This is a genomic window from Endobacterium cereale (assembly GCF_009617585.1).
Taxonomy (GTDB): Bacteria; Pseudomonadota; Alphaproteobacteria; order Rhizobiales; family Rhizobiaceae; genus Neorhizobium; species Neorhizobium cereale.
The window spans coordinates 223,531-280,574 of record NZ_WIXI01000047.1; the positions used below are offsets into that span (position 1 = coordinate 223,531).

Consider the following 57,044-nt stretch of genomic DNA (forward strand, 5'->3'; position numbering starts at 1 on the left):
CGGCGAGGCGGAACGTCCTCTTGGCCGTTCCATCATGCGGGGCCTCAGATGCCGATGCCCCGCTTGCGGTGAAGGCCGCCTGTTCGGCGCTTTACTGAAACCCGTCGATACCTGCGCCAATTGCGGCGCCGACATGCATCACCATCGCTCCGACGACCTGCCGCCCTATATCGTCATCGTCGTTGTCGGACACGTCGCGCTCGGCGGCTTCATGATGACCGACACGGTGTTCGACATCTCGCCCTGGGCGCATCTGGCCATCTGGGCGCCTCTGACGGTGCTCTCCGCCCTCCTGACCATCCAGCCCATCAAGGGCGGCGTCATCGGCCTGCAATGGGCGCTGAAGATGCATGGTTTTGGCGGCGAACGCGAAGACATCGATTCCGGCCGCGGCGGCCCCGTAGAATGAGCGATGCGCCGGTGAACCTCACGCCGGCACCGAATGAGCCCTCCGCAAGGACGGCGACCGCCCGTATTCGCCCGAAGGATGCCGCTGCCCTTATCCTTGTTGACCGTTCCACTCCTGCACCCCGCGTGCTGATGGGGCGCCGTTCGAGCGGGCATGTCTTCATGCCGGACGTCTACGTCTTTCCCGGTGGTCGGCGCGATCCGGGCGATCATGCCCTGCCCTTTTCCAACAACCTGCACCCTCTTGTTCTGGAAAAGCTTCTGGCAGCCACATCCGCCCGAATGACTGATCGCCGGGCCCATGCCCTGGCGCTTGCGGCGCTTCGGGAGGTGCACGAAGAAACCGGCATCGTGCCAGCCGGCGGCCCAGCCGACCTCTCCCGTTTGCGGTATATCGCCCGCGCCATTACTCCGCCCGGCAATGTCCGTCGCTATGATACGCACTTCTTTCTGGCCTTTTGCGATGAAACCGTCTTCGACCTGACGCAATTGCGCGATACGGACGAGTTGGAGGACCTGCAATGGCTTGACATTGCAGCGATTTCCGGTGTGAAACTCGCCCGCATCACACAGATGGTGCTGGAAGACGTGAAGAGACTGATGGAAGCGGATCGCGACCTCCCATTCGAAAATTCCGTTTCCTTCTATTCCATGCGTCACGGGCGTTTTGTCCGCAGCCGACTGTAAGGATTTTTGAATGTCGCAGCCGACGACCGACGAGAACGGCCATGTCGAAAAAATTCATTGGCCGTCTCTCATCGCAGCCACTGCTGCCATCAGCGCGGTCGGCATCGCCATCGGTCTTGGCTTGCCTCTGCTCAGCATCATCCTGGAAAAGCGCGGCGTCCCGGCAACGCAGATCGGGCTCAATGCAGCCATGGCTGGTGTGGCCTCCATGCTGGCCGCACCGCTGACGACGAAGCTGGCGCATGACTTCGGTGTTGCCCGCACAATGATCCTGGCGATCATGATCGCGGCGGTCAGTGGCCTGGGCTTTTATTACGCCCAAGCGTTCTGGATGTGGTTCCCGCTGCGCTTTACCTTCCACGGCGCAACCACCATGCTGTTCATTCTCTCCGAGTTCTGGATCAATCAGGCGGCACCACCACGCAGACGCGGGCTTGTTCTCGGCATTTATGCCACCATGCTGGCCGTCGGCTTTGCTCTCGGCCCGCTGCTCTTCTCCAACCTCGGCAGCGACGGCATCCTGCCCTTCGCGGTTGGCGCCGGCATCATCCTTCTGGCGATCATACCGATTTTCATCGCCCGCGGCGAAAGCCCGGTGCTGGACGAAAAGCCGGAGCGGCATTTTTTCCACTACATCCTGCTTGTCCCTTCCGCAACGGCTGCCGTTTTCGCCTTTGGCGCGGTTTCGGCCGGCGGTTTGTCGCTTTTCACGATCTACGCTCTGCGTGAGAATATGCCGGAACCGGATGCGGCATTGCTGCTCACCATCATGGGTGTTGGCAACATGGCCTTCCAGATCCCGCTCGGCCTGATCTCCGACAAGATGCGTGACCGTCGCCCGCTGTTGTTCGGCATGGCGGTGCTCGGCGTCATTGGCGCCCTATCTCTGCCCTTCCTCATCCACAACTGGCTGATGATGGCCGTGGTGCTGTTTTTCTGGGGCGGCTGCGTCTCCGGCCTCTATACGGTCGGCCTCGCACATCTGGGCGCACGCCTCAGCGGGCCTGACCTTGCGGCCGCCAATGCTGCCTTCATTTTCTGTTACGCGGTGGGCACGGTAGCAGGCCCACAGGGAATCGGTGCGGCCATGGATGTGGCCGGCAATGACGGTTTTGCATGGGCGCTGGCGGCATTCTTCGCCTTTTACGTGCTGGTTTCCTTGGCCAGACCGCTTTTCCAGTCGAAACGGAGTTGACTTTTGGCCCGCGATTTGTAATTTCGCGCCAGATTTAGCAGTGGGCTCCGACTGGTCGTCCACGGCTTACATTTTTCCAGAAGGCAGAAAACCATGGCGAAAGCTACGACCATCAAGATCAAGCTGCTGTCGACGGCGGACACGGGTTTCTTCTACGTCACCAAGAAGAACAGCCGTACGTTCACCGACAAGATGAGCAAGACCAAGTACGACCCGATTGCCAAGAAGCACGTCGAGTTCAAAGAAACCAAGATCAAGTAATTGATCCCAAGTTTCGGCTTTTAAGGCGCGTCAGCCATCCGGCTCCGCGCCTTTTTTGTTGCCCGGATTTTGGCCCATCTCCCATTTGGCCAGCCAAATAGCGCGCAAAGAAAAAGCGCCGCTCCCGAAGGAGACGGCGCTTTTGATTTGGGGGTCGATCAGCCTGCAATCACGGCACGAGGAACCGTTTTTGGCATGCCTGCCGATCGACCGACCCCACGACCCAGGAGATGCGGCGGACCTGAGCATCATGGGGTATCGTGTTCCGCTAGGAACATCTGCTTGTTGATAGCAAACTCGCTCAAATTCCCAGGAAAAGCAACATAATCTTAACAAGCGGTGCATTTTTGCACCGCTATGGTTAAAAATGACGCGCCTTGCTGGAGGTTCACACGAGTTTTACATCAGCAAGAAACCATAGCGCCCTAGCATCCATCGTTTCAATTCAACAATTTAGCGACGCTAGGAATAAAAGCATTCGTTAATATGAAATCTTTAGCAAGTACAAATTAACGCAATGCGCCTGTCATCGGGCACGTTTTTCACTGAAATCAACTTAAACACGACTGAATCACAGGTTTTTACTGCGATTTAATCTTCAAGATTACGGTGGTCACTCGAGTAATCAAGTTCTTGCCAGCGGCCTGTGAACAACTCGACGGCAGGCGCATCATGGCGATTTTCAGCCATTGGAGCGCGCAGAACTGGCAACTCCGATTCGATTCTTCAGGCCGCGAAGGCTACGACGCGATTACGACCGCCATTCTTGGCCTCGTAAAGGGCCAGGTCCGCCTGCTTCAACAACTGGTCCGGTGTTTCGACGCCTGGCTCATTACCGGCGATCCCGAGAGAGGCGGTCACGGTCAGATTGATGCCAAGACTGCGGATATGGAACGGTTGCGTTTCCACCATGGCACGCAGGCGCTCGGCGATCGTTGCGGCCTGCGCCGGATCGGTATCCGGCATGACGACCACAAATTCCTCTCCGCCATACCGGCAGGCGAGATCCGCTCCCCGCACGGTGGAGCGAATGCGCGAGGCGAATTCTTTCAAAACTTCGTCGCCGACATCGTGGCCATAGGTGTCGTTCACCTGTTTGAAACGATCGATATCGACAAGGCAGATCGACAGCGAGCGACCACGCGCGGCGGCGCGGTTGAACAGTGTCTTCAGGTGATTATCGAGGTAGCGGCGGTTCTGAAGGCCCGTCAGCCCATCGGTGACGGCAAGCTCGATGGTTTCGCGCACACTGGAACGCAGGCGATCATTATAGCGCTTGCGCTTGATCTGCGTGAGTGTGCGCGCCACCAGTTCGTTTGGATCGATCGGGCGGACGATATAGTCGTTCACACCGAGATCGAGCGCACGCACAATCAGGTCCTCGTCACCAAGATCAGTGACCAGCAGCAGCGGAATGAAACGGGTACGCTCCAGCGAGCGGAGCTGCGAGCAAAGGCGCAGCGGATCGTATTCACCGGAATTGCCGTTGACGATGACCAGATCGATCGGGTTCTCAGCGGCCTCGAACAATGCAGCCTGCGGATCCGACATGGCGGTGACTTCGCCGATCGGCTTCAACGCCTTGATGATCCGCTCCTGCGAACTGGCGCGGCTGTCGACGAGCAGAACATGTCCCGCCTCCTCACGCCCATCCCCCTTCAGCATGTCTTCCATGCCGATCGTGCGGGCAGTTTCCGAGCGAATGCGCAATTCATCGCTCAGCGTCTTCAAGCGCACCAGGCTTTTGACCCGCGAGATAAGCTGCAGATCGTTGACTGGCTTGGTGAGAAAATCATCCGCACCTGCCTTGAGGCCGCGCACACGATCGGATGGCTGATCAAGCGCCGTTACCATGACCACCGGAATATGGGCAGTGCGTGGGTTCGCCTTCAGGCGCTCGCAGACTTCAAAGCCGCTCATGCCTGGCATCATGATGTCCAGGAGGATCAGATCGACACTGGTGCTTTCGACGATGGCGAGCGCCTTTGGACCGTCCTCAGCGGTGAGCACCTCAAAATATTCAGCAAGAAGCCGGGCTTCGAGCAGTTTCACATTGGCCGGAATATCGTCGACTACAAGGATGCGCGCCGTCATGGCAATTTTCCCGAATTTTAGGCGTCGCCCAGATAGGTCTTGATGGTTTCGATGAATTTCGGCACCGAGATGGGTTTCGATACATAGGCCTCGCAGCCGCCTTGTCGAATCCGTTCCTCGTCGCCTTTCATGGCAAAGGCTGTGACGGCGATGACAGGAATGACATGAAGCTCGTCGTCTTCCTTCAGCCACTTGGTTACTTCCAGACCGGATACTTCCGGCAGCTGGATATCCATGAGGATGAGATCCGGCCTATGCTTGCGGGCGAGATCCAGCGCTTCCATTCCGTTGCGTGTCTGGATCGTCGCATAACCGGAAGCCTCGATGAGGTCGCGAAAGAGCTTCATGTTCAGCTCGTTGTCTTCGACGATCATGACCTGCTTGACCATTTATGAACGATCCTTGTTGCGCACGGAAACTTGGCCGTGAACGGCCGGTTCCGGCCTTGTAACGACATCGCGAAGATATAAGTTCACCCCACGACCGATTCCAAAAACTCTTGTTCGTTTCAGTCTAGAGTAATTTGTTTGAAGAAAAGGTAACTTGAGAGCATGCAAGGACCGCTTGAGCCGCGTCAGAAAGACAAAGCGGCAGCCGTCGACCCCGAAGAAACCGCCGTTACCCTGCTCGGCTGGCTGGCGAGCGAACCGGACATGATGAGCCGCTTTCTGGCGCTGTCCGGCATTCAGGCCCCGCAATTGCGACAGGCGATCAATGATCCCGGCTTCCTCGCCGGCATGCTGGATTTCGTGATGGCGCATGAACCGAGCCTGATGGCCTTTTGCGAAACCACCAATACCAAGCCGGAAACTGTCGTTGCTGCATGGCATCACTATTCCGGCCCGGCAATGGACTGAAACGGCATGGCCAGAGGAACAGGCGATATTCTCGATGTTTCGCATGTCGTCGTCAGCGACCGTCCGCTTGTCGTCTGCGATGTCGACGACGTCGTATTGCATTTTGCCGCCCCGTTTCAGGAATTCCTGCTCGCGCAAGGCCACGAGTTTCTGCCACGCTCCTTCAACCTGATGGGTAATATCGTCGCCAGCGACACGAGGCTGGAAGTCGATATTGCCGGTGTTTACCGGCTGATCGGCGCGTTTTTCGAAGCGCAGGAAAGCTGGCAATTGCCTATCGAAGAGGTGGTGCAGACGTTGGAAGCGCTCTCGGCCGATGCCGACGTGGTGTTCCTGACTGCCATGCCGCCACTCTACAGCCAACAGCGACGCCGGTTGCTGGACAGGTTGGGGCTCGCCTTTCCGCTGATCGCCAGCGAGGAACCGAAGGGGCCGATGATGCGACGGCTGAATGCCGAACGTATCTTCCCGACCACCTTCATCGACGACATGGCGCATAACCTTCATTCGGTGCGCACGCACATGCCGGACAGTCTGCTTATTCACATGATGCCCGACAGCGCGCTGCATCTGATGGCGCCGAAACCGCAGGACGATATCGTTCGTGCCCGCGACTGGCGACATGCGGAAGAACTGATCCGGGCACACTGGCTGCCCCGCTGATTTCCGCTGCGACAAATAGGTCTGGAAGTCGTGCATGCCTGCTTCCTTCCCGCTTGAGAGTTGCGATCTTACGGCCTAATGTCGACTTGTTCAACATTTGTTCCGAAGATGGCGACCGAGATCGACACGCAAGACAAACCGGGCGGATTTTGCCGCGACTGCCTGACGGAGCAACCCGAAGGCCGCACCCGCTGTCGTGCCTGCGGCAGCCCTCGCCTTTTGCGCCATAAGGAACTGTACGGGCTGACGCTGGCACATATCGATTGCGACGCCTTTTATGCCAGCATCGAAAAACGCGACGACCCGAGCCTTGCCGACAAGCCCGTCATCATCGGCGGCGGCAAGCGCGGCGTGGTTTCCACCGCCTGCTACATTGCCCGCATCAGCGGCGTGCGCTCCGCCATGCCGATGTTCAAGGCATTGGAAGCCTGCCCGGATGCGGTGGTGATCAAGCCGAACATGGAAAAATACGTGACCGTCGGCAGGCAGATGCGTGCCATGATGCAGGATCTGACGCCGCTGGTACAGCCGCTTTCCATCGACGAGGCCTTTCTCGAACTGGCCGGCACCGAACGGTTGCATCGCGATCCGCCGGCCCGCACGCTGGCGCGCTTTGCCAAGCGGGTGGAAAGCGAACTCGGCATCTCGATTTCCGTCGGTCTTTCCTATTGCAAGTTTCTGGCCAAGGTCGCGTCCGACCTGCAAAAACCGCGTGGCTTTTCGGTGATCGGCAAGGCCGAGGCACTCGACTTTCTGGCGCCTCGTCCCGTCACCACCATCTGGGGCGTCGGCAAGGCCTTCAATGCCTCGCTCGAAGCCGACGGCATCCGCACCATCAAGCAATTGCAGGCCATGGCCGAAAGCGACCTGATGCGCCGGTACGGTGTGATGGGCCAGCGGCTCTATCGCCTGTCGCGTGGTATCGATGATCGCACCGTGCATCTCAACGAGGCGGCGAAAAGCGTCTCGGCAGAAACGACCTTCTTCGATGATATCTCCAGCCACGAGCAACTGGTGCCTATCCTGCGCAGTCTTTCCGAAAAGGTTTCGACCCGACTGAAGAAACACGACATCGCCGGGCATACGGTCGTGTTGAAAATGAAGACTACCGACTTCAAAAGCCGTACCCGCAACCGTCGGCTGGAGGACCCTACTCAGCTTGCCGACCGGATCTTTCGCACCGGGCTGCAACTGATGGAGCGCGAAACGGACGGCACAAAGTTTCGCCTGCTCGGCATCGGCGTCACGGATCTTGAAGGCAGCTCCCGCGCTGATCCGCCCGATCTTGTCGACCAGCAGGCGACCCGGCGCGCGCAGGCGGAGGCGGCAATCGACAAGTTGCGCGACAAATTTGGCAAGGGTGCGGTGGAGACCGGCTACACTTTTGGCGGAAAAGACCGCAAACGCTGACATTGTCGCCGGCAACCTTACCGCGCCTGTCACCGCAATGTGAGACGATCGTGTTGCAAAACGACAATTTTGCGCGCGCCGGTCAAGCCTTTCTTAAGCATGTCGGCATAGACTGTGAGCCTGTATTGCGTATGAGGTTTCCATGTCCCGGCTTGCGGCCTTCGGCCTTGCATTGATGTCCACCTGCGTGCTGGCCGGAACGGCCTTGGCAGAAAACGCACGGACCCTGCAGATCATCGTTTCCAAGGACAAGCAGTCGCTTTCGGTCTATGACGGAGACACGGTCGTGGCGACGTCGAAGGTTTCGACCGGCAAGGAAGGCCACGATACGCCGGCCGGTATCTTTTCGATCCTCGACAAGAAAAAATACCACGAATCCAACATCTATTCCAACGCGCCTATGCCGTGGATGCAGCGTCTGACATGGTCCGGTATTGCGCTGCACGAATCAAGCAGCGTGCCGAATTATCCGGCCTCGCATGGTTGCGTGCGCCTGCCGGCCAAGTTTGCGCAATCGCTTTACGGCCAGACCGAGCGCGGCGTGCATGTGGTGATCACCGATGGGCAGGTGACGCCTGTCATGCTGCATGATGCAAAACTGTTTGCACCGAAAAAGCCGGTTCCGGCCAATCTCATGTCCGATGTGCCGCTGCGCGCCGACAATTTTGCCCGCACGACCAAGCAACTTGAAGTGGCCATGAACATGGCACCCTCCTCGCCTTTGCTGACCACCCCGAAAAAGGCCGAGGCCGAGACGCAGGAAGCGGCGCCCTTGCGCATTCTCATCACCCGCCGTGGCGAACGCGAGCAGGTGGCCGATGTGCAGTCCATGCTGAATGACCTCGGTTTCGATGCCGGTTCACATGACGGCTTTGTCGGGCCGATGACGCGCTCTGCCGTCGAGGGTTTCAAGCGCTGGAAGGGCTTGGAAGCAAGAGGTTTTCTCACCAACGAGTTTCTGAAAGCACTCTACGAGACAAGCGGCAAGCCCAAGGCACCAACGGGACAGTTGATGATCCGCCAGGGTTTCAAGCCGATCCTGTCGGTCCCGGTCGGCATCAGGAATCCTGAAACTGCGCTCGGAACACATCTTTTCACCGCAACCGCATTCGATCGTGCAGAAGGCACCGCAGGGTGGCAGGCGCTGACGCTGCCGAACCGTTTGCCGGAAGCGATGATGAAGCGTCTGGGCATCACCAATAGCGATGCAGGCTTCACCACGACCGAAACAGCGGCACAACAGGCTTTCGACCGGATCGAGATTTCCTCTGATCTGCGCGACCGGATCGAAACCATGCTGACCAGCGGCAGTTCGATCACCATCAACGATCAGGGCATCGGCCAGGACACCGGCGACGGCACCGATTTCATCACCATCACCCGCTCCTCGCCGGAGCGGATCGAAGCGCAGACGGTTTCATCAAAGCCACGGACTGAAAAGCCGGTTCGAAAGGTGCGGGCTGTGCCACTGGGCGTGGGGCTTTACTGAAGCTCCGCTTCCACACTGATGGCCCTGTCGCTCGACGGGGCTGTCATCAGATGTCGGGCGAATCCGCTTGACACAGGCGTGAAAGGCATCGCCGCGCGCCTTCAGTTCCTTGGTCTCCACCTTCATTTCGAAACCACCGTCAACGCTGTGAATTTTCAGCGGGCCAGCCGTACCTTTCAGGATCTCATCTACGACCTTTCGGAGCATCTGCTGATCGGTTTTGGGCTCGAACATCCAATTTCCGATATCATCGACGGGTTTCATGCGCAGATCGGTTGCTAGACTGCCGATTTCCACGCGTGCAGTTGGCGCCGGTGCCCTGATGGCGCCGATGCTGCCGGCAAGAAACATCTGCAGCTTGTCCTTGGCGGAATAGGTGATGCCGGTGCCCGGGCGAATGGTGGCTGCGAAACATGTGCCGGCCTCGTCACCTGTCGCCCATTCCGGAGCGTCCTGCGCCTGCAGTTGACCTGTAATCGTGGAAAACTGCACCGCCAACGCAGCCAGAACCAGACTGCGATCCCGCATCACACCAGTTCCACATCCAGCACGCCGGGTGCGGCCCTGAGCGCTGCGGCGATTTCCGGTGACAGGCGGTAGCGGTCGTTGAGCGAGACCTCGATCTCGCGGCGACCATCATCCTTGATGACGACAAACGAGACCTGGCCATCGCCACGACCGTTCAGGTGTTTGGCGACTATTTTCATCGGGCTGGCATCGCGCACGAAGATGCGCAGCGCCTTCTGCATGCGCACCGATTGCTCCTCCAGCGACTGGACGTTCTGGATGCGCAGGCCGATGCCTTCCGGGCGTTCGTCCGCCTGCACGATGATGACCAGCGATTTGCCGGGTTCCAGCATGTCGCGATATTGCGCCAGGGCTTCGGAAAACAGGATGGCTTCATAACCGCCGGATGAATCGGAGAATGTGACGATGCCCATCTTGTTGCCTGTGCGGGTTTTACGTTCCTGCCGGCCGGTGACGGTGCCGGCGAGACGCCCGGCGCTGGCGCCCTTTTTCACGGCGACCGAGAAATCGGCAAAGGTCTGCACGCGCAGTTTGGCAAGCGTTTCCTTGTAGCTGTCGAGCGGGTGGGCCGAGAGATAGAAGCCGAGAACCTGATATTCCTTCATCAGCTTTTCGGATGGCGTCCACGGATCGAAGACCGGCATGGTGATCTTTTCCGGCCCCGCCCCGCTACCGCCGCCCGAACCAAAAATGTCGAACTGGCCGCTGGTCTTGTTTTCAGCCGCACGCTGGGCGTAACCGATGATGCGGTCCATGCCTGTCACCAAGGCTGCGCGGTCAATGCCGAAACAATCGAAGGCGCCGGCGAAGATCAGGCTTTCCAGCACACGCCGGTTGACCTGTTTCGGATCGATGCGCAGGCAGAAATCCTCGAGGCTTTCGAATGGCTTGTCGCCACGCACTTCGGCGATGTGATCGACGGCGCCTTCGCCGACGCCCTTGATGGCGGCGAGCGAATAATAGATGCGCATGTCGCCGGTTTCGAATTTTCGGAACGACGTCTGCACCGAAGGCGCATGAACCTTGATGCCAAGACGTCCGGCGTCTTGCCTGAAATCGTTGAGTTTTTCGGTATTGGCCATATCGTAGGTCATCGACGCGGCGAGGAACTCGACCGGGTAATGCGCCTTCATATAGGCAGTCTGATAGGAGACGATGGCGTAGGCCGCCGCGTGTGATTTGTTGAAGCCGTAGTTGGCGAATTTCGCCAGCAGTTCAAAGATGTTCTTGGCCTGCGGCTTCGATACACCGTTCTTGATGGCGCCATCGACAAAGCGTTCGCTCTGCTGGTCCATCTCCGCCTTGATCTTCTTACCCATGGCGCGGCGCAGAAGGTCGGCTTCGCCGAGCGAATAACCCGACAGGACCTGCGCGATCTGCATGACCTGTTCCTGGTAGACGATAACGCCCTGCGTTTCCTTCAGCAGATAATCGATGGACGGATGGACGGACTCGATCTCCTCCTCGCCATGCTTGCGAGCATTGTAGGTGGGGATGTTTTCCATCGGACCCGGACGGTACAACGCCACGAGCGCAATAATGTCCTCGATACAGTCGGGTTTCATGCCGAGCAGCGCCTTGCGCATGCCCGCACTTTCCACCTGGAACACGCCGACCGTTTCGCCGCGCGACAGCATCTCATAGGTCAGCGTGTCATCGAGCGGGATGGTGGCGAGATCGATATGGATGTCGCGCTTGCGGCAGAAATCCACCGCCGTCTTCAACACGGTGAGCGTCTTCAGGCCCAAGAAGTCGAATTTGACGAGGCCGGCCTGCTCCACCCACTTCATGTTAAACTGGGTGACCGGCATGTCGGATCGCGGATCGCGATACATCGGCACCAGCTTTGACAGCGGACGGTCGCCGATGACGATACCGGCGGCGTGGGTCGAGGCGTGGCGGTAAAGGCCTTCGACCTTCTGGGCGATATCGAGAAGGCGGGCGACAACCGGTTCGGCCTCGGCCTCTTCGCGCAGCTTCGGCTCCTCCTCGATCGCCTTCGACAGCGGCGTCGGATTGGCCGGATTGTTGGGCACCAGCTTGCAGATCTTGTCGACCTGACCATACGGCATTTCCAGCACACGACCGACGTCGCGCAGCGCCGCTCGGGCCTGCAGCGAACCGAAGGTGATGATCTGCGCCACCTGCTCGCGCCCATATTTGCGCTGCACGTAGCGGATCACCTCTTCGCGGCGATCCTGGCAGAAGTCGATATCGAAGTCGGGCATCGATACGCGGTCGGGATTGAGGAAACGTTCGAACAGGAGCGAGAAACGCAGCGGATCGACGTCGGTAATGGTGAGCGCGTAGGCGACCAACGAGCCCGCACCCGAACCACGACCCGGGCCAACCGGAATGTTCTGATCCTTTGCCCATTTGATGAAGTCGGCAACGATCAGAAAGTAGCCGGGGAACTTCATCTTCTCGATGACGCTCAGCTCGAAATCCAGCCGCTCGTGATAGTCCTTTTCGGTGTATCCCTCGGTCATGCCGAGCAGCTTGATACGATTTTCCAGACCTTCGACCGCCTGGCGGCGCAATTCCGCCGCTTCCTTGCGTTCGTCCTCTTCCGGGTGATCACTGACGCCAGTGAAACGCGGCAGGATCGGGTTGCGCGTCTTCAGGATATACGAACAGCGTTTTGCGATCTCGACCGTATTCGCCAGCGCTTCAGGGATATCGGCAAACAGCTTTGCCATTTCCGCGCGGCTCTTGAGATAGTGGTCGGGCGTCAGGCGAAAACGGGTATCGTCGGACACGATGGCACCGTGGGCGACCGCCATCAGGGCATCATGGGCATCGTAATCGTCGCGGGTCGGGAAAAACGCCTCGTTGGTGGCGACCAGCGGAATTTCGTGATCATACGCGAGCGCAATCATCGATTTTTCATGGCGCCGGTCGTAGCGGCCATGGCGCTGCAGCTCGATATAAAGCCGGTCGCCAAACGTCTCTTTCAACCGCAACAGGCGAGCGACGGCCTGTGGGCGGTGGCCATCATTCAGCGCCATATCAACCGGGCCGGTGCTGGCGCCGGTGAGCGCAATCAGGCCTTCAACACCCATTTCCTGCAGCCAGGACTGGCGGATGTGAATGCCTGCACTGCCACCCTCGCCGCCGAGATAAGCGCGGCTGACGATATCAACGAGGTTTTCATATCCAGCTTGCGTGGCGGCAAGCAGAACGATGGCTGGCAGTTTTTGCAGCCCATTGCCGCGTTTCTCATCGCCGGCATCTTCCATGTCGATCGACATCTGGCAGCCGATGATCGGCTGCAAACCGTCGCCCGATGCCTTCTGGGCAAATTCGAGCGCGACAAAGAGGTTGTTGGTATCGGTAATCGCGATCGCCGGCTGACCATCGGAGAGGGCCTTGCCAAGCACTTTCTTGAGCGGCAATGCGCCTTCCAGCAGCGAATAGGCCGAATGGACGCGCAGATGCACGAATTGCGGCGTGGAAGCACTCTCACCATTCGTTGCTGCGGTCACGTCTATATGGTCTGCCATGCTGTCGCCGATGCCTTTTCGATGAATCGGCCTATTGTCCGGCTTGGGCGCGTGAGAGTCCAGTTTCGAATGCGGATTCTACCGTCATTCACAGGCCCGAACGTTCATTTTCAACAGTTGGGCAGCGTATGGCCCCGGGCAGATCCCGAGGCGGTTGTCGATGGACAGCCGCGCTTTGCCTCGGCGATCCGAAAAATCTTTTCACATGGCCATCATGAAAAGCGATAGGCTGGCCAGAAAGGTCGCGATCGATGCGAATGCGGCAATATCACGAAGAAGGTCGGTCATTCGTAGTCTCCCGTGTTCGTTATGTTTGCATTTTGTTCTCATTTCGTACTCAGAGTCAACACAAGAACAAACAGTGAATGAATATTCTTTTCGAATGACGTTTTCGGAGGTTTTTCGAGAGCGTTCGAAGACGTTGAGTCGCTTGAGGAATTTTGGCCGGAGTCCGACCTTGGCGATCTTCGAATTTTCATTTTTGCCCGGTGCCATTGTCTGGCATTTGTCCGGATCATGCGGCCGGGGCACGTCCTGTGCCTCCTAATTAAATTTTATAATTGCGCACGACGTGCCCCGTTCGACGGTTTTTGTCCGCGACTTCGGTCCCTCTGCGAAAGCCATCCCGGTGATTTGCCACCGACCGGCCATCATGTGTGCCGCACAGGCACGCCCGGCGCGCTCGTTCGGGCTTCAGAAACGGAGAGGCGTTTGACTGCCTCTCCATTTCCCCCGTGTCGCCGGAGGGGAACCAGTTTCCGCGAACCCTGCTGATGGAGACTTAAGTCTTTTCTCCACCACCAGCGCCGGCTCCAACTCGCCGGGACGCCTCCCGGTGTATCCACGATGGAACACGCGAAGTATCGCACGGGTCCGAAAAGCGTAGATGAACTCTGACTCAAGATATTGATTTCGTTAAATCGACCCCTCAAAACCTCCACGGGCTTTTGTCAATTTCGGAGCGTTAGTCATAGGAGTTGCCGCTTCAAGGTTTGTGTCTGGATCCTTGGGTCAAGCCCGAGGATCCAGACACAAACGCAATGCGGGCTTCTCCGATCAAATGTCTGCCTTGAACCCGCCACCGAAACACCGTTAGTCACGCCATCTGTGAATGCCAGCCAACAATGCGAGCCAAATCATGATCGACCTGCGCTACGGGCTTTTCGCCGCCGCTTCGTTTTTCCTCGGCGCTGCTCCTTCGGTCGCTGCGGAGGAGCCCTGCGAACGACGGGAGTTTGCCGGCGCGCGCTATATCGTCTGCTCAGTCGAAGCCAAGGATGCGCGGCTAAGGCTATTCTGGCAAAAGGCCGATGGCGCGCCCTACCGCGGGTTCGGCACACTGGCAGACGCCACGAAGGCGCAAGACAAGGCGCTGGTCTTTGCCATGAATGCCGGCATGTATGGCACCGATTATGCGCCCATGGGGCTTTATATCGAGGCGGGAAAGGAATTGCGTCCTGCCGACCTGAAAAAGATGGAAGGGCCGCAATCCAAAATTCCGAATTTTTACAAGCAGCCGAACGGCATCTTCTATTTCGGCGCTGAGGGTGCCGGCATTCTGACGACAGAGCGGTTTCTGAAAGAGCGGCCGAAGGCGGAGTTTGCCACCCAATCCGGCCCGATTCTGGTGGTTTCCGACAAGCTGAACCCGATCTTCATACAGGGATCGAATGATCGCACCCGGCGCAGCGGCGTCGGCGTTTGCGAAGGCGACGACATGCGCTTCGTCATCAGCGAGGACGATGTCAACTTTTTCGATTTTGCCACTCTGTTCCGGTCGCATCTGAACTGCCCGGATGCGCTGTTTCTAGATGGCGGCCAGGGGGCGGGATTTTTCAACCCCGCCCTGAAGCGGGCAGACTGGTCATGGCATGGCGGCTATGGGCCGATGATCGGGTTTGTCGAGTGATTACGCACGCTTGAGGGTGATCACCGTCAGTTCCGACGGCACGCCGAGGCGCAGCGCAAAACCGATCCACAGCGCCGTGCCGTTGTTGACGTAAAGCTGCATGCCATCGACATCGTAGAGACCCGATACAAAACCGTTGTTGAAACGGGCCACAAGCTGGTCGAAGCCACGGATCATGCCGCCATGGGTGTGACCGGAGAGCTGCAAATCGGCACCGGCAGCGGCCGAAACACGCGCGTTGCGGGGCTGGTGATCGAGCAGGATGACGGGTGCACCTTCCGGCGCGCCGGCAAGCGCCTTGGTCACATCCGGGCCTTCCCGCTCAAAACGGGTGGCGTTGACATCGTTAACGCCGGCAAGCGTGAGTTTTCCCTCGCCGCGCTGCAGGACCACGTGACCATTGGAAATGGTGGTGAGGCCAAGCTGTTGATATTTGTGCATCCACTCGTCATGACCGAAATAATATTCGTGATTGCCGGGAATGGTGAAGACGCCATCCTTTGCCCGCAGTTTTGCCAGCGGGGCGATATCCTTTTCGCGGGCCTGCAACGTGCCGTCGATGAGATCGCCGGTGAGCACGATGAGATCGGCATTCTGGGCATTGGCGAGCGCCACCGTCTGTTCCGCCCATGGGGCTTCGAACAGGCGGCTGAGGTGCAGGTCCGTCAGCTGGATCATGCGGTAACCATCGAATTCGGCCGGCAAGTCCTTAATGCGGACTTCCATTTCCTTGACCGGCGGCACGCGGATGGCCTGGGACACGGCAAAGGCTGCGGTAGAGAGCGCGATGACGCCGACAGCATAACGCAAAGCGGCCGGCACACGGATGCGACGACGGCGAATGGCGGCGGTGATGAGCGAGACGATATCGAGCGTGAGCTGCAGAATGGCGAGGAAGAGAACCGAGCCGGCCAGCCAGTTGACGGCGATCATGACGGCGCGCGGCACTTCGGGCGAGAACATCGTGCCGAAGACGAGGAGGCTGAGATAGCTATGCTGGAAAACCACGATCAGCGTGATGGCAATCAGTGCCCTGATCCATTTCGGCCAGGGCATGGGCCAGAGGAAGCGGGCGACGACATAAAGGCTCAGAAGAAATTTGAAGAGATGAAACACAGGGAGTGACACTCGGAGGGCGGGATCGGACGCCATAGATCGTCGCGTTCTCCTGTCATATCAAGGTCCTGACGGGATTTTGATCAAGCTTGCCAGTGCCGGGAGGGAACGTTAAGCGATGCCGATGAACACTGATGAAAGCCTCCGCCTTTACGGCCTGCCACCTTCGGACGACGCCCTGCCCGCCATTCGCCAGCTTTTGCAGGCAGAAGCGGAGCTGGAAAAGGCAGAACGAGGCGAAGAGCGGACGCAAGACCTTGCGCTGCTCTGCTGCGTGCAGCTGTTTTCAAAGGCCAGGAACGAGGACATTATGCGGATCTGGCGGGCAAAAACCTCTGGTTTCGATATGCATTGTTCGATCGACGTGCAGCTTTTGTGCGGTTCCGGGCTGGAAGAGACCAAGGCCTATCTGTGGCAATCGGCAGAGCCCGATGCGGCCGAAGCGCTTGCGTATATCGAGGAATGCCAAAGGGCTGGCGATTTCGACGATTTTACGCCGGAAAGTGACCTCGCCTTTCATTGCAATACGTTCGGCGTGACGCCGTAAACGCGAAAGAGGGCGCACAGGCGCCCTCCCCGATGAACGGATCGACAAGGGGCGGATGCAGCCGCCAAGGGGGCACGGCGCCCTCCGCCCCTCGCCCCATCGTCCCGATCAATGCGTGGCGCCGGAACCGCCGGCTGCGACCACGACGAAGGGCTGGCCTTCCACGGCGACGGTGCGCTCTTCCTTGAGCGTCTTCGGATCGATGACACGTACGAGGCTATGGCGCGGATCGGTGATGACGATATGGTCGCCGGCAACGGCCAGACGCGGGCGCGGATCACGCCAGTGGCCGTCCTTGCTATAGGGTTCGGTGACGGTTTCGGAGAGTTTGATTTTTGCATCGATCGTGTCGATCAGGTGCAGCTTGCCGTCTTCGGTCAGCACATAGGCGTTGCGCGGTTCGGCCGGATCGAGCGCGAAATCGACGCGGCGGGTGGGCAGATCGACGAGACGATACGGCATTTCGGCATCGTCCGGGTCGATCAGGGCCACCTTGTCTTCCCCATAGTTGCCGAGGAAGAACTGCATTGACGTGCCGCCCAACAGGGTAGACACCTTGCCCTTGGGCAGCTTGTCGCCATAGGCAATCAGGTCCAGCTTCGGGGCTTCGGAACCGTTGGGGCGCACGACCAGCACGCCCTCCGTGCAGCCGAAAGCGACGAGACGAGCAGATGTGGCTTCGCCATGCAGGTCCGAGCAGGTGGCAATATCGCCGACCTGTTTGCCTTCGCGATCGAGCACGCGCAGACCACGACGCGGCGGAAGCTCGCCTTCCTTGACGGTCACATCCGTTTTCGGCACCGAGGTGAGCAGGTAATTGCCCATAGGCACGGCAACACCATGGTGGGCGAGCGTGGTTTCGAAACCACGGATCGCCGGTTTGCCTTCGATTAGGGCTTCTTCCGAGAGGAGATCGAAGCGGTTGTCGCGATCGTAGAAAACGGCAATGTCATCGCCGTGCGTGACGACGTGGCCGGGCTTCTTTCCGGTGATGGTGGTGGGCAGCAGCTTTGGTTCGGAAAGCTCGATATCGCGGTGATCGCCATGGTCGGAGAGCGCCACGCCGGTATCGATCGCCTGGACGAGGTTTTCATCGCCCTGGATGGCGAACAGGGTGCGGCCGCTTTCCGACAGCGACAGGGCATTAAAACCCTTGGTGTTGAAACGGCCGATCTCCTTGCCCGAAGCAAGATCGATGGCGCGCACGGCAGGCAAGGTATGATCGGCAATAAACAGCCGCCAGCTTTCCGCATGCTCTTCTTCAGCAAACGAAATCTGCGGCACGAGGAATGTGGAAGCGAGCGCGGAGGCGGCAAGCGCGAGGCCGTAACCGGTGCGGGACATGGTGTCTCCTATGTATGTAATTTTATAACATATGTACCGTTATAAAATTACACCCCCTTTGTCCAGCCTGCCGATGCCGTCGCAGATGGGATAATGGATGGTGGCGTTGTGGAAAACATGAGTGCCCGACGTGTTCAAATCAGATGATGCAGCGTCTGCATCGGCACGAACACGGGCCCGCCAAGTTGCGAACATGCTGATATGTCGGGGTATAATTACCCATTCCGCAAATCTGATACGGTATTCAGATATGCGGACCCATGAAAATCGACGGGATTGGTCGAAAAACGACAAAGCCTCCCTTGCCGGGAGGCTGTTTTGCGAAAGATCATGTTCAGACTGATTTGAAGAGGACGATTTCAACAGGGCATTTGAGAGGGGGAAAGGTGGATGGGAGACACCTATTCGTTCAACAACAAACCGCATTATGGCTATTTCACCTGGGATATCGCCAAGGACGAAATCTGGGGCGACGCCACTTTTGCCGAGAACCTTGGCTTGGATGCCGAGACGGCGAATAACGGGTTTTCGGTGTTGCATTATATGGAACTGGTGCATCCTGACGACCGTGAGCAAGTGGCGACGGCCACCCGGACAGCGGTGCTGACAGGCAACCCCTACATGGTCATCAATCGGATCTGCCGAGGCGACGACATCGTCACCATCCGCAACCGCGGGACCTGTTTCCGTTACCGAGACGGACTGCCGAGCATGGCGACCGGCATGCTGGAAATATTGCAGGTGGAACGGCTTCGCCCGCCCGCCGCCAACGAGCAGCCCAGCATCGACACACGCCGGGCATCGGCAGGCGGCGGCAACAGGGTGTGGGTCGAGTTTCTCGAACCACAGAACTGAGAGAACGCTCGGACCACATGGCATTCAAGATTTTTCGGCGGAGAACGCCGGAACAGAAACAGCGTGAAGCCGACACGGCCCGCAGCATGCTGAAAGCGGGCGGCGTGCTTGCCTGCATCCCTGTCGGGCTGGTCGCTTTCGGCCTCGCCTTCCCCATCTTCATGCCGCTGCTGGGCGGCATCGCCATCCTCTTCGGGCTTATCGCTGCATGGGCATTGATGCATGGTGCCCACGATATGCTGGTGGCGCGGACCTGTGGCCAGCGTAACGCCTTTTTCGGCGCGATCGGCTTGTTTCTGGCGATCACACTGGTGATGACAATTCTCACCGGCGGTGATTTTCTGCGGGAATTGCTGCCATGATGGCGGGTTCATCCAGCATTTTTCCGCGCCAGATGCAAATGCTTCTCAATACCATAACAAACTGTTTTTGTTGACTTATTTCGAACGAATCGGTATCCGGACCGCATTCGGGGAGTAGCAACCGTCAATTCTGACGGGGCGACGTCAACATGATCGCGGGCATCTGCCTGCGTGGCGCCGCCAGCCTTTTATGGAAGGCCCTGCGAGACCGTTGGCGGCAGCGCATCTGGGGCAGATGCGTGCGTTTGCCGTCCAACCTCACGTCCCGATGAAAGACCAACAATGTCTCCCTTCACGATCGCCGCGCTCGCCGTCGGCATGTCCATCGATGCCTTTGTCGCTTCCGTCAGCCGTGGTGCCGGACTGAAACGTCCGCCGCTCAAGGAAGCGCTGCGCACTGGCATTGTTTTCGGTGTCGTCGAAACCATCACGCCGCTGCTCGGCTGGCTGGCGGGCATCGTCGCCAGCCAGTATGTGCAGGCCGTCGATCACTGGATTGCCTTCACCTTGCTCGCCATCGTCGGCGGCCGCATGGTGATGGAAGGTTTTTCACGCAAGGAAGAAGTCGAGCAGGCTGGTTCAGACAGCCGTTCGATCCTGATCCTGATGGCAACCGCGATCGGAACCAGCATCGATGCGATGGCCGTCGGCGTGTCGCTCGCCTTTCTCGAGGTCAATATCGTTATCGTGGCGATTGCCATCGGCTTTGCCACCTTTGCCATGTCCACCGGCGGCATGCTGCTGTCGCGCCTGATCGGCGTGCGTTTCGGCAAATGGGCGGAAGTCATCGGCGGCATTGGACTCGTGGCTCTGGGTGCGTCCATCCTGTTCGATCACCTGACAGCTTGAACGACCTGACCTGGCCTTTACCGGTCGGGCGTCGCGCTGTCTGAAAACCCGAAAAAACGGCGTCCCCAGCATTCCCAGAGTGTCCATTGCAGCAGGCAGAGCAGCACGGTGGCGCCGTCATCGACCATTCGGGGCCCGGAAACCTGCCAGATCAGCAGCGCATAGAGCGGGTGGGCGAGATACAGACCAACCATGCTGCCGAAAAGCACGCGGATGCCCCACGCCGCCAACCGGCGGCGCGGGATCAGCGCAAGTGCGGCACATGCCATCAGCGTCAGGGCGACGCTCGATACCAGCAATAACCGGACATAGTGGACGACATCATCGCCGCCGCGTGACACAAGACCGAGGGCATCAAGGCGGATCGTGACCAGCTGCCCCTGATAAAGGCCGATGGCTGTCAGGTAAAAAACGATCAGCCGGGTTTTCCATGTCACCCGGCAAAGCGAAGATAAGACGCGTCCAGCGCCGTGCGCCTTGCATTTGGCGGCAGAGCACCAACGCTGAGGCGCTCTTTCCCCGAAAGTGGCAGGCGTTCCAGCAGCCAGCGTGCCAAAATCTCGTCGTCATCAACGGCACGCAGTTTCAGCGCTTCATAGGACGCGATGCCGCCGAGGCGTTTTGCCAGCGGACCGCCCTCTTCCAGATCGGCGACGATCTTTTCAAGGAAGGCGCCCAACGTGATTGTCACGCTCTTATCAGCCACGGGAACCAGCGGCGCAATGCGAACCAGCGGCAGCGCATCCGTCGGCACCGGCTCCGGCCTGCGGCGGAAAAAGCCGGTTTTACCGAGTGGCGATCGCTCGCCGTTCTTTACCTGGCCCTCGACGGCAACAATCTGCACTGCCTGAACGCTGCGGAACTCGTATTCTTCCGCCTCACCCTCCGGCTGACCACCATAACTGAAGCATTCGACGATGACCGCTGGGGCGCCGGGCACAAGTTCGGAAGCGACGATATATGGCTGGTCGAAGACATCGGCCTCACCATCCTCATCGGCAACAACCGCAGCTTCGATGGGCGCCTCACCCTTTGTCGAGAACTCCTGACCGACCCATCCGACATTTCTGGAGATGAAGGCGGGATAAAGCTGTCCGTAATCGGCAGGGTCGGGCGCGCGCTGAGATTCCGCATAAAGCTCGTCGGTTGCGGTAAAATCGATCTCGCATTCGAGATCGGGCGGACGACGGGCGGTTTCGATATCTCGGCCGTTGCGCGGTGCGAACTGCACGACATAGTTCGGCAGCGCATCGAAATCCTCATTGTCCGAGCCCGGCTCCTGGTCCCATTCGACGGCTGTGACGGTCACGGCATAATCGCCGTTTTCGATCTCTATCCAGAAATCCTCGTTGTCCGAAGTTTCAGTCATCTTTTCAAGGCCGGGCAGCGCATCGGAGTTGTCGAGAAAGGCGCGGCCATGGCGCACCATGTAAGGAAAGGTCCATTGCGGCCCGGCATAGGTCTGTTCGCGTTCGGTGATGGCACCATTGGTGACCCGCACGGCAAAATCGCCGTCGCTGCCGGTGCACCACGCGATCAGCCGTCCCGCCACACTTTCGGCCGGATAAATGAAGGGCTCGCTGTACCAGGCGATCGGCCACTCAGCCGCATGCGCCAGATCATCGGGATGGAAGAGGACCATATGCGCGACATCGGTCGGCATCATCAGTTTTTTGGAGAATTCAGTCATGTAACCCGTCGCAAGTCATTGGTCTCGCGCGGAAAATAGGAAGAGAGAGCAGGTTGGGAAGTGCGGATGAAGCAGATTGGGGAATTATACCTGGAGAGTAGCCAAACCGAAAAATCCCACCGCCAACGCCGCCGACCGATCATGGATATCACGGCGGCTGATACCGGGCGGATCCACGCAGATCTCCGAATGATCGCATCGCCCCCAGTCAGTGCATTCACTCAGAAACACGTAATGTCCGGCGGCATGGTCAAGGATTTCCAGCCGGCTGTCCGGCAATACTTCATGCAGCCATTGCGCACAAAGGTCGGCGGGCGCCTCCCTGTCCGAACAGGTGGCCGCCATTGCGACTGGCGTCTTTATCCGCTCAAGGCTCTCCTTGGTCATACCGCGAACCGTTGGGGCCGGAGCGCAGAGAAAGGCGGCCTTGATGCGCGGGTCATTAAACGAGATCGATTGCCGCTCCCAAGATGTCCGGAAGACCGGGTTGTCTTCAAGCAGATCCGGAATATGCCGGACGATATCGGGAAACTCGCGCGGCCCCGTGGCGAAATGCTCTGCGCCGGCCCATTCCACATAAAGCGGCACGTGGGTAATGCCTCCAAGCAACGACAGCGCCGTGTAACCACCAAGCGAGAAACCGGCCACGGTAACCCGGTCAAGATCGATACGACCGGCGAACGGGCCGGCAATGGCATGGTGATCCAGCAAGGCACTCAGGTCGGCTGCACGTTCCCACCAGCACAAAAAACCTTCGGCACGATAGGGCTCGCCTGCGGTATTGCCGTGGTGATCGGCGCCGATGACCAGAAATCCGGCTTCGGCCAGACGCTCCGCCAGCCAGCCAAGACCGGCAGCGGTGCCGCCTGTTCCGTGCGACAGGAGCACGGCGGGATAGGTTTTCCGGCGGGCGGATATTTTCAGGCCTGCGATGGTCTTGCCCAGAATGTAGAGTTTATCCGTGGAAACAGGTTCCGCATGAGCAGCATCAACATCGGTCGGGTACCACGCTGACCAGCGCAGTGGACGGGCGCTATCGCCAGACCAATTCCGGCGCGTCGCATCTTCTTCCCTGCCCGATAAGAAACCGACTACGGCCATCCCTCTCCCCCCAGAACTTGCCGATACCCAGCGGGTTATTGGGGCTGAAATTTCCAAAAATTGTCAACGCAAAACGGCCCGGACATACCGGGCCGTTTTAACGCTCAATCAGTTACCTGCCCTTACAGCGCGTTTTTCCGAATGACGTCGCTCAACCAGTGATACGACGCTTTCGGGATTCGCTGCAGCGTCGGGTAATCGACGTAGACGAGGCCAAAACGTTTGGAAAAGCCCCTGCCCCATTCAAAATTGTCCATCAGCGACCAAGCGAAATAACCCCTGATATCGTGGCCTTCCTCAAGCGCATCGAGCAGGACGTTGAGGTAACCCTCGAAATAGGCGATGCGGTCCTTGTCGATCACCTTGCGATCGGGGCCGAGTGCGTCCGGGTAGGATGCGCCGTTTTCGGTGATGTAGATCGTCGGTTTGTTGTAGCGCTCGCTGGTGTCGCGGATCTGTTCCAGAAACGCCTGCGGATCGACGACCCAGTTTACGTCGGTCAGCGGGCCCATGCCGGTTGGCGGGGCGGTTTCGGCGATGCCGAATGTGGTGTTCTTGTTGGGGCCGACAAAAACCGGATTGTAATGGTTGAGGCCAAAGAAATCCATTTCCTGGCTGATATCGGCCATGTCGTCGCCGAGGATCAACGGTTCCATTTCCTTGGCGATCGGCTCGGGATAGGTGCCGAGCCAGAGCGGATCGACGGTGACGCGGCGCCACAGGCAATCACCCAGAATGCGGGCTTCCTCATGGGCGGCATCGTCATAATGCGGGCGCACCGGGCCGAGCGAGACGATGTTTCCGACCTGCGCGTCCGACGCTTCGGCGCGCACGGCCTTGACTGAATAGCCGTGAGCGAGATTGAGCGCGTGGATGGCCTTCAAACTGTCCTCATAGGACTGTTTGCCCGGCGCGTGGCGGCCGACATTATAGGCCACCCATGGAATGACGTTGGGCTCGTTGATCGGCGCGAACCGTTTGACGCGGTCGCCAAAATGGCGGGCGATGGTGGCGGCGTAATCGGCGAAAATTTTTGGCGTCTCGCGGGATCGCCATCCGCCCTTTTCTTCCACCGCCACCGGCATGTCCCAGTGATGCAGGCAGATCCACGGCTCGATGCCTTCATGCAGCAGAAGGTCGATGACGCGGTCGTAAAAATCCAGACCGCGCTGGTTAACTTGGCCCGAACCTTCCGGAAAGATGCGCGGCCATGCGGTCGACAGGCGGTAGGCACCGACGCCGAGACCGCTCATCAGGCCGATATCCTCGGGGTACCGGTGATAATGGTCACAGGCGATGTCGGCGGTTTCGCCGTTTGTGGTGCGGCCGGGCGTGTGGGCGTAAACGTCCCAGACACTCTGGCCACGGCCATCCTTGTTGACGGCGCCTTCTGTCTGGAAGGCGGAGGCGGCAACGCCCCAGAGAAAGTCCTTGGGAAAAGAACGCGTCATGACGGGTGCTCGTTATCGATGATTGATGCTGTTGGGCATGCCCCGCGGGAGGCGCGGGACATGCGGGATGTCAGGCGGTGGCAACAGGATCAGTTGGCCGTGCTGACATTCCAGAAGTAAGGCCAGGGCGACGGCTGAAAATCCTTCAGCGTCTTCTTCTTGGAACCAAGCGCGTTGAAATCGCCGACCTTGTAGACCGGGGCTTCCTCGTAAAAGGTTTTTTGGATTTCCGCCCAGAGTGCCTTGCGCTTTTCCTGATCCGGCTCAGCGATAAAGGGTTCGACGGCAGCGGTCTTGGCAGGCGTTGCCCACCAGCCGGGATAGCTGTCGGACATCCAGCCGTTGAGGATCGGCTCCGGCGGGAACGGGCCGTGGGTGATGAAGATATCCCACAATTTGGGGTCGGCGCGGCGGGTGGTGAGCGTTGCCCAGTCGAACACGCCGAGTTCGACCTTGAAGCCGGCGGCCTTCAGATATTCGGCAGCGACCTGCGCCATCTTGTAATGGAATTCGTACTGGCGGCTGGTGAGGATGCGGATCGGCTTTTCGCCGTCATATCCGGCTTCCTTGGCCATGGAGGCTGCGGTTTCCGGGTCGCCATTGCCGTAACGCTCGATGCCCTCCTCCGTGTGCCAGACGTACCCTTCCGGATAAAGCGCGCCGTTGACGGCGAAAAATTCCGGATTGCCGAAGGCGGCAAGCAGCATGTCTTCCGGGTTGAGAGCGGCCTGGATGGCGTGGCGCATTTCCTTTTTCGCCAGCACACCTTCCTTGGTGTTCATGACGAAAACCGGCGCGCCATAAGGCTTTAGCACCACCGGCTCGGAAGCGTCCGAGCCTTTCAGACGGTCGAACGTTTCCGGAGCAAGCGAGTCGGCATAATCGAACTGGCCGGAGATCGCGCCTTCGAGGCGGGTATTGGCATCCGGCACCGGCACGAAGCGGATTTCATCGAGGATCGCCTTGCGGGCGCCGCCAAAACCGTTGGCCGCTTCCGAACGCGGCTGATAGCCGTCGAAACGGGTGAGTTGCAGATACTGGTCGGCCTTGCGCTCCTTCAGGAGATACGGGCCGGTGCCGATGAATTTTGTCAGCGGGTCATCGGCGAGGTTGGCCTTCGGCATGATGACGGCGGCCGAATTGTTGAAGGCGAGCAGCGACAGCAGCGGCGCATAAGGCTTGCTCAGGACGATCTGAACGGCATCGTCGCCCTTGGCGGTGATCGAGGTGAAATAGGGCGCGATCTGTTTGCCGCGCGAGGCGATCTTTACCCAGCGCTCGACCGAGGCGACGACATCGGCGGATGTCATGGTCGAGCCATCGTGGAACTTGATGCCCTTGCGAAGGGTGATGTCATAGGTCTGGCCGTCGGCCGATACGGTCGGCATCGCTTCGGCCAGAAGCGGCACGACATTCCATTCGGCATCGAAGGTGAACAGCGTTTCAAAAATGTGCTGCGTGGTCATGCCCACCACATCGGCGGTGGAGGCCATCGGATCGAGCGTCGGCGGTTCGCCGATCGTGGCGACATTGATGACGCCGGCGGCGAAACTCGGGTTGGGGATGGCCGACAAGAACAGGAAGGGGGCAGCGAGCAATGCGTTTCTAAGCATGAAGTTCCCTTTTTCGATAAACCACAATTATGGAATATGCATTCTTATTATGGATATAGTGTCGGGCATGGTTTTGTTTGTCAAACCGGAATTGCAGTCATCGCAATGCGGTGAGAACGGAAGCTATGCCGATAACGTCGGGTTGAACGCGGGAAACCGATGGGCGTACCGAGTACGGTTGCGTACGAAGCGTCATCGAATTATGCCTAATATATCAAACGACATAGCGGCGGTTACGCCACTTCCGGGAGACGATTGCGATGACGGCCACGCGAATTCTCGAACAATCGCCTGCGATGACCATGCAGCGTGAGGCCGATCGCCTGGCGGCGCTGCAGGAACTCGACATGCTCGACAGCCCGCGCGACGATGGTTTCGACCGGATCGTCCGGCTGATCCAGCAGATCTTTGATGTCGAGATCGGCATCGTTTCGCTGATCGACGCGCATCGGCAGTGGTACAAGGCCTGCAGCGGGCTGAGCTTCGGGGAAATCGAACGGGACGCCAGTTTCTGCCGTTATGTGGTGGCGGCCGAGGAAGCGATCATCGTGCCGGATGCGACGCTCGATCCGCGTTTTGCCGACCACCCGGCCGTGACCGGCGAGTTGCATGTGCGTTTTTACGCTGGCATGCCGCTGACGACCAAGGCCGGGCATGTGATCGGCACAGTCTGCGCCATCGGCAAACGTCCGCGCTCTTTTGGTACGCGCGAGATCGGCATTTTGCAGGAACTGTCAGGGGCCGCGATGGACCGGATCGAGCTGTTGCAGACGGCATCGACCGACAGTTTGACGGAAGCACTGACGCGCCGCGCCTTCAAGACCGAGGCCGACCAGATGGTGACGCTGGCGCAACGTCATGCGCATGCGCTGTCCTGCATCGTGCTCGATATCGATCATTTCAAATCGATCAACGATACCTATGGCCATGCGGCCGGCGATATCGTGCTGAAAGCCGTATCGGCCACCTGCAAGGCAACGCTTCGGGCCACTGACCTGTTCGGCCGTTTCGGCGGCGAGGAATTCGTGGTGGTCCTGCCCTATGTGGACATGGACGGCGCCATGGCGACGGCGGAGCGGTTGCGCAAGGCACTCGAAGGACTGACGGTTGATATCGGTGACCAAACGATTTCGGTGACGGCGAGCTTTGGCGTCGCCTCGCGCTCGCTGACCGGCAAGGATATCGAAACGCTGCTGGCGCAGGCGGATGCCGCCATGTACCGCGCCAAGCAGGATGGTCGAAACCAGTGCCGCTCGTGGAGCGCGCTGCAAAAGGAAGCGGCCAAGGCGACCAAAGGTGAGCGAAAGCGGGTGCTGCGCACCGGCTTCATCCTGTTCGACGATCGCAAAAACCTCGTCAACTGCTCGGTGAAATCACTGGGTGCTGACAGCGCGGGGCTGGTGGTTTCAAATGCGGATGGCCTGCCGGCCGAATTTCTGTTGCAGATCCCCGCAGATGGCATCGAGACCACATGCCGGGTGATCGCCCATGACGGGCATAATCTGGAAGTGGTGTTTCAGTAAGGCTTTCGCTTAAGGCCGGCATCGCGGATCGGCCAGCATACCGGCGAGAATGGTCCTGCCCTCGGCATCGAGAAACTCCTGAAAATCGTTCTCGTTGACGATTTCAATCTCGGAGCCTGGCATGTGATCAGACGTGAAAATGTCGGAAAGCCTGATCCGTTTATCGCCGGCATGGGCCGTAACGGCATCATCCAGCGCCTGAATGAAACCGATGAAATCCTTGATCATGTGCTGCCCGGCGGCGACCGGCGGCTTGATGCCGGATGCCTTGACGTTGCGGAAAGCGCAGAAGGACAGGTGAGCGGTCGCGAAATCCACGCTGTCCAGCACCGTCGGCGCAAGATCATCGCAGCCGAAAATCACATCATCCAACTTGCCGGCAAAGGTCGTGCGCCTCAGTGTCGCCTGCCGGAATTCGGCACGCTTCATGTGGCAATCCACGAACCGGCAGTCTTCGAACTCCGTATAATCCAGGCGGGCAGACTGGAGCCTGCACCGATCGAACGTCACATCGGCAAAACTGTTGCTGTTGGCCATTGTATCGGCACCGAATGAAAAACTGCGCATGTCGCAATCCACAAACCGATTGCGCCGATAGGAAGTTTTCCAATTGCGGATTGCCAGCTCGCAATTTTCGAAAACGCAGTCCTCCAGTTCCCAGTTGGTGAAGGCCAGCCCCGAAATCGCGCAGTTGCGAAAGACGAGATTGCGCCAGACCGGTTTTCGGCCCAGCAGCCGGTTGCGCCACCCCCCTCCTTTGGGATGAAGATCAAAAGGAATGATTTCATGGGCATAATCGCGTTTGCTGCGCAGACGTGAATCCGGGCTGAATTGGGTATCGCTGATCACCAGTGGATCACCGGAGCTTTGCGCGGCCGCAATTCGGGACAAGAGCTGCTTTTCCGCCGACATGCACTCTCCATTTTGTGGGACATATGGACGCTTGCCCCGTCCCTCGGAACATTAGCGCGGTCATGCGCGGCGTCCACTCTTCTATCTGAGCGACACAAAACGTGAAACATCGCGAAGATTGACGCGCCACATCATGCACGTTAATGCACATTTATGAACACTTCACTTTCCATCTCCCGCCGTGACATTATTGAAGCCCGGCTTGCCAAGGGGCAGGAAATCGTCGCTTCTGCCGTGGCCACGGAATTCGATATTTCCGAGGATGCGGTGCGCCGCGATCTGCGCGCGCTGGCCGCCGAAGGCAAATGCCGGCGGGTCTATGGCGGCGCGCTGCCGCTGGTGACGCCATCACGACCGATTGCCGAGCGCATAGGCAAGGCATCGGAGCGTAAGACGGCTTTGGCCCGCGTCGCGGCCGGCACGGTGGCTGCGGGTGAATTGCTGTTTCTCGACTGCGGCAGCACCAATCTGGCCATGGCCGCCCTGCTGCCGGGCGATCAGAAGCTCACTGTTGCGACCAATTCCATCGATATTGCCGCCGCCATCATGAAACGCGGTGATATTCCGCTGATCCTGATCGGCGGGCTGGTGGATGCCGTTGTCGGCGGCAGTGTCGATGCCTCGGCAATTGCAAGACTGGATGAACTGAACATTGACCGCTGTTTTGTCGGTGCCTGCGCGGTGTCCGCCGAAACCGGCATGAGCGTGCAGGAACATGCGGACGCGATTTTCAAACGTAGGCTGATGTCACGCAGCGCCATCACTATCGTGCTTGCCACATCCGAAAAATTCGAAGAGCGCGCGCCGCATCGTATCGGCGGCGCCAAAGATATCGACTGGCTGATCGTCGAGGACGATCTGCCCGCAAGCACAAAACAGGCACTGGCTGACGCCGGTTATGCCTTGCTGACACCCGGCCAGAGCGCCGCCTGACCCTATTCGCAGGAAAGATTTTCATGACCGCTTTTGCACAAACAACGGCCAGTGCCAATCGACCGGAAACACGGCTTGCCACCCGCCTCTCCTTTCTCGTTGCCGGTTTCGGCATCGCCTGCTGGGCACCGCTTGTGCCTTATGCCAAAACGCGACTTGGCATCGATGATGGCGTTCTGGGCATGCTTCTGCTTTGCCTGGGCTTGGGCTCGGTCATCGCCATGCTGGCGACCGGCGTGCTCTCGGCTCGTTATGGCGCCAAGCCGATCATTCTCGTCAGCGGTTTCGGCATTGCACTCACCCTGCCATTCCTGACGCTTGCCGATACGCCGGTAGCGCTTGGTATCGCGCTCGCCCTGTTCGGCGCCTCGCTCGGTACGCTGGATGTGGCGATGAACATTCACGCAATCGAGGTGGAAAAGGATGCGCCAAAACCGCTGATGTCCGGTTTTCACGCGCAATACAGCATTGGCGGTTTTATCGCGGCCATGCTGGTGACGCTGCTTCTGTCGGCAAAGCTCGGGCCATTCCTCACCACGCTGATCTCGTCGGCGTTAATGCTGGTGGCGATGGCGATCATCTGGCCGCGGCTGCTCTCCACCGTGCAGGCAGAGGACGGGCCGCTGTTCGTGATGCCACGCGGTATCGTCGTGCTTCTGGCAGCGCTTGCCGCCATCACCTTTCTCGTTGAAGGCGCAGTGCTGGACTGGAGTGCGCTGCTTTTGACCTCCGAAGGCCGCGTCGAGCCAAGCCAGGGCGGCCTGGGTTACATGCTGTTTGCAATCGCCATGACAGCCGGACGCCTGTGCGGCGATGTGATCACCGCCAAGCTCGGCGACCGCCCGACGCTGTTCTGGGGTGGCATCGTGGCGATTGCCGGTTTTGCGGTGCTGCTCGCAGCCCCCGGCACCATTCTGGCCATGAGCGGTTTTCTGCTGATCGGACTGGGTGCATCGAACATCGTGCCGGTTCTGTTCCGTCGCGCCGGTTCGCAGACCGTGATGCCATCAGGCCTTGCTGTCGCGGCCATCACCACGACGGGTTATGCCGGTGTGCTGGTGGGGCCGGCCGGTGTCGGTTTCGTCGCCAAACACACCGGCCTTCCGGTCTCCTTCTGGCTTCTGGCAGCCCTGCTTATGCTCGTGCCGATTTGTGCGGGCATCGTGACGCGAAAGGCCAACTGATGCGGATTGCCCATGTCGCCTTGTGGACGCAGGACCTCGATACGGCTGCACAATTCTGGGAGCGTTATTTCCGTGCCAGCGTTGGTGAGGCGTATCACAGCAAAAATCGGCCGGGTTTCACCTCGCGTTTCGTGACCCTGCCGGAAGATGGTGGGCAGATCGAGCTGATGACAGGGCCGTGGCTGGCAGATGATGCCCCGGCCGAGCGGATCGGCTGGGATCATATCGCCATCACCCTCGGCAGCGGCGAAGCCGTCGACGCGCTGGCGGAAAAATGCCGGGCGGATGGCTGCCTGAAATCCGGTCCACGCTGGACCGGAGACGGGTTTTACGAGGCGCTCATCCTGATGCCGGATGGAACGCCGGTGGAGATTACCGCGTAAACTCCATGCCCTCTCGATCTCACGCGCCGGAAGCCCCCACAGGCATCCGGCGTCAATCCGCCAGATAGGCCGCCAGTTCTTCGGCGGTTCCCATCGGAAATGCCTCTTTCAGGAAATCGAGGAAGGCCGAGACGCGGGCGCTGAGCAGCCGTCGAGACGGATAGAGCGCCCAGAGCTGCGTCGGCGGGACATCGGCATCACCCCAATGAACCAGCCTTCCCGCAGCGATATCGTGGCTGACCAGCGAGACCGGAAGACGGCCGACGCCGACACCCATCCGCACCGCATCCTGCACCATCGTCAGCGAAGACACGGAAAGAACCGGATCGATGACAAGGTCGGTTCGGCCGGCCGATCCCGTCATGCTCCAGGTCCTGACATCATTCGATGAGCCGCGAATGACGGCCGGAACCGCCGTGCCCTGCGCCGGGCGAACGACGGCCGGACTGGCCACAATCGCAAGCCCATCACGAAGGAAGACCCGGCCGACAAGGTTTGCATCGGGATCCGGGTTGACGCGAATGACCAGATCAAAACCTTCCTCGATCATGTCGACCGGACGATCCTCGGTCGTCACCTCAAGCCTGACCTGCGGGTAACGGATTGCAAACCGGGCAGCCAGCTTGCCCATCGCGGTCTGGGAAAAAAGCACAGGCGCGCTGATCCGCAACCTTCCCTGCGGCCTGGCGCCGCCCGAAGCGATTGCCGACGCGGTTTCTTCCAGTTCCGTCAACAGGGCCCCGGCGCGCGCGTGAAGGGCGCGCCCTTCCTCCGTCAGCCTGAGCATGCGCGCACCGCGTTCAAACAGACGGATGCCGAGACCGGCCTCCAGATCGGACACGCGTCGCGACAGTGTCGCCTTCGGGCGGCCAGACGCGCGGGCGGCGCGCCCAAACCCGCCATGCTGGGCAACGGTGACAAAATCGGCAAGGGCAAGCAAATCCATTCGTTCCACCTGTGAGACGCTGTGTCTATTTTTAGCGTCTATTGGATCACCTGTGAACCATTCATATTCGGATTGTCTTCAGCACCGAAACACGGAGAAACACCATGACAATCCTCATTACTGGCGCAACCGGCCGCGTTGGCCGCCATGTCGTCGCAGAACTGGTCAAACGCAATCCTGATGTTCGCGTCCTCGTCCGCGATCCCGCCAAGGCAGATTTTTCACCCAGCGTGGAGGTTGCAAAGGGCGAACTGCTCGATATCGAAGCGCTCCGCAAAGCATTTTCCGGCGTCAAAACGCTGTTTCTGCTCAATGCAGTTGCCGGCGACGAGTTCACCCAGGCCATCATCACGCTGAACATCGCCCGCGAGGCAGGTGTCGAGCGGGTCGTTTATCTTTCGGTCTTCGATGCCGACCGCGCCGTCAACGTCCCGCATTTCGCGGTGAAGTATGGTGCGGAGCGCATGCTGGACACGATGGGCTTCAGCGCCACGATCCTGCGTCCGGCCTATTTCATCGATAACGAGTTGATGATCAAAGATGTCATCTTCAACTACGGCGTTTATCCGATGCCGATCGGCAGCAAGGGCGTGGCCATGGTCGATGCCCGCGATATTGCCGAGGTTGCCGCGATCGAACTTGTCCGCCGCGACCGTGCGGAAGAAAAGCTGCCGAACGAGACCATCAATCTGGTCGGCCCTGATACGCTGACCGGTGAAGATCTGGCCACCATCTGGTCGCAGACGCTCGGCCGCCCAGTCGCCTATGGCGGCGATGACCCGAGCGGTTTCGAGCAGAACCTCGCCAACATGATGCCGAAATGGATGGGCTATGAAATGCGGCTGATGGCCGAGCGTTATGTCAGTGACGGCATGATCCCCGAAACGGGCGATATCGACCGGTTGACCCGCATCCTTGGCCGCCCGTTGCACAGCTACCGCGAATTCGCTTCGCAGCTTGCCGCCTCGGCCTGAAATCCGGAACGTGCACAGACAGAGAAACCCCGGTCGGAAAAGGCTACCGACCGGGGACCGTTACGCATCAATCCGGGCGAGCGGCGGCTTCCTCTCAGGCGCTGGTGACGCGCCAGATGACGTCGCCGACATCGTCGGCCATCAGCACCGCACCATCCTTCGCCAGTGCCACACCAACCGGGCGTCCATAGGAATGTTTTTCGTCGGGCGACAGGAAATCGGACAGGATTTCACGCGGTGGTCCGACCGGCCTGCCATTTTCGAAAGCGACGAAGGCCAGCTTGTAGCCGGACAGCTTCGAGCGGTTCCAAGATCCGTGCTGGCCGATGGCCATGCCGGCCGGAAAGCCCGGCAGCGTTCCTTCGGGCAGCCAGCAGAGGCCGAGCGAGGCGGTGTGACCGCCCAGCGCATAATCGGGCTGCTCCGCCGAGGCCACCCTGGCGGCATCCTGCGGCACGCGGTCATCCACCACGCGGTTCCAGTAGCAATAGGGCCAGCCGTAAAAGCCGCCGTCGCGCACCGATGTCAGATAATCGGGCGGCGTTTCGTCACCCAGTCCGTCGCGCTCGTTGACCACGGTCCAGAGCATGCCGCCTTCAGGTTCCCAAGCCATCCCCACCGGATTGCGCAGACCACCGGCAAAGATGCGGGACTGGCCGGATGCGAGGTCGTATTCATGAATGCAGGCGCGGTTTTCTTCCACCGCCATGCCCTCATCGGCGATATTGGTGAGCGACCCGACGGCCACGTAAATTTTCGTGCTGTCCTTGCTGGCAATCAGATTGCGGGTCCAGTGTCCACCGGGCACCAGATCCATCAGTTTTGTGGCAGGTGCCGTGATTTTGGTGGCACCCGCCGTATAGGGGTAGGCCAGAAGCGCATCGCTGGCGCCGACATAAAGCGTCTCGCCCACCAGCACGATGCCAAAGGGCTGGCGAACGTTCTCGATATAGGCAAAACTTTCCTCGGCCACACCGTCGCCATCAGCATCGCGCAGCAGGGTCACACGGTTGGCGCTCTGGCCGGAAGCGCGGGCCCGCTGCATGGTCGCGGCCATGGCGTGGTCGAACAGGCTGCGCGGATTTCCCTGCTCACCGATCGATTCAGCTACCAGCACATCGCCATTGGGAAGCACATGCATATTGCGCGGATGCACAAGCCCGCGTGCAAAGGCATTGACCTTCAGCCCAGCGGCGGCTGTGGGTTTGTGATCGCCTTCCCAACCTTTGGCGGTGGGCATTTTCAAGGTCGGGATCCGGCCCTGCGGCTTGGCCTGCGGAATGGCCGGCGTGACGCCGTATGCAGGTTCGCGTGCGCCATCGCCCGAATGACGAATGGTAACGGCGCATTGGCCGACAAGAGCAACAAAGCGTGCAAACAGAGAGGGTTCGGCCATGGGATTACCTCGTGAAAGAAGGGAAAACGCGGGTAGACCAAGAAGCTAGAGCCTTGGCGCGGCAGAACCAGAGAGTATCCGCAAAATATTGGCCGCGAAAGGACCGAGGTTTTTTCCTGTTCAATCGACAACCACTTCTTCCGGCGGCAACGGGTTCGGTCGCCGTTCTTCAGATAGTCCTGCATGATTGCCGCGAGAGATAGCGGCGTCAATTGCTCCGACGTGGATACAAGCTCGTCGATCGGCCACCACCGAACTGGGTACCCCCTATGTTTTCATCGTCATCCAGCATGGAAGGCTCGAAACGGCTGGTGGTGACGATCCGGTATTCCTCGCGCGTGGAGATCCGCTGGTTACCCCAGTCGAAAGTGTGATGCCGCCGCCGGGCGTGATCCAGAACACATCGCCGTCCGGGCTTGTAATCCTAGGAGCAGTATCTGGTTGTTTTCCGAAAAAAGCAGGGCTCGGACTGCTCGCCTTTCGATGACCTTGCGGACGATCTCGGCCATCACTTTCCCCTTGCCTGTGTTTTGATCGACTGTCGGGCGTCATAACACATCAATCTCGGCAAAACCCACGACAAGGCCCCGGTCGGGATGGAACACCGACCGGGGCCGTAATCTGACCGTCGGGGATCGTACCGGTCAGAAATCCGTCCATGTGGAATGGGTAGCTGCCGCAGATCCGCCGCCGAAGGCGCTGGCGACCTTGCGGCCCAATGCCTTGGCCGGCGACATAACCGGCTGGCTGTGTTCATTGGCGACCCGCAGTTCAGGCGCGACAGTCGCGCCGTTGCCGAGGTTGAACTGGCGGATCAGGCCGTTCAGGGCATCAGCCTCCCGCGCAAGGCCATGGCTGGCAGCGGTGGACTCTTCCACCATGGCGGCGTTCTGCTGGGTGCCCTGATCAATGCTGTTGACGGCCTTGTTGATCTCCTGAATGCCGGTGGATTGCTCGCGGGCGGCCTCGACGATGGCCGTCACGTTCTGGTTGATGTGATTGACCTCGCCAACGATGCTTTCCAGTGACTTGCCGGTTTCACCCACCAGTTCGACACCGTTCTGCACGTGTTCATTTGAGGTGGTGATCAGTCCCTTGATCTCCTTGGCAGCGGTGGCCGAGCGCTGGGCCAATTCACGCACTTCCTGAGCGACGACGGCAAACCCCTTGCCGGCTTCACCGGCACGCGCAGCTTCCACACCTGCATTCAGGGCAAGCAAGTTGGTCTGGAAAGCGATCTCGTCGATGACACCGATGATGTTGGAAATCTCGCCAGACGAATGTTCAATCTGCTGCATGGCAACGACCGCTTCACGGACGATCTGGCCGGCCTTTTCGGCTCCGAGGCGGGTGCGGTTGACAAGCACGCCTGCTTCTTCGGCACGCGCGGTACTGTCCTTCATCGTGGTGGCGATTTCCTCGAGTGCGGCTGCTGTTTCCTCGACGGAAGCCGCCTGCTGTTCGGTACGCTTGGCCAGATCGTCGGCAGCCGAGCGGATTTCTTTGGCGCCGCCTTCGATGGCATGGGCATTCGACTTCACGCTCTGCAACGCCTGCTGCAACTTCGTCAGCGAGTCGTTGAAGTTGATCCGCAGGCCATCGAGATTGGCGACGAACGGCCGAGCAATGCGGTAGGCGACATCACCGTCTGACAGGCGCCGCAAACCTTCGGCCAGCGCATCGACTGCGTGCTGGATTTCGGCCGCATCGCGGGCCTTCTGGGCGTCGCGCTCCTGACGTTCGGTCTCGCTCATGTTGCGTTCCGCTTCCGCGGCGCGCTCCATACCCACCTTGGCGATGGCGTTTTCCTTGAACACTTCTACGGCACCGGCCATGTGGCCGATTTCATCAGCACGGCCACGACCGGGCACATCGACGGATGTGTCATTGCCGGCAAGACGTCGCATGGTATCGGTCAGCATGGCGATGGGGTTGGCGATCGAGCGGGCCACGAGCCACATGCCCCCGATACCGGCCCCGGCGATCAACAGCGCCACCAGCATCTGCAACTGCATGTCGTTGCCGTTACGGTTGGAAAGATCCTCGTCCAACGCGATGACTTCGGACATGGCAACACCACGCGGCACATCGATCACGACAGACCATGGCGTGGTGGTACGGCCGATGGTGATGGGTGCAAAAGCCTTGAAACTGTCCTTATCGACAATGACATCACTTTTGCCACCACGGATGATGGAGAGATCACCGTCGCGGCCGGCATCGTTCATGGCATATTGCTTGCCGATGGTTTCCGGGCTGGAACTTGAGGCGACGACAAGGCCCTTGTAGCTGACGATCTCGACGCTGGCTTTGCCGCCATAGATGGACGACTTCACCTGCTCAGCCAGTTGCTGCACGAAGGTCAGATCGAAATCTGCACCGGCCACGCCCTTGAACTTGCCATCGATGGTGATCGGCACCGACATGGTGGCCAGAAACACCTGTTTGCCCTGAACGATGTAGGGAAGCGGATCGAGAATGCTTTCGCCATTGCCGGATTGAGGGCCGATATACCAGCCACCCTTCATGACGCCATTGGGGTGCAGTTCGTGACTGTCGAACTCGACCAACTGCTGCAGGGCGATCTTGCCGGCGGCATCCCGTGTCCAATACGGCAGGAAACGGCCATTGGCATCGGAGGCGAATTGCCTGTTGTTGCGGAATTCGGCATCGCGTCCGTCGAGACCGTTCGGCTCCCAAGCGCTATAGGTGCCGTTGAAACGCGGGTTGCCGTCCAGCACGTTGAGCAGCATGGCGTTGAGCTGGGCGCGGCGCGCTTCAACCGGCGTGGAGGTCGGGCCGTTGGATGCGGCGACCTCGAAGGCGCGCGCCAGATTGCGGGCGGAATCCATGGCGCTGTCGAGTGACGAGCGGATCGTGCCGGCCTGGGTGGACGCGAGCGTGGCAAGGCTTGATCTGGTCTTTTCGACAAGAAGGTCATTCACCTTCTCGCCCACGAACTGTTGGGTATTGCTGGCGGAGACCATGCTGTAGCCGACCAGCGAACCGGTGGCGCCGATAACGCAGAGGCCTGAAAGCAGGGCGATTTTCATCTGTATGGAACGGAATTGCATGTGTTCCTCGCGGGGATGGGAGATGGCTCGGTCGTGGTCGAAAATTCGGGAATGGGGCGCCCTTCCCCAACCGCGTCATGCGGCTGAGGCTGCGTCTAACCCGGCCTCATGGCCGGCCGATGGAACGATGCTTGGGAGGATCGTTGAAGGAGAGGAAGGCCGTCGCAACCGTGCTGTCGCGCCGGCCTTCCCGCGCCGGGCGTGTCGTTACCGCAGTGTCTTGGGGGTCAGTGCAGTCAAAACGCGCTCCGTCGGTTCAAATTCGCGAACCACCAGCGCCCTTCATGAGGCCAGGTTCTTTACAGTCACATGTCATCTGCGACAGCCAAAGAGCTAGAATTAAATGATAAACGCAACCTTAATTGAAAATATTTCAACGCGACATACATTCATGTTCGCTTCAAAAAACAAAACATTACTTGGATTATACTTTATCAATCATCGGTAAATTCTCGACCCGAACGACACCTACTCAGACGGGAAAAAACAAAACGGTGTGTCGCAGGTTTGAGACAATGCTGCACGCAACTTGCGTGCAGCAATATATCCACACAACCACTACCTCAGACAGGCGCAGGCGCGTTACGCCGCAGCGCCCGACTAAAAAAATTATGAAAATCGAAAAATAATCGAAGCGACTGCCGACCGTGGATACGGCCGGCGCGCCCGACGGCGAGCCGCCGCCGATTTTTCCGCCGGGTGAAATGCGATTCGCCGACCGCGTTGTCGATCAGAAATCGACGATCTTGCCGCCTTCCAGCGTCACGCGCCGGTCCATACGGGCGGCGAGGTCGTGGTTGTGGGTAGCGATCATCGCGGCAAGACCGGATTGGCGCACCAATGCCTGCAACGCGTCGAACACGTAGGATGCGGTTTCCGGGTCGAGGTTGCCGGTCGGCTCATCGGCAAGAAGCAGAAGTGGCGCATTGGCAACCGCGCGGGCAATCGCCACGCGCTGCTGCTCGCCACCCGACAGTTCGGCCGGACGGTGTTCGGCACGGTGGCCAATACGCATGTAGTCAAGCAATGCAGCGGCCCGCTCTTTTGCTTCCTTTACCGGAAGACCGGCGATCAGCTGCGGCATCATGATGTTTTCGAGCGCGGTGAATTCCGGCAGAAGGTGGTGGAACTGGTAGACGAAGCCGATATCGCCGCGACGGATGGCCGTGCGGCGGTCGTCGGAAAGATTGCCGCAGGCTTCGCCATCGATATGGATCTCGCCCTCATCAGGGTGTTCCAGAAGGCCTGCGAGATGCAGCAGCGTCGACTTGCCGGTGCCAGACGGCGCGACGAGCGCGACGATCTCGCCCGACTTCAGCGAAAAATCCGCCCCTTTGAGGATAGAGAGGACCGTATCGCCCTGCCCGTACTGCCTGCCGACGCCTGTGAGCTTCAGAATGGTTTTGGTTGCCATGGAGGTGTGCGTTCCTATTCGTAGCGCAGCGCCTGCACGGGATCGAGCCGGGAAGCTCGCCATGCCGGGAAGATGGTTGCAATGAAGGACAGCGTCAGCGCCATGACGACCACGGTGGTGGTTTCGCTAAACGTCATTTCGGCGGGCAGTTCGCTGAGGAAATAGAGTTCCGGGTTGAACAGGACGGTGCCGGAAAGCCAGGAGAAGAAGCTGCGGATCGATTCGATGTTCAGACAGACGACGACGCCCAGAAGAACACCCGCCGCCGTGCCGACAAAACCGATGGCCGCTCCCGTCATGAAGAAGATGCGCATGATCGAGCCGGAGCTTGCCCCCATGGTGCGCAGGATGGCGATATCCGAGCCCTTGTCCTTCACCAGCATGATCAGGCCGGAAATGATGTTCAGCGCCGCGACAAGCACGATCAGCGTCAGGATCATGAACATGACGTTGCGCTCCACCTGCAGGGCGGAAAAGAAGGTCTGGTTGCGCTGGCGCCAGTCGGTCAGAAAGATCTGGCGGTCGCCGGCGGCCATCTCGATCAGCGGCCGCATACCGTCGACGGCATCCGGGTGTTCGATGAACAGTTCGATCGACTGGACGATGCCATCCGCGTTGAAATAGGCCTGCGCCTCTTCGAGCGGCATGTAGACGATCGAGGCATCATATTCCGACATGCCGATCTCGAACGTGCCGGAAATCGGGTAGGATTTGACGCGCGGACTGACGCCCATCGGCGTTACATCGCCTTCCGGCGCGACCAGCGTGATGCGGTCACCGGCAGAAAGGCCAAGCGACGCGGCAAGCCGCGAGCCGATCAGAACGCCATCACCCGAGGCAAAACCGACCATGTCGCCCTGCTTGATGTTGCCGGAGACTTCCTTCAGCTTTTCAAGGTCTTCGGCGCGCACGCCGCGCACCAGCGCGCCGGAACCACCGCCGGTATTGCCCTGCGCCAGCGTCTGGCCTTCGACCAACGGCAAAGCCATGGTGACGCCGGGAACGGCAGCAAATTTCGTGGTGAGATCGGCGTAATCATTAAGCGGGCGATCGACCGGCTGCACGATGATATGGCCGTTGATGCCGAGGATGCGCGAGATCAGCTCGGTGCGAAAGCCGTTCATGACCGCCATGACGATGATCAGCGTCGCGACGCCGAGCATGATTCCGACAAAGGAAAAACCGGCAATGACGGAGATGAAGGCTTCCTTGCGGCGCGAGCGCAGGTAACGCCAGGCGACCATGCGCTCAAACCCGGAAAACGGACCGGCGGATGGTGCTCCCTGCCGCGTGCCATCACCTTCGCTCACGACCTTCGCCATGTGTTCTCCTCGGTCACCGCGCGTCGGCGGTCAGTTTTATCATGGCGTTCGGGCGGCCTCGCGAGAGATCGCCCGAACGGTATTCTTTATCAGGCCCAACCTAAGCTTATTGGGCCGTCAGACGGTTCAGCGCGGCTTCCATGGTCATGGTTTCGCGCGCACCGGTCTTGCGGTCCTTGACCTCGACTTCGCCGGTCGCGGCCGAACGTGGGCCGACGATCAGCTGCACCGGCAAACCGATCAGATCGGCGGTGGCAAATTTGGTGCCGGCACGATCGTCCGTGTCGTCGTAGAGCACGTCCAAACCGGCATTTGTGAGGCCGGTATAAAGGCCATCGCAAACGCGGTCGCAGTTCTCGTCACCCGGCTTCATGGTGATGAGCATGACATCGAACGGTGCGACCGAAGCCGGCCAGATGATTCCGTTCTCGTCATGCGAAGCTTCGATGATGGCGGGAACAAGGCGGGTCGGGCCGATGCCGTAGGATCCCATGTGGACAAGGTGTTCCTTGCCATCCGGACCCTGAACCTTGGCGCCCATCGGCTCCGAATATTTTGTACCGAAATAGAAGATGTGGCCGACTTCGATACCACGAGCGGAAAGGCGGTCACCTTCCGGAATGGCGTCGAAAGCGGCTTCGTCGTGCATTTCCGAGGTGGCGGCGTAAACCGAAGTCCACTTGTCGAAGATCGACTGCATGGCAGCAACATCATCGAAATCGATATCGGCGGCCGGAATGTCGAAATTGGTGAAATCGCGGTGCGAGAAGACTTCACTCTCGCCGGTTTCGGCCAGAATGATGAATTCGTGGCTGTGATTGCCGCCGATCGGGCCGGTATCGGCGCGCATCGGGATGGCGCGCAGGCCGAGACGATCAAACGTGCGCAGGTAAGCTGCGAACATCTTGTTATAGGAATGGATCGCGCTTTCTTTGGTCAGATCGAAGGAATACGCATCCTTCATCAGGAATTCGCGCGAACGCATGGTGCCGAAACGCGGACGGATTTCGTCGCGGAATTTCAGCTGGATATGGTAGAGGTTGAGCGGCAGGTTCTTGTAGGACTTGACTGCCGAACGAAAGATGTCGGTGACCATTTCCTCGTTGGTCGGGCCGTAGAGCATCGGACGCTCCTGGCGGTCCGTGATGCGCAGCATTTCCTTGCCGTAATCCTCGTAACGACCGCTTTCCTGCCACAGATCGGCCGACTGCAGGGTCGGCATCAGAAGCTCGATGGCGCCAGCGCGGTCCTGCTCTTCACGGATGATCTTGTTGACCTTGTCCATGACGCGCTTGCCGAGCGGCAGCCAGGAATAGATGCCCTGGCTCTGCTGGCGAACCATGCCCGACCGCAGCATCAGGCGGTGGGAGACGATTTCCGCTTCCTTGGGATTTTCCTTCAGAATGGGCAAAAAATAGCGGGACAGGCGCATCGCGTTTTCCGATTTGCGGGCCGACACCGGAAAGGAATCGACCGTTAGTGGGCTGATATTGCGAGCGTTCATAGCCGGTTCGGCCGCACATGAAAACCCGGTTGGGCACCGGGTTGAAAACATGTGAGCGAATGCTCAAGCCCCTGACGTTTGCAGCAGCCAAAACGTGCACCAAAGCGACGCAGTGCCGCCATAGGTAGGCAAAACATGGTTTTTTGAGGGACAAGGGGTGCGACATTTTTGTTCACAGGATTTTTTTGCCTGTGTGTAGCAAAAATGCAAAAATTGGGGTGACAAGATGTCTCATGTGGGCTAGCTTCGGCTTACAAAACGGGCAAGGAGATTAAATTCTTGCCTATTTCGCGGTCAAAGTCTTGGGAGGATTTAGATCTTAGGCGCGCTTCGTTCGCAGCCCCGGCAACGGAAAGATCACGCGAAACTCAAAAAACAAGGCTTCATCGCCTTGTTTTTTTTTGCCTTCAAATCAGGATTCGCGCTTCCGGCTGATGGGCTTATGCCTATGAAAGGTTACGGGATGATGACAGGTGTCAGGCCTCATCGCCCCGTTGGGCCGCCGTCCAATCCCTTGCCAGCACGGCATAAACATATTCGTCGCCCCACTCTCCATTAAACCGATCGTTTTCGATCAAGTGCGCCTCGCGCCGCAGACCCAGGCGCTTGACGATGCCGACGGAGCCGTTGTTGCGGCTGTCGAGCCTGGCAAAGATGCGGTGAAACCCAAAAGTTTCAAAACCTGCGGAGATCATCGCCGACACGGCTTCCGTCGCATAACCCTTGCCGCCGTAATCGGGATGAAAAACATAACCGACTTCGGCCTGCAGCGCTGCCTTGTTGGCGAGTTTCAACATGACATCCCCGACGAGAGCGCCATCCTCCTTCCGGGTGACGGCGAGGCGAAAATCGTCACCATCGTTTTCAAAGGGCGCCTCCAGCAGTTTTGCGAATTTTTCCTCCAACGCGGCACCAGTTGACGGCGCGGCGTACAGGTAACGGTAAACATCGTTGCGGCTGCGATAGGCGGCGTAAGCTGTCAGATCGTCGGTTTGAAACTTGCGCAGGATGAGGCGTGTCGTGGTTATGGAGTTCGGGAGAGACTGGAGGTTCATTACCATTCCATATGCATTTTGAAGCGCAGGCTAAGCCTCTCACAGAGAGCCGACAGGCCAGCGTGCCAAAGTTTGCGTGATTGCTGCCCTTAATTGTTGTTCTGTCGGATTATCCACCTCGAAATAACCTCCGAAACCGGCCGCAAGAGCGGCGATCTCATCGTCGGAGAGCGTGGACAGGCGATCCGGGGCGACCTCATCTCCGAGGACCTTCCAGACCACCTCGCAGCACTCGTGCGCGGACGCATCCTCAAAGGGCAGCGGCGGCGACAGGCAATGGCCGAATTCTTCCCCCATCGCCTGTTCGAAATCCATGCGATCCGTTTCGTTCATGGTTGCTCCTCGAAGCGGTCTATATTCGGCCGCGTTTCGAACCGCAGTTCGGCCGATGGAAACACGAAACGTACGGCTGCCGGCTGCTTGTCCCAAACGATGGCGCTTTTCTCGCACCGCGATGCAAAACACGGTCCCGGGATCGGCCTGCTGGTCAGAAAATGATCAACGCCCGGACCACGGACCCGGAACTCGAAATAATGCTTGATTTCACCATAAAAGAATGGGGCATCAGAACAGGTGAAGACCGATGCCTCATAGGCTCCGTCGGGCGATTGGCTGAATTGGCCATCGCATAGGGGCTGTGTGGTCAACCAGCGAAACAAAATCACTGCTGCTACAAAACACGCGGCCAAAGCCGAAAGCACAACAAGCAGCACACGCCACCAGAAACGTCTGCTCCCAAGCCTCATCCGAAATCCGGCAGAATGACCGGCAGTGAACTGATGCTGACACCGAAAAAATGTGACGCGAGAAGCCAGCCTCCCTGGAGAAGCGCGGCGATCAGGCTGGTGAGGATCACGACGCGCAGGCCGCGAAATTTCGCCGGCGCGCTTGCCACCGTGCCCAGCACCACCTCGCCCTCTTCCTGCTGGCTGCGCATGCCGATCGGTAGCACGATGAACAGGGTCAGCCACCAGATGACGAAATAGACCGCGAATGTCGACAGGATGGGCATGCGTCACTCCTCCTCCAAACCCCGCGCCGATTATAGGGAGAATGGAGCCAAGCTCAATTGCAGCAATGCATGAAGGGTTTCGGAAAATGATTCCGTCTACCGCCGCAAGTTACTGAAATCAGATTCAAATCTGCTCCAGCTCGGTCAGAGTGCCGGAAAAATCCTTCGGGTGAAGGAAGAGCACCGGCTTGCCATGTGCACCGATTTTCGGCGCTCCATCGCCAAGCACGCGCAGGCCGAGCGCCACCGCCCGGTCGCGGGCGGCAAGAAGGTCGGCCACTTCGTAACAGATGTGATGCATGCCACCGGCCGGATTCTTTGCGAGAAAGCCCCAAATGGGTGAGTTTTCACCGAGCGGCTCGAGCAACTCGACCTTGGTGTTTTCGAGTTCTACAAAAACAACCGTCACGCCGTGTTCCGGCAACGGTTGCGGATCGGAAACGGTGGCGCCGAGATTTTTGTAGGGCATCGCGGCGGCCGTCAGATTGGGGACGGCGATGGCGATGTGATTGATACGGCCGAGCATGATCTTCTCCCATGGGCGCAGCAGACATCACCTCCGCCCAACAAAATCTATGGCTTAGCCTTGGGGCTAAAGCCATGATTTTATATCTTCTCCCGCAGGCGGAGAGACTGGGCGCGGCGGCCATTCTCTTTCTTTGAGGAGCATCCGTAGTTTCAACATCTTCGCCCGCAGGTGAAGTGTCGGATATGACGGATGAGGGGCAAGTCCCCTGCCCCACAGATATCCTTAGCGAACCACAGTCACAGTTGTGGCAGCCATTTCGGGATTGCTGTCTTGCGTTACCGAAGCAACGAAGGTGATCGCCAACAGCGCCGCGCAGATGACAGCGGCGCCCAGGAAATTTCCAGGTCTCATAAAATGTCTCCGAATCGTCCCAGCCGATTGCAGAGCTAACACATGAAAATGGCGCGGAGCTTTCACACATCCGCGCCATCGCATCACACAATTGTCAATTATCGGGCCGGTGTGGCCCTTTGGACTCAGAGGCGGGTGACGAACACCGTCACGATCGGCTTTTTGCCCCAGCCATTGTTGGCGGCGGAGCGCACGGCGCGGCGTACGGATTCGCGCAGCATGTCGAGATCCTTGCGGCGGGCCCGCGGAATGCTTTCGATGGCGCCGAGGACGCTATCATAGAGCGTGTCTTCCATGCTCTCGCCCTCATCATCCATTTCCGGCAGGCCGAACAGGACGATGTCCGGGTCGGCGAGAAAATCGTGGCGGCTGTCGAGCAGCACGTTGACCGAGACATGACCGGCAAAGGAAAGCTTGCGACGGTCGCCGATACCGATTTCCTCGAAATCGCCAATCAACTTGCCGTCCTTGTAGATACGACCGAACGGGACATCCGCAATGACTTCGGCGGGACCGGGCGCGAGGCGCAGCATGTTGCCGTTGCGCACACGCGGCACGGTCTTGATACCGGCGCCGAGCGCCAGATCGCGCTGGGCCGTCAGATGAGCCGCTTCGCCGTGCACGGGCACGAGGATTTCCGGGCGGGTCCACTCGTACATTTTCAGAAGTTCGTTGCGGCGCGGGTGGCCGGACACGTGAACGAGCGCCTGGGTATCGGTGACGATGTTGACGCCCTGCTCGATAAGGCCGTTCATGATCTCGAGGATCGGCTTTTCATTGCCGGGAATGGTGCGTGAGGAAAACACGACCGTATCGCCGGCGGCAAGCGCCACATTGCGCATTTCGTCACGCGACAGCTTTGCGAGTGCGGCACGCGGCTCGCCCTGGCTGCCGGTGAGGATGACCACGACCTTGTCGCGCGGGATATAGCCGAATTCGTCTTCGGCGATGAACGGCTTGATATCGTCCATGATGCCGATATCGCGGGCAACACCCACAACACGCTTCAGCGACGAGCCGAGCAGCAGCACTTCGCGGCCGGCGGCCTGTGCTGCCAGCGCGATGGAACGGATGCGACCGACATTCGACGAGAAGGTGGTGACGGCGACGCGGCCTTCTGCGGCCTCGATGACCTTTTGTAGGCCGTGCGAGACTTCTTCTTCCGACGGCGAAACGCCATCGCGCATGGCGTTGGTCGAATCGCACATGACGGCGAGCACGCCTTCGTCACCGATTGCGCGAAAACGCTCTTCGTCGGTCAGCGGTCCGAGCGACGGATTATGGTCGATCTTCCAGTCACCGGTGTGGATGACATTGCCAAGCGGCGTGCGGATAACCAGCGACATCGGCTCGGGGATTGAATGGTTGACGCCGACGGCCTCGACTTCGAACGGACCGACATTGATGCGGTCACCGGCCTTGAAGATGGTGATCGGGATTTCGGCGCGGCCACCTTCGTAAGCGCGTTTGGCATCGAGCATGCCGGCCGTGAACGGTGAGGCATAGACCGGCACATTGAGGCCCGGCCAGATATCGTTCAGGGCGCCATAATGGTCTTCATGCGCGTGGGTGATGAAGATGCCCTTGAGGTTCTTCTTCTTGTCGGCAAGGAAGCGCACATCCGGCAGCACCAGATCGACGCCCGGCAGGTCTGGACCCGGAAAGGTCACGCCGCAATCGACCATGATCCACTGGCGGGTCGCCTCGGGGCCAAAGCCGTAGAGCGCGAGGTTCATGCCGATCTCGCCTACGCCGCCCAGCGGCAAAAATACCAGTTCGTCCTTGGAGGCCATATTGTCCTATTTCCGATTCATGCAAAAAATACGTCGCCGGCGGCAATGGGCATAAGTTCACTGCCCGTGTCCAGCATCAGCAAGCCTTTATCATCAATTCCGGCAAAGCGCCCGGAAATCGAATGGTTTGGCAGATTAACGGTGATCTTCTCGCCAATACCGCAGGCGACACTACGCCATTGGGCGGTCACGTCCGCTATGCCCCTGCCCTCGTCCCATGATTCCAGAACCTGCGCCATCTCCTTGTAAAGATGCGCGAAAAGCTCTTCCGGCAAGGCGGTTACACCATGTTCTTCGAGCGAGGTTACGGCGTAAGGGGCGCTATCCGGCTTGTGACGAATATTGATGCCGATACCGATGACGAGAGCGCGTTTTCCATCCGGCAACATCTCGGCTTCGAGCAATATGCCGCAGGTTTTCCTGCGTTCTATCAAGATATCGTTCGGCCATTTGACCTCGACCGGCGGCGTACCGGGGGGCATGACAGCGGCGATGGCGTTGCGGACGGCAAGGGCGACGGCAAGCGGAAGCGAGGCGGTGCGTTCGATCGGCGCGGGGTCGATCAACAGGAGCGTGGCGTAAAGATTGCCGGTCTCGGAGGTCCACGCCCTCCCTCTACGACCACGCCCGGCGTTTTGGCGCCGGGCGGTGATCCAGAGAAGACCTTGGTCTCCTGCCCTCGCGGCTGCGAGGGCATCTGTGTTTGTGGAGCCGACTTCATCCAGCGCGATATGCCTGAAGGCTTCGAGCGGGAAGCGGCGTCTGATGCCAGTCATATCAGAAGAATGACTTTGCTGCCGCAGATGCTGCCGTGCCGACCGGGCCGCCGAACAGCACATAGGCCGTCACGAACAGACCGGAGAAACCGAAGACCAGCTTGAGCAGGCCGGGCGTGCGGGCAAATTCGCCAACCGGCTTGTCGAACCACATCAGCTTGACGACGCGCAGATAGTAGTAGGCGCCGACGACCGAGGAGAGCACGCCGATGACGGCCAGAGCGTAAAGCTTGGCTTCGATGGCGGCGAGGAAGACAAAATACTTGGCGAAGAAGCCGGCCAGCGGCGGGATGCCGGCAAGCGAGAACATCAGCGCGGTCAGGACCAGCGCCATGAACGGACGCGTGGACGAAAGACCCGCCAGATCATCCACCGCTTCGACAGCGGTGCCGTCAGGGCGGCGCATCGACATGATGCAGGCAAAGGTGCCAAGCGTCATGACCATGTAGATCAGCATGTAGAGCGCGATCGACGAGACACCGGTTTCCGAACCAGCGGCCAGACCGACGAGCGCGTAACCCATGTGACCGATCGAGGAATAGGCCATCAGACGCTTGATGTTCTTCTGGCCGATGGCGGCAAACGAACCGAGCAGCATGGAAGCGATTGCGATGAAGACGATGACCTGACGCCAGTCGGCAACGACCGGGATGAAGGCATCCGAAACGATGCGCACCAGGATGGCCATGGCGGCGACCTTGGGACCGGAAGCGAAGAAGGCGGTAACCGGGGTCGGCGCACCTTCATAAACGTCCGGCGTCCACATGTGGAACGGCACGGCGGAGATCTTGAATGCCAGACCAGCAAGAACGAAGACCAGACCGAAAACGAGACCGAGCGAACGGGTTTCCTGGCTCAACACCTGGGCAATCTGTTCGAAGCCGGTGTTGCCGGTAAAACCGTAGACCAGCGACATGCCGTAAAGCAGCATGCCGGAGGAGAGCGCGCCGAGCACAAAATACTTCAGGCCGGCTTCGGTGGAACGAATGCTGTCACGGTTGAAGGCGGCGACGACGTAAAGCGCCAGCGACATCAGTTCGAGGCCGAGATAAAGCGCGATCAGGTCGTTAGCCGAGATCAGCAGCATCATGCCGAGCGTGGCGAGCAGGACGAGAACCGGGAATTCCGGCTTGTCGATCTGGTCGGACTTGGCATTGGCAAAGGTCATCAGCAACGCGACGATCGAGCCGAACAGCGCGGTTGCCTTCATGAAGCGGGCAAAGCCGTCCATCAGGAAGGCGCCGTTATAGGCTTCACCCTGCGGCGCGACGAAGATGATCATGATCAGAGCCACGATCATGACGGCGATTGTCAGGCCCGTTACCAGCGGCGACGAACGGTCGCCACTGAAGACGCCGATCATCAGGAGTGCCAGCGCACCGAGCGCCAGAAGCACTTCCGGGCTCGAGATCTGCAGGCTAGCAAGGAGTAGTTCAGCGGTCATAATCCAGTCCCGTCCCGTCTCAGTGCGTTACTGCGAGCGCAAGTTTTTGCGCTGCCTGCAGGGCTGCCGAGTAATTGTTGACCAGCGCGTCGATCGACGCGGCAGTCACGTCGAATACCGGCGCCGGATAGAAGCCGAAGAAGATGGTGAGCGCGACCAGCGGATAAAGCAGGATCTTCTCACGCGTCGACAGGTCCAGCAACTGCTTGAGGTTTTCCTTCTCCAGCGCACCGAACAGAACCCGGCGGTAAAGCCACAGAGCGTAGCAGGCCGACAGGATGACACCGGTTGCGGCAAACAGTGCCACCCAAGTGTTGACGCGGAAGACGCCGATGATCGTCAGGAATTCGCCGATGAAGCCAGACGTGCCCGGCAGGCCGACGTTTGCCATGGTGAAGATCATCATCGCCACGGCATATTTCGGCATGTTGTTGACGAGACCACCGTAAGCGGAAATCTCGCGGGTGTGGAGGCGGTCATAAACGACGCCGACGCAAAGGAAGAGCGCGCCGGAGACGATACCGTGCGACAGCATCTGGAACACAGCACCCTGCACGCCTTGCGTATTGGCGGCGAAGATACCCATGGTCACGTAGCCCATGTGGGCAACCGACGAATAGGCGATCAGCTTCTTGATGTCGTCCTGCATCATCGCGACCAGCGAGGTGTAGATGATGGCGATGACGGACAGCGAGAACACCATCGGAGCAAAATAGTCCGAGGCCAGCGGGAACATCTGCAGCAGGATACGGATCATACCGTAACCGCCGAGCTTCAGCATGACGCCGGCCAGGATGACCGAACCTGCGGTCGGGGCCTGAACGTGCGCATCCGGAAGCCAGGTGTGGACCGGCCACATCGGCATCTTGACTGCGAAAGCGGCGAAGCAGGCGAGGAAGAGCCATGTCTGCATGCCGGCCGGGAAGCCGTGCTTGAGGAGTTCAACGATATCGGTGGTGCCGGCGTTCCAGTACATGGCCATGATGGCGAGCATCATGAGAACCGAGCCGAGCAGCGTGTAGAGGAAGAGCTTGTAGGAGGCGTAAACGCGATCCTTGCCGCCCCAGACACCGATGATGATGAACATCGGGATCAGGGTCGCTTCGAAGAACACGTAGAACAGAACGATGTCGAGCGAGACGAACACGCCGGTCATCGCCACCTGCAGAAGCAGGAAGGAGATCATGTATTCCTTGATGCGGTGTTCGATCGATTCCCAGCTCGCCAGCACGCAGAACGGCATGAGGAAAGTGGTGAGGATGACGAACAGCATGGAAATGCCATCGACGCCGAGATGGTAGGAAATGCCGGTGCCGAGCCATTCATGGCTCTCGACCATCTGGAAGCTGGCGCTCGAATTGTCGAAGCCGATCCAGATGAAGAGAGACACGATGAAGGTGAAGACGGTGGTCGCCAGCGAAATATAAAGGACATTGCGGCGGCCGTTCGCGCCCTCCTGCCCGGTGAGGAGCAGGAGCACCACGCCGACGAGCGGCAGGAAGGTGACCGTTGAAAGAATGGGCCAATCGGTCATCAGAAGGAACTCCCGAGCATCATCCATGTGACGAGGGCGGCGATGCCGATCAGCATCGCAAACGCGTAGTGATAAAGGTAGCCGGACTGCAGACGCACGACATTGCGCGTAACGTCGACAACACGGGCGGCGATACCGTTCGGGCCGTAAGCGTCGATGACGGCGACGTCACCCTTCTTCCACAGGAAGCGGCCGAGAGCCTTGGCCGAACGGACGAAGAGGAAATCGTAGAGTTCGTCAAAATACCACTTGTTGAGCAGGAACTGGTACAGGCCCTGCTGCGAGGCGGCGAGACGCTTCGGGGTTTCCGGCGACTTGATATAGAAATACCAGGCGGTGACGAAACCGATGATCATGGCAAGGAACGGTGCCAGAGCAACCAGAGCCGGCACGTGGTGGAATTCGTGCAGCAGTTCGTTGTGCTCGGATGTGAAGAGAGCACCCTTCCAGAACACATCGTATTCGTGGCCGTAGAAGAATTCCTTGAAGACCACGCCTGCAACAACCGCGCCGATGGCGAGGATGTAGAGCGGCACAAGCATGACCTGCGGGCTCTCATGCACGTGGTGCATCACTTCGTGGCTCGCACGCGGCTTGCCGAAGAAGGTGAGGAAGATCAGGCGCCACGAATAGAAGCTTGTGAACATGGCCGCGATCACCAGAAGCGTGAAGGCAAAGCCGGAAGCCGGCGAATGCGATGCATAGGTCGCTTCGATGATGAAGTCCTTGGAGAAGAAGCCGGCGAAACCGACCGGCGTGAACGGAATGCCAACGCCGGTAATGGCGAGCGTGCCGATCAGCATCATCGCGAAGGTAACCTTGATGTGCGGACGCAGGCCGCCCATGTGGCGCATGTCCTGCTCACCATCGACGGCGTGGATGACCGAGCCGGCGCAAAGGAACAGCAGTGCCTTGAAGAAAGCGTGCGTGAACAGGTGGAAGACGGCTGCGCCATAAGCGCCGACGCCGAGCGCCACGAACATGTAACCGAGCTGCGAGCAGGTCGAGTAGGCGATGACGCGCTTGATGTCGTTCTGCACGAGGCCGACGGTTGCCGCGAAGAAGGCGGTGATAGCACCGATGATGGTGACGACCAGCAGCGCATCCGGCGACAGTTCGAAGATCGGCGACATGCGGGCGACGAGGAAGACGCCGGCGGTGACCATGGTTGCGGCGTGAATGAGGGCCGAGACCGGGGTCGGGCCTTCCATGGCGTCCGGCAGCCAGGTGTGCAGCAGGAACTGCGCCGACTTACCCATCGCGCCCATGAACAACAGAAGGCAGGTGACGGTGATCGCCGTGCTCTTGGTCAGTTCCATGCCGAAGAAGTTCGCAACGATCGCGTTGGCGTCGGCAGCCCCTTCATGCGGCATATAGGTGGCGGCAGCCGCAAAGATGGTTTCGAAGTTGATCGAACCGAACAGCACGAAGACGCCGCCGATGCCGAGGATGAAACCGAAGTCACCGACGCGATTGACGATGAAGGCCTTCATGGCGGCAGCAGACGCGGACGGCTTCTTGAACCAGAAACCGATCAGCAGATACGAGGCCAGACCCACGCCTTCCCAGCCGAAGAACATCTGCAGCAGGTTGTCGGCAGTGATGAGCATCAGCATCGCGAAGGTGAACAGCGACAGATACGCGAAGAAACGCGGACGATGTTCGTCGTGATGCATGTAGCCGATCGAATAGAGATGCACGAGCGTCGACACGGTGTTGACGACGACGAACATGATCGCGCTCAGCGTATCGATGCGCAGCGTCCATTCGACATCGATGCTGCCGGACTGAATCCAGCGCATGACGACGGCCTTGATGACCTCGCCCTCGGAATGACCGAGTGCGACGTTGAAGAAGACGATCCACGACAGGATGGCCGTGATGATCATCAGACCGGTGGTGACGTATTCCGATGCCTTGGCGCCGATCTGGCGGCCGAAAAGGCCGGCGATCAAGAAGCCGATCAGGGGAAGAAAGACGATTGCCTTGTAGATCATGACCCGATCAGCCCTTCATCATATTGACGTCTTCGACCGCGATGGAGCCGCGGTTGCGGTAGAAGACAACGAGAATTGCAAGACCGATCGCCGCTTCCGCTGCAGCAACCGTCAGAATGAAGAGGGCGAATACCTGGCCGGCGATGTCGTTGAGGAACGACGAAAAGGCCACCATGTTGAGGTTTACCGACAAAAGGATCAGTTCGACCGACATCAGGATGATGATGACGTTCTTACGGTTCAGGAAGATTCCGAACACGCCGATCGTGAAGAGGATCGCGCTGACCGTCAGGTAATGGGAAAGTCCGATTTCCATAATTTCAATCCTTGTCCCGCTCTCAGAGGCCCTGGCCCGACTTGACCTTGACGATCTCGACACCGGTTTCCGGCGTGCGAGCAACCTGGCGGGCGATATTCTGCCGCTTGATGTTCTGGCGATGGCGCAGCGTCAGCACGATCGCGCCGATCATGGCGACGAGCAGGATGAGGCCGGCCACTTCGAAGAAGTAGACGTAATGGGTGTAGAGCACGTCACCCAGCGCTGCCGTGTTCTGGCGCTCTGCGATATCCGGCATCGGCATGGCGATCGACTTGGCCGCCTGCGGCGACAATGTCGTGCCGCCGACCACGAGGATCAGTTCTGCTGCGACCACCAGGCCGACCAGCGCACCGATCGGCGCATATTGCAGCACGCCCTGGCGGAACTCGGCGAAGTCGATGTCGAGCATCATGACGACGAAGAGGAAGAGAACCGCAACGGCGCCGATATAAACGACCAGCAGCAGCATCGCCAGGAACTCGGCTCCCGTCAGCAGGAACAGGCCCGCCGAGTTGAAGAACACGAGGATGAGAAACAGCACCGAGTGAACCGGATTTTTGGCCGACACGACCATGACCGCCGACGCCACAGCGACGAAGGCGAAGAGATAAAAGAATATAGCGTGTAGAGCCATGTTGGTGCTTTCTCGTCTTCCCCGGCAAGACCTTTCAAAGAAAGGCCCCTCCCCGTCGGACCTGGCGGCCGATGCCGTCCAGACATTTGTCATCTTCATTCCCGCCGCCACCGGCTGCGGGACATTTCAAACTCAAGCATTGCCCTTCAACGGGACCCTATCAACGATAAGGCGCATCCAGCTGAAGGTTGCGGGCGATTTCACGTTCCCAGCGGTCGCCATTGGCGAGCAGCTTGGCCTTGTCGAAATACAGTTCTTCGCGGGTCTCCGTGGAGAACTCGAAGTTCGGGCCTTCGACGATGGCATCGACCGGGCAGGCTTCCTGGCAGAAACCGCAATAGATGCACTTCACCATGTCGATGTCGTAACGCACCGTGCGGCGGGTGCCGTCATTGCGGCGCGGACCGGCTTCGATGGTGATCGCCTGAGCGGGACAGATGGCTTCACACAGCTTGCAGGCGATGCAGCGTTCTTCGCCGTTGGGATAACGGCGCAGCGCATGTTCGCCACGGAAGCGCGGAGAGACCGGTCCCTTTTCGAACGGGTAGTTGATGGTCGCCTTCTGGCGGAACCACAGATATTTGAACGTCAGCGCGAAAGCGGCGACGAATTCCTTCAGGAACAGCGAACCGACGGCTTGAGAGAGGCCTGCCATCTTTATTCTCCAATAGAACCGAGCGAGGATCGAGCCATCATCAGCCAGCCCATCCCGTCAGCTTCAGTACGAATGCAACAATCACCAGCATGCCGAGCGAGAGCGGAAGGAAGACCTTCCAGCCGAGACGCATCAGCTGGTCGTAGCGGTAGCGCGGCACGATGGCCTTGGCCATGGCGAAGCCGAAGAAGACCATGCAGACCTTGATCAGGAACCAGACGATGCCCGGAACCCAGTTGATCAGCCAGAAGTCGAACGGCGGCAACCAGCCTCCGAGGAAGAGGATCGTGGTCAGCGCGCAGATCAGCATGATGGCAGCGTATTCGCTGAGCATCAGCATCATGTACGGAGCCGACGAATACTCGACCATGTAACCGGCGACGAGTTCCGATTCCGCTTCCGGAAGGTCGAAGGGCGGACGGTTGGTTTCAGCCAGACCCGAGATGAAGAACACCACGAACATCGGGAACAGCGACAGCCAGTGCCAGTCGAGGAACGAGTTCGGCAGGCCGATCATCGTACCGAGTCCGGTTTTTTGCGCGTAAACAATGTCCTGGAGGTTCAGCGAACCGACGCAGAGGAGAACGGTGACGATGACGATGCCGATCGAGACTTCGTAGGACACCATCTGTGCCGCCGAGCGCAGCGCGCCGAGGAACGGGTATTTCGAGTTCGACGCCCAGCCGGCCATGATGACGCCGTAGACTTCGAGCGAGGAGATCGCGAAAATGTAGAGGATGCCGACATTGATGTTGGCAACGGCCCAGCCATCATTGAGCGGGATGACCGCCCAGGTAGCGAGCGCCAGAACCACCGAGACCAGCGGTGCCAGCAGGAAGACCACCTTGTTGGCGCCGGCCGGAATGATCGGCTCCTTCAGGATGAACTTGAGCAAGTCGGCGAACGACTGGAACAGGCCGAACGGACCAACGACGTTGGGGCCGCGGCGCAGCTGGACGTTTGCCCAGACCTTACGGTCGGCCAGCAGGATGAAGGCGATGAAGACCAGAAGGCAGACCAGCGTCAGCAGGGAATGCCCCACCATGATGAGGGCCGGCCAGATGTAGGTCGAGAAGAAAGAATCCATTGTCCTGCCCTTACTCCGCTGCAACCTGGAAGTTGTTGCGGGCCAATGCCGAACATTCCGCCATGACGGCAGACGCGCGGGCGATTGGGTTCGTCAAATAGAAGTCCTTGACCGAGGATGCAAACGCAGCCTTGTCGGCGCGGCCTGCAACCATCGAAAGTTTTGCGACCTGTTCGCCGGTGCCGGCGGCCACTTCGTCGATCTCCGCGAAATGCGGGAATTCGGCGTAGAGCTTCGCACGCAGGGCAGACAGGCTGTCGAACGGCAGCTTGTGGCCGAGAACGTCGGACAGCGCACGCAGGATCGCCCAGTCTTCGCGGGCTTCGCCCGGGGCAAACCCAGCGCGGTTGCCCATCTGGACGCGACCTTCGAGGTTGACCCAGGTGCCCGATTTTTCGGTATAGGCAGCGGCCGGCAGGATGACGTCGGCGGTATGAGCGCCGGCATCGCCGTGGCTGCCGATATAGACGGTGAATTTTGCACCCTTGCCACCGAATGCCATTTCGTCAGCACCGAGCAGGAAGAGAACGTCCATAGACTTCAGCATGTCGGATGCGTTGAGGCCGTTCGCGCCCGGCACGAAGCCGAGATCGAGACCACCGACGCGCGAGGCTGCGGTGTGGAGAACACCAAAACCGTTCCAGTCTTCGGTGACGGCACCAACCGTTGCGGCAAGACGGGCGGCGAGCGCGAGGATTGCAGCGCCATCAGCGCGGGCGACTGCGCCCGGACCGACAATGATCATCGGGTTCTTGGCGGCGGTCAGCTTGTCGATGAAGGCATTGCCGTTTTCGACGAGGTCGGTCAGCGTGTCCGGACCGGCGCCGAGATATTCGTAATCCCAACGCATTTCGCCGGCTTCACCGATCAGGCCGATCGGGAAATTGCCGCGACGGAAGCGCTTGCGGATACGGGCGTTGAGAACGGCTGCCTCATAACGCGGGTTGGAACCCACGATCAACAAAGCATCAGCCTTTTCAATGCCTTCGATGGTCGGGTTAAAGATGTAGCTTGCGCGGCCGAGCGACGGATCGAAAGCCGAACCATCCTGGCGACAATCGATGTTTTCCGAACCGAGCGAGGCGATCAGCGACTTCAGCGCATACATCTCTTCGACGGAGGCGATGTCACCGGCAATGGCGCCGATCTTGTTGGCAGGTGCCGCTGCGACCGCCGACTTGATGGCGGCGAATGCTTCACCCCAGGAGGCAGCCTGCAGGCGGCCGTCGCGGCGCACGTAAGGACGGTCGAGACGCTGGGTCTTGAGGCCATCCCAGATGAAGCGGGTCTTGTCAGAAATCCACTCTTCGTTCACGGCTTCGTTGACACGCGGCATGATGCGCATGACTTCGCGGCCACGCGTATCGACGCGGATGGCCGAACCGACAGCATCCATCACGTCGATGGATTCGGTCTTGTTCAGTTCCCACGGACGGGCGGTAAAGGCGAACGGCTTGGAGGTGAGCGCGCCGACCGGGCAGAGGTCAACGACGTTGCCCTGCAGCTCGGAGGTCATCGCCTGCTCGAGATAGGTGGTGATTTCGGCATCTTCGCCACGACCGATCAGGCCGAGTTCTGAAATGCCGCCGACTTCCGTCGTGAAGCGAACGCAACGCGTGCAGTGAATGCAGCGGTTCATCACGGTCTTGACCAGCGGGCCGATATACTTGTCTTCGACGGCGCGCTTGTTTTCGGTGTAGCGCGAGCTATCGATACCAAACGCCATGGCTTGGTCCTGAAGATCGCACTCACCGCCCTGGTCGCAGATCGGGCAATCCAGCGGGTGGTTGATCAGCAGGAATTCCATCACGCCTTCGCGGGCCTTCTTGACCATCGGCGTGTTGGTATAAACTTCCGGAAGCTCGCCGTTCGGGCCGCCGCGGATATCGCGCACGCCCATGGCGCAGGAGGCTGCCGGCTTCGGCGGGCCACCCTTCACTTCGACCAGACACATGCGGCAGTTGCCGGCGACCGACAGACGTTCGTGGAAACAGAAACGCGGCACTTCGGCACCCGCCTCCTCGCATGCCTGCAGCAGCGTGAAGTGGTCCGGAACCTCGATTTCCTTGCCGTCAACCTTGAGCTTCGTCATCGTTACGTCCTGTTTTTCCGTCCGCCGGTCTTGCGGGCCTGGGTCCCAACCGGTGGCAATTCCTGTGCGCCAGAGGTCAGCGTCCCACCCAATTTCTGGGCTTGGCCGACCCAGTCGTCACGCGTCACACGGCCATCAAGGCCAAGTTCGGCATCGACGCGGGCAGCCTGTTCGGCGCTCCATCCGGCGATTTCGGCCAAGGTTGTGACACCCAGACCGTTCAGCTTCGTCTCGATCTTCGGGCCGAGACCCGAGATCCGTTTCAAATC

Annotated in this window: 53 protein-coding genes (2 of these 53 only partly in view); 18 read left to right on the top strand and 35 right to left on the bottom strand. The window is 59.4% G+C overall.

The annotated features are described in order from the left end of the window. The 4 genes from GAO09_RS19840 to rpmG all read left to right on the top strand — a co-directional run. Window positions 1-409 carry the 3' portion of a DUF983 domain-containing protein gene (locus GAO09_RS19840; RefSeq protein ID WP_153356391.1) on the top strand. It extends 65 nt beyond the left edge of the window, so the window shows 409 of its 474 coding nt (coding positions 66-474); the start codon falls outside the window, past its left edge; its stop codon occupies window positions 407-409. Next, window positions 406-1,095 (top strand): NUDIX hydrolase, encoded by a 690-nt coding sequence (locus GAO09_RS19845; RefSeq protein WP_153356394.1) that lies wholly within the window; start codon window positions 406-408, stop codon window positions 1,093-1,095. The genes GAO09_RS19840 and GAO09_RS19845 overlap by 4 nt, the downstream gene beginning before the upstream one ends. A gap of 10 nt (window positions 1,096-1,105) precedes the next feature. Beyond that, the gene (locus tag GAO09_RS19850; protein WP_153356397.1) at window positions 1,106-2,290 is read left to right on the top strand and encodes an MFS transporter; all 1,185 of its coding nucleotides are present in this window, start codon (window positions 1,106-1,108) and stop codon (window positions 2,288-2,290) included. Window positions 2,291-2,383: 93 nt separating this feature from the next. Next, window positions 2,384-2,551, top strand: a complete 168-nt coding sequence (rpmG, locus tag GAO09_RS19855; RefSeq protein ID WP_052637931.1) for a 50S ribosomal protein L33 — start codon at window positions 2,384-2,386, stop codon at window positions 2,549-2,551. Between the two features lie 726 nt (window positions 2,552-3,277). On the opposite strand, the gene GAO09_RS19860 is transcribed toward rpmG, so the two are convergent. Both GAO09_RS19860 and GAO09_RS19865 read right to left on the bottom strand, forming a co-directional pair. Next, the gene (locus tag GAO09_RS19860) at window positions 3,278-4,645 is read right to left on the bottom strand and encodes a PleD family two-component system response regulator (protein WP_153356400.1); all 1,368 of its coding nucleotides are present in this window, start codon (window positions 4,643-4,645) and stop codon (window positions 3,278-3,280) included. A 17-nt stretch (window positions 4,646-4,662) separates the two neighbouring features. Continuing rightward, entirely contained in the window at window positions 4,663-5,034 is a 372-nt protein-coding gene (locus tag GAO09_RS19865) for a response regulator (protein WP_132273239.1), read from the bottom strand. A 162-nt stretch (window positions 5,035-5,196) separates the two neighbouring features. Between GAO09_RS19865 and GAO09_RS19870 the strand changes: the two genes are divergently transcribed. From GAO09_RS19870 to GAO09_RS19885, 4 genes are all read left to right on the top strand, one after another. After that, entirely contained in the window at window positions 5,197-5,502 is a 306-nt protein-coding gene (locus GAO09_RS19870) for a DUF3572 domain-containing protein (RefSeq protein WP_153356402.1), read from the top strand. 6 nt (window positions 5,503-5,508) lie between these two features. Continuing rightward, a complete protein-coding gene (locus tag GAO09_RS19875; RefSeq protein WP_153356405.1) occupies window positions 5,509-6,165 on the top strand; it encodes a hypothetical protein in 657 nt (218 codons plus the stop codon). Window positions 6,166-6,273: 108 nt separating this feature from the next. Further along, window positions 6,274-7,575, top strand: a complete 1,302-nt coding sequence (locus GAO09_RS19880) for a DNA polymerase IV (RefSeq protein ID WP_153356407.1) — start codon at window positions 6,274-6,276, stop codon at window positions 7,573-7,575. 142 nt (window positions 7,576-7,717) lie between these two features. Further along, on the top strand, window positions 7,718-9,064 hold the full coding sequence (locus tag GAO09_RS19885; protein WP_153356410.1) for a L,D-transpeptidase family protein: 1,347 nt from the start codon (window positions 7,718-7,720) through the stop codon (window positions 9,062-9,064). On the opposite strand, the gene GAO09_RS19890 is transcribed toward GAO09_RS19885, so the two are convergent. The 3 genes from GAO09_RS19890 to GAO09_RS19900 all read right to left on the bottom strand — a co-directional run bounded on the left by GAO09_RS19890 (window position 8,996) and on the right by GAO09_RS19900 (window position 13,626). Then, window positions 8,996-9,592 carry a hypothetical protein gene (locus GAO09_RS19890; RefSeq protein ID WP_153356413.1) on the bottom strand — a complete coding sequence of 199 codons (597 nt, stop codon included), beginning with the start codon at window positions 9,590-9,592 and terminating at the stop codon, window positions 8,996-8,998. The genes GAO09_RS19885 and GAO09_RS19890 overlap by 69 nt on opposite strands. Then, window positions 9,592-13,095, bottom strand: coding sequence for a DNA polymerase III subunit alpha (dnaE, locus tag GAO09_RS19895; protein WP_153356416.1), 3,504 nt, complete (start codon window positions 13,093-13,095; stop codon window positions 9,592-9,594). The genes GAO09_RS19890 and dnaE overlap by 1 nt, the downstream gene beginning before the upstream one ends. A 201-nt stretch (window positions 13,096-13,296) precedes the next feature. Further along, on the bottom strand, window positions 13,297-13,626 hold the full coding sequence (locus GAO09_RS19900; protein ID WP_153356419.1) for a hypothetical protein: 330 nt from the start codon (window positions 13,624-13,626) through the stop codon (window positions 13,297-13,299). A 607-nt stretch (window positions 13,627-14,233) separates the two neighbouring features. Here GAO09_RS19900 and GAO09_RS19905 point away from each other — a divergent pair. After that, the gene (locus GAO09_RS19905; protein ID WP_153356422.1) at window positions 14,234-15,004 is read left to right on the top strand and encodes a phosphodiester glycosidase family protein; all 771 of its coding nucleotides are present in this window, start codon (window positions 14,234-14,236) and stop codon (window positions 15,002-15,004) included. Here the strand turns inward: GAO09_RS19905 and GAO09_RS19910 are convergent, their stop codons facing one another. Further along, window positions 15,005-16,156, bottom strand: a complete 1,152-nt coding sequence (locus GAO09_RS19910) for a metallophosphoesterase (protein WP_153356425.1) — start codon at window positions 16,154-16,156, stop codon at window positions 15,005-15,007. Window positions 16,157-16,244: 88 nt separating this feature from the next. Here GAO09_RS19910 and GAO09_RS19915 point away from each other — a divergent pair, with 88 nt between their 5' ends. Further along, the gene (locus tag GAO09_RS19915) at window positions 16,245-16,667 is read left to right on the top strand and encodes a hypothetical protein (protein WP_153356428.1); all 423 of its coding nucleotides are present in this window, start codon (window positions 16,245-16,247) and stop codon (window positions 16,665-16,667) included. Window positions 16,668-16,775: 108 nt separating this feature from the next. Here GAO09_RS19915 and GAO09_RS19920 read toward each other — a convergent pair whose 3' ends face one another. After that, window positions 16,776-18,011, bottom strand: coding sequence for a metallochaperone AztD (locus tag GAO09_RS19920; protein ID WP_153356431.1), 1,236 nt, complete (start codon window positions 18,009-18,011; stop codon window positions 16,776-16,778). A 390-nt stretch (window positions 18,012-18,401) separates the two neighbouring features. On the opposite strand from GAO09_RS19920, the gene GAO09_RS19925 reads away from it, so the two are divergent. From GAO09_RS19925 to GAO09_RS19935, 3 genes are all read left to right on the top strand, one after another. Next, window positions 18,402-18,866 (top strand): PAS domain-containing protein, encoded by a 465-nt coding sequence (locus tag GAO09_RS19925; RefSeq protein ID WP_153356434.1) that lies wholly within the window; start codon window positions 18,402-18,404, stop codon window positions 18,864-18,866. A gap of 17 nt (window positions 18,867-18,883) precedes the next feature. Then, window positions 18,884-19,228: a hypothetical protein gene (locus GAO09_RS19930; protein WP_153356437.1), complete on the top strand. Its 345-nt coding sequence runs from the start codon at window positions 18,884-18,886 to the stop codon at window positions 19,226-19,228. Window positions 19,229-19,510: 282 nt separating this feature from the next. Continuing rightward, window positions 19,511-20,077, top strand: a complete 567-nt coding sequence (locus tag GAO09_RS19935) for a manganese efflux pump MntP (protein WP_153356440.1) — start codon at window positions 19,511-19,513, stop codon at window positions 20,075-20,077. A 17-nt stretch (window positions 20,078-20,094) separates the two neighbouring features. Here the strand turns inward: GAO09_RS19935 and GAO09_RS19940 are convergent, their stop codons facing one another. From GAO09_RS19940 to GAO09_RS19960, 5 genes are all read right to left on the bottom strand, one after another. Beyond that, complete coding sequence (locus tag GAO09_RS19940; protein ID WP_153356443.1) at window positions 20,095-20,514, bottom strand: hypothetical protein; 420 nt, start codon at window positions 20,512-20,514, stop codon at window positions 20,095-20,097. Continuing rightward, a complete protein-coding gene (locus GAO09_RS19945; RefSeq protein WP_153356445.1) occupies window positions 20,511-21,767 on the bottom strand; it encodes a hypothetical protein in 1,257 nt (418 codons plus the stop codon). The genes GAO09_RS19940 and GAO09_RS19945 overlap by 4 nt, the downstream gene beginning before the upstream one ends. Window positions 21,768-21,851: 84 nt before the next feature. Then, window positions 21,852-22,868: an alpha/beta hydrolase family protein gene (locus GAO09_RS19950; RefSeq protein ID WP_153356448.1), complete on the bottom strand. Its 1,017-nt coding sequence runs from the start codon at window positions 22,866-22,868 to the stop codon at window positions 21,852-21,854. Window positions 22,869-22,990: 122 nt separating this feature from the next. Further along, window positions 22,991-24,319, bottom strand: a complete 1,329-nt coding sequence (locus GAO09_RS19955; protein ID WP_153356451.1) for a GH1 family beta-glucosidase — start codon at window positions 24,317-24,319, stop codon at window positions 22,991-22,993. An 89-nt stretch (window positions 24,320-24,408) separates the two neighbouring features. Beyond that, window positions 24,409-25,932: an ABC transporter substrate-binding protein gene (locus GAO09_RS19960; RefSeq protein WP_153356454.1), complete on the bottom strand. Its 1,524-nt coding sequence runs from the start codon at window positions 25,930-25,932 to the stop codon at window positions 24,409-24,411. Window positions 25,933-26,192: 260 nt separating this feature from the next. Here GAO09_RS19960 and GAO09_RS19965 point away from each other — a divergent pair, with 260 nt between their 5' ends. After that, window positions 26,193-27,455, top strand: coding sequence for a sensor domain-containing diguanylate cyclase (locus GAO09_RS19965; protein WP_153356457.1), 1,263 nt, complete (start codon window positions 26,193-26,195; stop codon window positions 27,453-27,455). A gap of 9 nt (window positions 27,456-27,464) precedes the next feature. Here GAO09_RS19965 and GAO09_RS19970 read toward each other — a convergent pair whose 3' ends face one another. Then, window positions 27,465-28,367, bottom strand: coding sequence for a pentapeptide repeat-containing protein (locus GAO09_RS19970; RefSeq protein WP_153356460.1), 903 nt, complete (start codon window positions 28,365-28,367; stop codon window positions 27,465-27,467). A gap of 153 nt (window positions 28,368-28,520) precedes the next feature. Here GAO09_RS19970 and GAO09_RS19975 point away from each other — a divergent pair, with 153 nt between their 5' ends. From GAO09_RS19975 to GAO09_RS19985, 3 genes are read left to right on the top strand one after another with little or no spacing between them, the layout of a single operon-like run. Continuing rightward, window positions 28,521-29,300 carry a DeoR/GlpR family DNA-binding transcription regulator gene (locus GAO09_RS19975; RefSeq protein WP_153356464.1) on the top strand — a complete coding sequence of 260 codons (780 nt, stop codon included), beginning with the start codon at window positions 28,521-28,523 and terminating at the stop codon, window positions 29,298-29,300. A gap of 23 nt (window positions 29,301-29,323) precedes the next feature. Further along, window positions 29,324-30,484, top strand: coding sequence for an MFS transporter (locus GAO09_RS19980; RefSeq protein ID WP_153356467.1), 1,161 nt, complete (start codon window positions 29,324-29,326; stop codon window positions 30,482-30,484). Further along, window positions 30,484-30,867: a VOC family protein gene (locus GAO09_RS19985; RefSeq protein WP_153356469.1), complete on the top strand. Its 384-nt coding sequence runs from the start codon at window positions 30,484-30,486 to the stop codon at window positions 30,865-30,867. Before GAO09_RS19980 ends, GAO09_RS19985 begins: the two co-directional genes overlap by 1 nt. Window positions 30,868-30,919: 52 nt before the next feature. Here the strand turns inward: GAO09_RS19985 and GAO09_RS19990 are convergent, their stop codons facing one another. Then, window positions 30,920-31,813 (bottom strand): LysR family transcriptional regulator, encoded by an 894-nt coding sequence (locus GAO09_RS19990; protein WP_153356472.1) that lies wholly within the window; start codon window positions 31,811-31,813, stop codon window positions 30,920-30,922. Between the two features lie 104 nt (window positions 31,814-31,917). Between GAO09_RS19990 and GAO09_RS19995 the strand changes: the two genes are divergently transcribed. After that, window positions 31,918-32,787: an SDR family oxidoreductase gene (locus tag GAO09_RS19995; protein WP_153356475.1), complete on the top strand. Its 870-nt coding sequence runs from the start codon at window positions 31,918-31,920 to the stop codon at window positions 32,785-32,787. A 94-nt stretch (window positions 32,788-32,881) separates the two neighbouring features. Here the strand turns inward: GAO09_RS19995 and GAO09_RS20000 are convergent, their stop codons facing one another. From GAO09_RS20000 to GAO09_RS20095, 21 genes are all read right to left on the bottom strand, one after another. Next, complete coding sequence (locus GAO09_RS20000; protein ID WP_153356478.1) at window positions 32,882-34,183, bottom strand: PQQ-dependent sugar dehydrogenase; 1,302 nt, start codon at window positions 34,181-34,183, stop codon at window positions 32,882-32,884. 644 nt (window positions 34,184-34,827) lie between these two features. Next, complete coding sequence (locus GAO09_RS20005) at window positions 34,828-37,257, bottom strand: methyl-accepting chemotaxis protein (protein WP_153356480.1); 2,430 nt, start codon at window positions 37,255-37,257, stop codon at window positions 34,828-34,830. 730 nt (window positions 37,258-37,987) lie between these two features. After that, entirely contained in the window at window positions 37,988-38,671 is a 684-nt protein-coding gene (locus GAO09_RS20010) for an ABC transporter ATP-binding protein (protein ID WP_153356482.1), read from the bottom strand. Window positions 38,672-38,685: 14 nt separating this feature from the next. Beyond that, on the bottom strand, window positions 38,686-39,993 hold the full coding sequence (locus GAO09_RS20015) for a lipoprotein-releasing ABC transporter permease subunit (RefSeq protein ID WP_153356485.1): 1,308 nt from the start codon (window positions 39,991-39,993) through the stop codon (window positions 38,686-38,688). A gap of 106 nt (window positions 39,994-40,099) precedes the next feature. Next, window positions 40,100-41,425, bottom strand: a complete 1,326-nt coding sequence (gene proS / locus GAO09_RS20020) for a proline--tRNA ligase (protein WP_153356737.1) — start codon at window positions 41,423-41,425, stop codon at window positions 40,100-40,102. A gap of 548 nt (window positions 41,426-41,973) precedes the next feature. Further along, entirely contained in the window at window positions 41,974-42,552 is a 579-nt protein-coding gene (locus tag GAO09_RS20025; RefSeq protein ID WP_153356489.1) for a GNAT family N-acetyltransferase, read from the bottom strand. Between the two features lie 39 nt (window positions 42,553-42,591). Next, window positions 42,592-42,885 carry a hypothetical protein gene (locus GAO09_RS20030; protein ID WP_153356492.1) on the bottom strand — a complete coding sequence of 98 codons (294 nt, stop codon included), beginning with the start codon at window positions 42,883-42,885 and terminating at the stop codon, window positions 42,592-42,594. Between the two features lie 409 nt (window positions 42,886-43,294). Next, window positions 43,295-43,564, bottom strand: a complete 270-nt coding sequence (locus tag GAO09_RS20035) for a DUF1467 family protein (RefSeq protein WP_153356495.1) — start codon at window positions 43,562-43,564, stop codon at window positions 43,295-43,297. A 124-nt stretch (window positions 43,565-43,688) separates the two neighbouring features. Further along, window positions 43,689-44,090 carry a methylmalonyl-CoA epimerase gene (mce, locus tag GAO09_RS20040; RefSeq protein ID WP_153356497.1) on the bottom strand — a complete coding sequence of 134 codons (402 nt, stop codon included), beginning with the start codon at window positions 44,088-44,090 and terminating at the stop codon, window positions 43,689-43,691. A 225-nt stretch (window positions 44,091-44,315) separates the two neighbouring features. Beyond that, entirely contained in the window at window positions 44,316-44,444 is a 129-nt protein-coding gene (locus GAO09_RS30265) for a hypothetical protein (RefSeq protein ID WP_274379772.1), read from the bottom strand. 125 nt (window positions 44,445-44,569) lie between these two features. Further along, on the bottom strand, window positions 44,570-46,237 hold the full coding sequence (locus GAO09_RS20045; protein ID WP_153356500.1) for a ribonuclease J: 1,668 nt from the start codon (window positions 46,235-46,237) through the stop codon (window positions 44,570-44,572). 17 nt (window positions 46,238-46,254) lie between these two features. Further along, complete coding sequence (locus GAO09_RS20050; protein WP_153356503.1) at window positions 46,255-47,013, bottom strand: biotin--[acetyl-CoA-carboxylase] ligase; 759 nt, start codon at window positions 47,011-47,013, stop codon at window positions 46,255-46,257. A 1-nt stretch (window position 47,014) separates the two neighbouring features. Then, window positions 47,015-48,457: an NADH-quinone oxidoreductase subunit NuoN gene (gene nuoN, locus GAO09_RS20055; RefSeq protein WP_153356506.1), complete on the bottom strand. Its 1,443-nt coding sequence runs from the start codon at window positions 48,455-48,457 to the stop codon at window positions 47,015-47,017. Window positions 48,458-48,476: 19 nt separating this feature from the next. Continuing rightward, complete coding sequence (locus GAO09_RS20060; RefSeq protein WP_153356509.1) at window positions 48,477-49,991, bottom strand: NADH-quinone oxidoreductase subunit M; 1,515 nt, start codon at window positions 49,989-49,991, stop codon at window positions 48,477-48,479. After that, window positions 49,991-51,988: an NADH-quinone oxidoreductase subunit L gene (gene nuoL, locus GAO09_RS20065; RefSeq protein ID WP_153356512.1), complete on the bottom strand. Its 1,998-nt coding sequence runs from the start codon at window positions 51,986-51,988 to the stop codon at window positions 49,991-49,993. The genes GAO09_RS20060 and nuoL overlap by 1 nt, the downstream gene beginning before the upstream one ends. Before the next feature lie 7 nt (window positions 51,989-51,995). After that, complete coding sequence (gene nuoK, locus GAO09_RS20070; protein WP_132273210.1) at window positions 51,996-52,304, bottom strand: NADH-quinone oxidoreductase subunit NuoK; 309 nt, start codon at window positions 52,302-52,304, stop codon at window positions 51,996-51,998. Window positions 52,305-52,326: 22 nt separating this feature from the next. Continuing rightward, complete coding sequence (locus GAO09_RS20075; RefSeq protein WP_153356515.1) at window positions 52,327-52,941, bottom strand: NADH-quinone oxidoreductase subunit J; 615 nt, start codon at window positions 52,939-52,941, stop codon at window positions 52,327-52,329. Between the two features lie 160 nt (window positions 52,942-53,101). Next, on the bottom strand, window positions 53,102-53,596 hold the full coding sequence (gene nuoI, locus GAO09_RS20080) for an NADH-quinone oxidoreductase subunit NuoI (protein ID WP_112728445.1): 495 nt from the start codon (window positions 53,594-53,596) through the stop codon (window positions 53,102-53,104). Between the two features lie 40 nt (window positions 53,597-53,636). Continuing rightward, complete coding sequence (gene nuoH, locus GAO09_RS20085; protein ID WP_153356518.1) at window positions 53,637-54,683, bottom strand: NADH-quinone oxidoreductase subunit NuoH; 1,047 nt, start codon at window positions 54,681-54,683, stop codon at window positions 53,637-53,639. Window positions 54,684-54,693: 10 nt separating this feature from the next. Next, on the bottom strand, window positions 54,694-56,775 hold the full coding sequence (nuoG, locus tag GAO09_RS20090) for an NADH-quinone oxidoreductase subunit NuoG (protein ID WP_153356521.1): 2,082 nt from the start codon (window positions 56,773-56,775) through the stop codon (window positions 54,694-54,696). A gap of 2 nt (window positions 56,776-56,777) precedes the next feature. Continuing rightward, a protein-coding gene (locus GAO09_RS20095) for a 5' DNA nuclease (RefSeq protein WP_153356524.1) crosses the window boundary here: on the bottom strand, window positions 56,778-57,044 show its final stretch. It continues 354 nt past the right edge of the window; the window shows 267 of its 621 coding nt (coding positions 355-621); the start codon falls outside the window, past its right edge; it ends in the stop codon at window positions 56,778-56,780.

What these genes read in the sequence shown, in the direction of transcription:
- GAO09_RS19845 (WP_153356394.1), top strand. Translation starts at nt 406, where the DNA reads ATGAGCGATGCGCCGGTGAACCTCACGCCGGCACCGAATGAGCCCTCC.
- GAO09_RS19850 (WP_153356397.1), top strand. Translation starts at nt 1,106, where the DNA reads ATGTCGCAGCCGACGACCGACGAGAACGGCCATGTCGAAAAAATTCAT.
- rpmG (WP_052637931.1), top strand. Translation starts at nt 2,384, where the DNA reads ATGGCGAAAGCTACGACCATCAAGATCAAGCTGCTGTCGACGGCGGAC.
- GAO09_RS19860 (WP_153356400.1), bottom strand. Translation starts at nt 4,645, where the DNA reads ATGACGGCGCGCATCCTTGTAGTCGACGATATTCCGGCCAATGTGAAA.
- GAO09_RS19865 (WP_132273239.1), bottom strand. Translation starts at nt 5,034, where the DNA reads ATGGTCAAGCAGGTCATGATCGTCGAAGACAACGAGCTGAACATGAAG.
- GAO09_RS19870 (WP_153356402.1), top strand. Translation starts at nt 5,197, where the DNA reads ATGCAAGGACCGCTTGAGCCGCGTCAGAAAGACAAAGCGGCAGCCGTC.
- GAO09_RS19875 (WP_153356405.1), top strand. Translation starts at nt 5,509, where the DNA reads ATGGCCAGAGGAACAGGCGATATTCTCGATGTTTCGCATGTCGTCGTC.
- GAO09_RS19880 (WP_153356407.1), top strand. Translation starts at nt 6,274, where the DNA reads ATGGCGACCGAGATCGACACGCAAGACAAACCGGGCGGATTTTGCCGC.
- GAO09_RS19885 (WP_153356410.1), top strand. Translation starts at nt 7,718, where the DNA reads ATGTCCCGGCTTGCGGCCTTCGGCCTTGCATTGATGTCCACCTGCGTG.
- GAO09_RS19890 (WP_153356413.1), bottom strand. Translation starts at nt 9,592, where the DNA reads ATGCGGGATCGCAGTCTGGTTCTGGCTGCGTTGGCGGTGCAGTTTTCC.
- dnaE (WP_153356416.1), bottom strand. Translation starts at nt 13,095, where the DNA reads ATGGCAGACCATATAGACGTGACCGCAGCAACGAATGGTGAGAGTGCT.
- GAO09_RS19905 (WP_153356422.1), top strand. Translation starts at nt 14,234, where the DNA reads ATGATCGACCTGCGCTACGGGCTTTTCGCCGCCGCTTCGTTTTTCCTC.
- GAO09_RS19910 (WP_153356425.1), bottom strand. Translation starts at nt 16,156, where the DNA reads ATGGCGTCCGATCCCGCCCTCCGAGTGTCACTCCCTGTGTTTCATCTC.
- GAO09_RS19915 (WP_153356428.1), top strand. Translation starts at nt 16,245, where the DNA reads ATGAACACTGATGAAAGCCTCCGCCTTTACGGCCTGCCACCTTCGGAC.
- GAO09_RS19920 (WP_153356431.1), bottom strand. Translation starts at nt 18,011, where the DNA reads ATGTCCCGCACCGGTTACGGCCTCGCGCTTGCCGCCTCCGCGCTCGCT.
- GAO09_RS19925 (WP_153356434.1), top strand. Translation starts at nt 18,402, where the DNA reads ATGGGAGACACCTATTCGTTCAACAACAAACCGCATTATGGCTATTTC.
- GAO09_RS19930 (WP_153356437.1), top strand. Translation starts at nt 18,884, where the DNA reads ATGGCATTCAAGATTTTTCGGCGGAGAACGCCGGAACAGAAACAGCGT.
- GAO09_RS19935 (WP_153356440.1), top strand. Translation starts at nt 19,511, where the DNA reads ATGTCTCCCTTCACGATCGCCGCGCTCGCCGTCGGCATGTCCATCGAT.
- GAO09_RS19945 (WP_153356445.1), bottom strand. Translation starts at nt 21,767, where the DNA reads ATGACTGAATTCTCCAAAAAACTGATGATGCCGACCGATGTCGCGCAT.
- GAO09_RS19950 (WP_153356448.1), bottom strand. Translation starts at nt 22,868, where the DNA reads ATGGCCGTAGTCGGTTTCTTATCGGGCAGGGAAGAAGATGCGACGCGC.
- GAO09_RS19955 (WP_153356451.1), bottom strand. Translation starts at nt 24,319, where the DNA reads ATGACGCGTTCTTTTCCCAAGGACTTTCTCTGGGGCGTTGCCGCCTCC.
- GAO09_RS19960 (WP_153356454.1), bottom strand. Translation starts at nt 25,932, where the DNA reads ATGCTTAGAAACGCATTGCTCGCTGCCCCCTTCCTGTTCTTGTCGGCC.
- GAO09_RS19965 (WP_153356457.1), top strand. Translation starts at nt 26,193, where the DNA reads ATGACGGCCACGCGAATTCTCGAACAATCGCCTGCGATGACCATGCAG.
- GAO09_RS19970 (WP_153356460.1), bottom strand. Translation starts at nt 28,367, where the DNA reads ATGTCGGCGGAAAAGCAGCTCTTGTCCCGAATTGCGGCCGCGCAAAGC.
- GAO09_RS19975 (WP_153356464.1), top strand. Translation starts at nt 28,521, where the DNA reads ATGAACACTTCACTTTCCATCTCCCGCCGTGACATTATTGAAGCCCGG.
- GAO09_RS19980 (WP_153356467.1), top strand. Translation starts at nt 29,324, where the DNA reads ATGACCGCTTTTGCACAAACAACGGCCAGTGCCAATCGACCGGAAACA.
- GAO09_RS19985 (WP_153356469.1), top strand. Translation starts at nt 30,484, where the DNA reads ATGCGGATTGCCCATGTCGCCTTGTGGACGCAGGACCTCGATACGGCT.
- GAO09_RS19990 (WP_153356472.1), bottom strand. Translation starts at nt 31,813, where the DNA reads ATGGATTTGCTTGCCCTTGCCGATTTTGTCACCGTTGCCCAGCATGGC.
- GAO09_RS19995 (WP_153356475.1), top strand. Translation starts at nt 31,918, where the DNA reads ATGACAATCCTCATTACTGGCGCAACCGGCCGCGTTGGCCGCCATGTC.
- GAO09_RS20000 (WP_153356478.1), bottom strand. Translation starts at nt 34,183, where the DNA reads ATGGCCGAACCCTCTCTGTTTGCACGCTTTGTTGCTCTTGTCGGCCAA.
- GAO09_RS20005 (WP_153356480.1), bottom strand. Translation starts at nt 37,257, where the DNA reads ATGCAATTCCGTTCCATACAGATGAAAATCGCCCTGCTTTCAGGCCTC.
- GAO09_RS20010 (WP_153356482.1), bottom strand. Translation starts at nt 38,671, where the DNA reads ATGGCAACCAAAACCATTCTGAAGCTCACAGGCGTCGGCAGGCAGTAC.
- GAO09_RS20015 (WP_153356485.1), bottom strand. Translation starts at nt 39,993, where the DNA reads ATGGCGAAGGTCGTGAGCGAAGGTGATGGCACGCGGCAGGGAGCACCA.
- proS (WP_153356737.1), bottom strand. Translation starts at nt 41,425, where the DNA reads ATGCGCCTGTCCCGCTATTTTTTGCCCATTCTGAAGGAAAATCCCAAG.
- GAO09_RS20025 (WP_153356489.1), bottom strand. Translation starts at nt 42,552, where the DNA reads ATGAACCTCCAGTCTCTCCCGAACTCCATAACCACGACACGCCTCATC.
- GAO09_RS20030 (WP_153356492.1), bottom strand. Translation starts at nt 42,885, where the DNA reads ATGAACGAAACGGATCGCATGGATTTCGAACAGGCGATGGGGGAAGAA.
- GAO09_RS20035 (WP_153356495.1), bottom strand. Translation starts at nt 43,564, where the DNA reads ATGCCCATCCTGTCGACATTCGCGGTCTATTTCGTCATCTGGTGGCTG.
- mce (WP_153356497.1), bottom strand. Translation starts at nt 44,090, where the DNA reads ATGCTCGGCCGTATCAATCACATCGCCATCGCCGTCCCCAATCTGACG.
- GAO09_RS30265 (WP_274379772.1), bottom strand. Translation starts at nt 44,444, where the DNA reads ATGAGACCTGGAAATTTCCTGGGCGCCGCTGTCATCTGCGCGGCGCTG.
- GAO09_RS20045 (WP_153356500.1), bottom strand. Translation starts at nt 46,237, where the DNA reads ATGGCCTCCAAGGACGAACTGGTATTTTTGCCGCTGGGCGGCGTAGGC.
- GAO09_RS20050 (WP_153356503.1), bottom strand. Translation starts at nt 47,013, where the DNA reads ATGACTGGCATCAGACGCCGCTTCCCGCTCGAAGCCTTCAGGCATATC.
- nuoN (WP_153356506.1), bottom strand. Translation starts at nt 48,457, where the DNA reads ATGACCGCTGAACTACTCCTTGCTAGCCTGCAGATCTCGAGCCCGGAA.
- GAO09_RS20060 (WP_153356509.1), bottom strand. Translation starts at nt 49,991, where the DNA reads ATGACCGATTGGCCCATTCTTTCAACGGTCACCTTCCTGCCGCTCGTC.
- nuoL (WP_153356512.1), bottom strand. Translation starts at nt 51,988, where the DNA reads ATGATCTACAAGGCAATCGTCTTTCTTCCCCTGATCGGCTTCTTGATC.
- nuoK (WP_132273210.1), bottom strand. Translation starts at nt 52,304, where the DNA reads ATGGAAATCGGACTTTCCCATTACCTGACGGTCAGCGCGATCCTCTTC.
- GAO09_RS20075 (WP_153356515.1), bottom strand. Translation starts at nt 52,941, where the DNA reads ATGGCTCTACACGCTATATTCTTTTATCTCTTCGCCTTCGTCGCTGTG.
- nuoI (WP_112728445.1), bottom strand. Translation starts at nt 53,596, where the DNA reads ATGGCAGGCCTCTCTCAAGCCGTCGGTTCGCTGTTCCTGAAGGAATTC.
- nuoH (WP_153356518.1), bottom strand. Translation starts at nt 54,683, where the DNA reads ATGGATTCTTTCTTCTCGACCTACATCTGGCCGGCCCTCATCATGGTG.
- nuoG (WP_153356521.1), bottom strand. Translation starts at nt 56,775, where the DNA reads ATGACGAAGCTCAAGGTTGACGGCAAGGAAATCGAGGTTCCGGACCAC.